The organism is Pseudomonas sp. ASL4, from assembly GCF_056680395.1.
This window is the reverse complement of sequence record NZ_CM155280.1, coordinates 5031504-5089174: the sequence shown is the minus strand read 5'-3', so window position 1 is coordinate 5089174 and position 57671 is coordinate 5031504. Positions and strand designations below refer to the sequence as shown.

Annotated in this window: 33 protein-coding genes (1 of these 33 only partly in view); 20 read left to right on the top strand and 13 right to left on the bottom strand. The window is 59.9% G+C overall.

Going from position 1 to position 57671, the window contains the following annotated elements:
- From AC1MEW_RS22865 to AC1MEW_RS22840, 6 genes are all read left to right on the top strand, one after another.
- Positions 1–1255, top strand: the 3' portion of a protein-coding gene (locus AC1MEW_RS22865) for an MdtA/MuxA family multidrug efflux RND transporter periplasmic adaptor subunit (protein ID WP_201204106.1). It extends 56 nt beyond the left edge of the window; only the last 1255 of its 1311 coding nucleotides appear in the window; its start codon lies off the left edge, out of view; the stop codon is at positions 1253–1255.
- Positions 1252–4356 (top strand): MdtB/MuxB family multidrug efflux RND transporter permease subunit, encoded by a 3105-nt coding sequence (locus tag AC1MEW_RS22860; protein WP_201204105.1) that lies wholly within the window; start codon positions 1252–1254, stop codon positions 4354–4356. The genes AC1MEW_RS22865 and AC1MEW_RS22860 overlap by 4 nt, the downstream gene beginning before the upstream one ends.
- Positions 4353–7460 carry an efflux RND transporter permease subunit gene (locus AC1MEW_RS22855; RefSeq protein ID WP_201257274.1) on the top strand — a complete coding sequence of 1036 codons (3108 nt, stop codon included), beginning with the start codon at positions 4353–4355 and terminating at the stop codon, positions 7458–7460. Before AC1MEW_RS22860 ends, AC1MEW_RS22855 begins: the two co-directional genes overlap by 4 nt.
- Entirely contained in the window at positions 7457–8938 is a 1482-nt protein-coding gene (locus AC1MEW_RS22850) for an efflux transporter outer membrane subunit (RefSeq protein WP_201257275.1), read from the top strand. Before AC1MEW_RS22855 ends, AC1MEW_RS22850 begins: the two co-directional genes overlap by 4 nt.
- A gap of 310 nt (positions 8939–9248) precedes the next feature.
- Positions 9249–11330: a putative bifunctional diguanylate cyclase/phosphodiesterase gene (locus tag AC1MEW_RS22845; RefSeq protein WP_201257276.1), complete on the top strand. Its 2082-nt coding sequence runs from the start codon at positions 9249–9251 to the stop codon at positions 11328–11330.
- A 249-nt stretch (positions 11331–11579) separates the two neighbouring features.
- Complete coding sequence (locus tag AC1MEW_RS22840) at positions 11580–12326, top strand: SDR family oxidoreductase (RefSeq protein ID WP_201204098.1); 747 nt, start codon at positions 11580–11582, stop codon at positions 12324–12326.
- Positions 12327–12477: 151 nt separating this feature from the next.
- On the opposite strand, the gene mapR is transcribed toward AC1MEW_RS22840, so the two are convergent.
- From mapR to AC1MEW_RS22820, 4 genes are all read right to left on the bottom strand, one after another.
- The gene (mapR, locus tag AC1MEW_RS22835) at positions 12478–13887 is read right to left on the bottom strand and encodes a GntR family transcriptional regulator MpaR (RefSeq protein WP_201204096.1); all 1410 of its coding nucleotides are present in this window, start codon (positions 13885–13887) and stop codon (positions 12478–12480) included.
- A 214-nt stretch (positions 13888–14101) separates the two neighbouring features.
- The gene (gene ccoG, locus AC1MEW_RS22830; RefSeq protein WP_201257277.1) at positions 14102–15532 is read right to left on the bottom strand and encodes a cytochrome c oxidase accessory protein CcoG; all 1431 of its coding nucleotides are present in this window, start codon (positions 15530–15532) and stop codon (positions 14102–14104) included.
- A gap of 195 nt (positions 15533–15727) precedes the next feature.
- On the bottom strand, positions 15728–15967 hold the full coding sequence (locus tag AC1MEW_RS22825; protein WP_201257278.1) for a DUF3203 family protein: 240 nt from the start codon (positions 15965–15967) through the stop codon (positions 15728–15730).
- 159 nt (positions 15968–16126) lie between these two features.
- The gene (locus tag AC1MEW_RS22820; RefSeq protein WP_201257279.1) at positions 16127–16291 is read right to left on the bottom strand and encodes a hypothetical protein; all 165 of its coding nucleotides are present in this window, start codon (positions 16289–16291) and stop codon (positions 16127–16129) included.
- Positions 16292–16509: 218 nt separating this feature from the next.
- Here AC1MEW_RS22820 and AC1MEW_RS22815 point away from each other — a divergent pair, with 218 nt between their 5' ends.
- The 3 genes from AC1MEW_RS22815 (at position 16510) to glgB (ending at position 24290) form a co-directional block, all read left to right on the top strand.
- The gene (locus AC1MEW_RS22815) at positions 16510–18507 is read left to right on the top strand and encodes an alpha-1,4-glucan--maltose-1-phosphate maltosyltransferase (protein ID WP_323570275.1); all 1998 of its coding nucleotides are present in this window, start codon (positions 16510–16512) and stop codon (positions 18505–18507) included.
- A 207-nt stretch (positions 18508–18714) separates the two neighbouring features.
- Complete coding sequence (gene treS, locus AC1MEW_RS22810) at positions 18715–22056, top strand: maltose alpha-D-glucosyltransferase (protein WP_322268316.1); 3342 nt, start codon at positions 18715–18717, stop codon at positions 22054–22056.
- 2 nt (positions 22057–22058) lie between these two features.
- Complete coding sequence (gene glgB, locus AC1MEW_RS22805) at positions 22059–24290, top strand: 1,4-alpha-glucan branching protein GlgB (RefSeq protein WP_201204085.1); 2232 nt, start codon at positions 22059–22061, stop codon at positions 24288–24290.
- 150 nt (positions 24291–24440) lie between these two features.
- Here glgB and AC1MEW_RS22800 read toward each other — a convergent pair whose 3' ends face one another.
- The gene (locus AC1MEW_RS22800; RefSeq protein WP_323570276.1) at positions 24441–25508 is read right to left on the bottom strand and encodes an autotransporter outer membrane beta-barrel domain-containing protein; all 1068 of its coding nucleotides are present in this window, start codon (positions 25506–25508) and stop codon (positions 24441–24443) included.
- Between the two features lie 415 nt (positions 25509–25923).
- Positions 25924–26712, bottom strand: a complete 789-nt coding sequence (locus AC1MEW_RS22795) for an endonuclease/exonuclease/phosphatase family protein (protein WP_201256916.1) — start codon at positions 26710–26712, stop codon at positions 25924–25926.
- Between the two features lie 310 nt (positions 26713–27022).
- On the opposite strand from AC1MEW_RS22795, the gene AC1MEW_RS22790 reads away from it, so the two are divergent.
- From AC1MEW_RS22790 to AC1MEW_RS22770, 5 genes are all read left to right on the top strand, one after another.
- Complete coding sequence (locus AC1MEW_RS22790; protein ID WP_480423727.1) at positions 27023–29911, top strand: TonB-dependent receptor; 2889 nt, start codon at positions 27023–27025, stop codon at positions 29909–29911.
- A gap of 285 nt (positions 29912–30196) precedes the next feature.
- Complete coding sequence (locus AC1MEW_RS22785) at positions 30197–32047, top strand: extracellular solute-binding protein (protein ID WP_201256914.1); 1851 nt, start codon at positions 30197–30199, stop codon at positions 32045–32047.
- The gene (locus AC1MEW_RS22780; RefSeq protein WP_201256913.1) at positions 32034–33098 is read left to right on the top strand and encodes a microcin C ABC transporter permease YejB; all 1065 of its coding nucleotides are present in this window, start codon (positions 32034–32036) and stop codon (positions 33096–33098) included. The genes AC1MEW_RS22785 and AC1MEW_RS22780 overlap by 14 nt, the downstream gene beginning before the upstream one ends.
- Positions 33098–34120, top strand: coding sequence for an ABC transporter permease (locus AC1MEW_RS22775; protein ID WP_322268318.1), 1023 nt, complete (start codon positions 33098–33100; stop codon positions 34118–34120). Before AC1MEW_RS22780 ends, AC1MEW_RS22775 begins: the two co-directional genes overlap by 1 nt.
- A 1-nt stretch (position 34121) precedes the next feature.
- A complete protein-coding gene (locus AC1MEW_RS22770) occupies positions 34122–35741 on the top strand; it encodes an ABC transporter ATP-binding protein (RefSeq protein ID WP_201256912.1) in 1620 nt (539 codons plus the stop codon).
- An 86-nt stretch (positions 35742–35827) separates the two neighbouring features.
- On the opposite strand, the gene AC1MEW_RS22765 is transcribed toward AC1MEW_RS22770, so the two are convergent.
- Positions 35828–37675 (bottom strand): amidohydrolase, encoded by a 1848-nt coding sequence (locus AC1MEW_RS22765; protein ID WP_480423726.1) that lies wholly within the window; start codon positions 37673–37675, stop codon positions 35828–35830.
- Between the two features lie 275 nt (positions 37676–37950).
- On the opposite strand from AC1MEW_RS22765, the gene AC1MEW_RS22760 reads away from it, so the two are divergent.
- The gene (locus AC1MEW_RS22760; RefSeq protein WP_322268319.1) at positions 37951–38109 is read left to right on the top strand and encodes a hypothetical protein; all 159 of its coding nucleotides are present in this window, start codon (positions 37951–37953) and stop codon (positions 38107–38109) included.
- Between the two features lie 189 nt (positions 38110–38298).
- Here AC1MEW_RS22760 and AC1MEW_RS22755 read toward each other — a convergent pair whose 3' ends face one another.
- Both AC1MEW_RS22755 and AC1MEW_RS22750 read right to left on the bottom strand, forming a co-directional pair.
- The gene (locus AC1MEW_RS22755; protein WP_019690779.1) at positions 38299–38613 is read right to left on the bottom strand and encodes an SCP2 sterol-binding domain-containing protein; all 315 of its coding nucleotides are present in this window, start codon (positions 38611–38613) and stop codon (positions 38299–38301) included.
- 64 nt (positions 38614–38677) lie between these two features.
- Positions 38678–39388 (bottom strand): histidine phosphatase family protein, encoded by a 711-nt coding sequence (locus AC1MEW_RS22750; protein ID WP_480423725.1) that lies wholly within the window; start codon positions 39386–39388, stop codon positions 38678–38680.
- A gap of 204 nt (positions 39389–39592) precedes the next feature.
- Here AC1MEW_RS22750 and sohB point away from each other — a divergent pair, with 204 nt between their 5' ends.
- From sohB to AC1MEW_RS22730, 4 genes are all read left to right on the top strand, one after another.
- Positions 39593–40615 (top strand): protease SohB, encoded by a 1023-nt coding sequence (gene sohB, locus AC1MEW_RS22745; protein WP_201203238.1) that lies wholly within the window; start codon positions 39593–39595, stop codon positions 40613–40615.
- A gap of 238 nt (positions 40616–40853) precedes the next feature.
- Positions 40854–45041 carry a dermonecrotic toxin domain-containing protein gene (locus AC1MEW_RS22740; RefSeq protein ID WP_480423724.1) on the top strand — a complete coding sequence of 1396 codons (4188 nt, stop codon included), beginning with the start codon at positions 40854–40856 and terminating at the stop codon, positions 45039–45041.
- Positions 44944–45723 carry an NEL-type E3 ubiquitin ligase domain-containing protein gene (locus AC1MEW_RS22735; protein WP_480423723.1) on the top strand — a complete coding sequence of 260 codons (780 nt, stop codon included), beginning with the start codon at positions 44944–44946 and terminating at the stop codon, positions 45721–45723. Before AC1MEW_RS22740 ends, AC1MEW_RS22735 begins: the two co-directional genes overlap by 98 nt.
- 27 nt (positions 45724–45750) lie before the next feature.
- Positions 45751–49608, top strand: coding sequence for a dermonecrotic toxin domain-containing protein (locus tag AC1MEW_RS22730; protein WP_480423722.1), 3858 nt, complete (start codon positions 45751–45753; stop codon positions 49606–49608).
- Between the two features lie 69 nt (positions 49609–49677).
- Here AC1MEW_RS22730 and AC1MEW_RS22725 read toward each other — a convergent pair whose 3' ends face one another.
- A complete protein-coding gene (locus AC1MEW_RS22725; protein ID WP_201256907.1) occupies positions 49678–50172 on the bottom strand; it encodes a DUF934 domain-containing protein in 495 nt (164 codons plus the stop codon).
- Entirely contained in the window at positions 50156–51814 is a 1659-nt protein-coding gene (locus AC1MEW_RS22720) for a nitrite/sulfite reductase (RefSeq protein ID WP_201203242.1), read from the bottom strand. The genes AC1MEW_RS22725 and AC1MEW_RS22720 overlap by 17 nt, the downstream gene beginning before the upstream one ends.
- Positions 51815–52339: 525 nt before the next feature.
- On the opposite strand from AC1MEW_RS22720, the gene AC1MEW_RS22715 reads away from it, so the two are divergent.
- Positions 52340–53413: an ABC transporter substrate-binding protein gene (locus AC1MEW_RS22715; protein WP_480423721.1), complete on the top strand. Its 1074-nt coding sequence runs from the start codon at positions 52340–52342 to the stop codon at positions 53411–53413.
- Between the two features lie 7 nt (positions 53414–53420).
- Here the strand turns inward: AC1MEW_RS22715 and AC1MEW_RS22710 are convergent, their stop codons facing one another.
- Both AC1MEW_RS22710 and metH read right to left on the bottom strand, forming a co-directional pair.
- Complete coding sequence (locus AC1MEW_RS22710; RefSeq protein WP_201203244.1) at positions 53421–53639, bottom strand: DUF2970 domain-containing protein; 219 nt, start codon at positions 53637–53639, stop codon at positions 53421–53423.
- Between the two features lie 188 nt (positions 53640–53827).
- A complete protein-coding gene (gene metH / locus AC1MEW_RS22705) occupies positions 53828–57538 on the bottom strand; it encodes a methionine synthase (protein ID WP_323570280.1) in 3711 nt (1236 codons plus the stop codon).
- Positions 57539–57671: the final 133 nt, after the last annotated feature.

Here is a 57671-nt window from a genome sequence, read left to right as displayed (position 1 = left end):
CCTGCTTGTCCTGTTGATCGTCGCGGGTGTGTGCTGGAAATTCTGGCCTGCCGGCACTGATCACAAAGCGGGCGAAAAGCCGAGAGCCGCCGCAGGGCATACAGGCAAGGCTGGAGGGATGCGTCCGGGGTTTGGCGGGGCGAGCGGCCCGATTCCGGTGCGCGTGGCGCCGGCGGTCAAGGGTGATTTCCCGCTGTACTACAAGGCGCTGGGCACGGTCACGGCGCTCAACACCATCAATGTGCGCAGCCGGGTGGCCGGAGAGTTGATGAAGGTTGCGTTCGAGGAAGGGCAGATGGTCAAGGCCGGCGACTTGTTGGCCGAGATCGACCCGCGTCCTTACCAGAATGCTTTGCTCCAGGCTGAAGGCACTTTGCTACAGAATCAGGCGCAACTGAAAAACGCCCAGGTCGATGTCGAGCGTTATCGCGGTCTGTTTAAAGAAGACAGTATCGCCAAGCAGACCCTGGACACCGCCGAAGCGCTGGTCGGCCAATACCTGGGCACGGTCAAGACCAACCAGGCAGCGGTTAACGACGCCAAGCTCAATCTCGAATTCACCAAAATCCGCGCACCGATCACCGGGCGTGTCGGCTTGCGTCAACTGGACGTTGGCAACCTTGTCGCCGCCAATGACACCACCGCACTGGCCATCATCACCCAGACCCAACCGATCAGCGTGGTTTTCACCCTGCCGGAAAACAGCCTCGACACCGTACTGGCCCGCTACCACACCGGTGCCAAACTGCCGGTGGAAGCCTGGGACCGTGGCGATATGAAATTGCAGGCCAGCGGCGTGTTGCAGAGCCTCGACAACCAAATCGACGTCACCACTGGCACCCTGAAATTCAAGGCGCGCTACGAGAACCGCGATCAAGCGTTGTTCCCCAACCAGTTCGTCAACGTCCACCTGTTGGCCGACACCCTCAAAGACGTGACGCTCGCACCGTCGGCGGCGATTCAGTTCGGTACCAACGGCACCTTCGTCTATGCCATGGATGGGGACAAGAAGGTCACGATCCGTCAGTTGAAAGTCGGCCCGAGTGACGGCAACAACACCGTCATCACCGAGGGTCTGGCCGTCGGTGATCGCGTGGTCCTGGAAGGCACCGACCGCCTGAAGGAAGGCAGCGAAGTGGAAGTGGTCAATGACACCCAGGATGTACCGACCACCCCGACCGAACACCTGCAAGGCAAATCGGCGGCCAAGACCCCTGACGCGACCGCCAACGACAAGGCGAAGAAGGGCGCATGAACATCTCGCGGCTGTTCATCCTTCGCCCGGTCGCCACGACCCTGAGCATGCTGGCCATTATTCTGGCCGGCATCATCGCTTATCGTTTGTTGCCAGTGTCGGCATTGCCCCAGGTCGACTACCCGACCATCCGCGTCATGACGCTCTACCCCGGCGCCAGCCCGGATGTGATGACCAGTGCGGTGACCGCGCCGCTTGAGCGTCAGTTCGGGCAAATGCCCGGCCTGACCCAAATGGCGTCCACCAGTTCGGGCGGCGCTTCGGTGCTGACCCTGCGTTTCAGCCTCGACATCAACATGGACGTCGCCGAGCAACAGGTGCAGGCCGCGATCAATGCCGCGACCAACTTGCTGCCCAAGGACCTGCCGGCACCGCCGGTCTACAACAAGGTCAACCCGGCGGACACCCCGGTGCTGACCCTGGCCATCACCTCCAAGACCATGCTGTTGCCCAAACTCAATGATTTGGTCGATACGCGCATGGCGCAGAAAATCGCCCAGATCAGCGGCGTCGGCATGGTCAGCATCGCCGGCGGCCAGCGTCAGGCGGTGCGGATCAAGGTCAACCCCGAGGCCCTGGCGGCCAATGGCTTGAACCTGTCGGACGTGCGCACCTTGGTCGGCGCGTCCAACGTCAACCAGCCCAAGGGCAACTTCGACGGCCCGACCCGGGTGTCGATGCTCGACGCAAACGATCAACTGACGTCGCCCAAGGATTACGCCAACCTGATCCTTGCTTACGCCAATGGCGCGCCGTTGCGGCTCAAGGACGTGGCGGAAATCGTCGACGGCGCTGAAAACGAACGACTGGCGGCATGGGCCAACGAAAACCAGGCCGTGTTGCTGAACATCCAGCGCCAGCCCGGTGCCAACGTTATTGAGGTGGTCGACCGGATCAAGGCCTTGCTGCCGAGCATTACCGACAACCTGCCGGCCGGCTTGCAAGTCACCGTTCTGACCGACCGTACCCAGACCATCCGCGCCTCCGTTACCGACGTACAACACGAACTGCTGATCGCCATCGCATTGGTCGTCATGGTGACGTTCCTGTTCCTGCGCCGGGCCAGCGCGACGATCATTCCTTCGGTCGCCGTGCCGCTGTCGTTGATCGGTACGTTTGGCGTGATGTACCTCGCGGGTTTCTCGGTCAACAACCTGACCTTGATGGCCCTGACCATCGCCACCGGTTTCGTGGTGGACGATGCGATCGTCATGCTGGAGAACATTTCCCGATTTATCGAAGAGGGCGACAGCCCGCTGAATGCGGCGCTCAAGGGCGCCAAGCAGATCGGCTTCACCCTGGTTTCCCTGACCCTGTCGCTGATTGCGGTACTGATCCCGCTGCTGTTTATGGCTGACGTGGTGGGGCGTCTGTTCCGGGAATTCGCCATCACCCTGGCGGTGGCGATCCTGATTTCCCTGGTCGTGTCGCTGACCCTGACGCCGATGATGTGCGCGCGGCTGCTCAAACGTGAGCCCAAGGAAGAAGAGCAGGGCCGTTTCTACCGGGCCAGCGGCGCAACCATCGACTGGATGATCGCTGCTTACGGGCGCAAGTTGCAGTGGGTGCTCAAGCACCAGCCGCTGACCTTGATGGTGGCCATCGCCACCCTGGGCCTGACCGTATTCCTTTACATGATCGTGCCCAAAGGCTTCTTCCCGGTGCAGGACACCGGGGTGATCCAGGGCATTTCCGAGGCGCCGCAGTCGATTTCCTTTGCCGCGATGAGCGAACGTCAGCAAGAGCTGGCCAAAGTGATCCTCGCCGACCCGGCAGTGGAAAGCCTGTCGTCCTACATTGGTGTGGACGGGGACAACTCGACGCTCAACAGCGGTCGCATGTTGATCAACCTCAAACCCCACAGTGCGCGGGACCTTAGCGCCACGAAAATCATTGCTCGCCTGCAACCGGAAGTGGACAAGCTGATCGGCATTCGCCTGTTCATGCAGCCGGTGCAGGACCTGACCATTGAAGACCGGGTCAGCCGTACGCAGTACCAGTTCAGCATGTCGTCCCCGGACGCCGAATTGCTCAGCCTGTGGAGCGGACGTCTGGTGGAAGCCCTGGCCCATCGGCCGGAACTGACCGACGTCGCCAGCGATTTGCAGGACAAGGGTTTGCAGGTGTACCTGGTGATCGACCGCGATGCGGCGTCCCGGGTCGGGGTGTCGGTGCAAAACATCACCGATGCGCTGTACGACGCTTTCGGCCAGCGGCAGATTTCGACCATCTACACCCAGGCCAGCCAGTACCGCGTGGTGCTGCAGTCGCAGTCCGGCGAGAAGATCGGCCCGGACGCGCTGAACCAGATTCACGTCAAGACCACTTCGGGCGGCCAGGTGCGCCTGTCCAGCCTGGCGCATGTCGAGCAACGTCAGACGCAATTGGCGATCACTCACATCGGCCAGTTCCCGGCGGTGATGATGTCGTTCAACCTGGCCCCCGGCGTGGCGCTGGGGCATGCGGTGGAGATCATCGATCAGGTGCAGAAGGACATCGGCATGCCGATCGGCGTGCAGACCCAGTTCCAGGGCGCGGCCGAAGCATTCCAGGCGTCGCTGTCGAGCACCTTGCTGCTGATTCTGGCGGCGGTGGTGACCATGTACATCGTGCTCGGCGTGCTGTACGAAAGTTACATTCACCCGATTACCATCCTCTCGACCTTGCCCTCGGCGGCGGTCGGCGCCTTGCTGGCGTTGCTGCTGACCGGCAATGACCTGGGGATGATCGCGATCATCGGCATCATCCTGCTGATCGGTATCGTGAAGAAGAACGCGATCATGATGATCGACTTTGCCCTCGACGCTGAGCGCAATCAGGGCATGGCGCCGGAGCAGGCGATTTACCAGGCGGCACTGCTGCGTTTCCGGCCGATTCTGATGACTACCCTGGCCGCATTGTTCGGCGCGGTGCCGTTGATGCTGGCCACCGGTTCCGGTGCAGAGCTGCGTCAGCCGTTGGGTCTGGTGATGGTCGGTGGTTTGCTGGTGAGCCAAGTGCTGACGCTGTTCACCACCCCGGTGATCTACCTGTATTTCGACCGTCTCGGTCGGCGCTGGGGCCATAAGTCTGCAGCCGTGGACGCGGTAGAACAGCCATGAACCTGTCCGGACCTTTCATCAAGCGCCCGGTCGCGACCATGTTGCTGAGCCTGGCGATCATGCTGCTGGGCGGTGTCAGTTTCGGCCTGTTGCCGGTGGCGCCGTTACCGCAGATGGACTTCCCGGTGATCGTGGTTCAGGCCAGTCTGGCGGGTGCGAGCCCGGAAGTGATGGCGTCGACCGTGGCCACTCCGCTTGAGCGCTCCTTCGGCTCCATCGCCGGGGTCAACACCATGAGCAGCCGTTCCAGCCAGGGCTCGACCCGGGTGATTTTGCAGTTCGACATGGACCGCGACATCAACGGCGCGGCGCGGGAAGTGCAAGCGGCGATCAACGCCTCGCGCAACCTGCTGCCGAGCGGGATGCGCAGCATGCCGACCTACAAGAAGGTCAACCCCTCGCAAGCACCGATCATGGTGTTGTCGCTGACCTCGGACGTGTTGGAGAAAGGTCAGCTCTACGACCTGGCCTCGACCATTCTGTCCCAGAGCTTGTCCCAGGTGCAGGGCGTAGGTGAAGTGCAGATCGGCGGCAGCTCCTTGCCAGCGGTGCGCATCGAGCTCGAACCCCAGGCGCTGAACCAGTACGGCGTGGCGCTGGACGATGTGCGCAATACCATCGCCAACGCCAACGTGCGCCGCCCGAAAGGCTCGGTCGAAGATGACCAGCGTTTGTGGCAGGTCCAGGCCAACGATCAACTGGAAAAGGCCAAGGATTACGAATCGCTGATCATCCACTACAACAACGGCGCGGCCCTGCGCCTGAAGGATGTGGCCAAGGTCAGCGATGGCGTCGAGGACCGCTACAACAGCGGCTTCTTCAACAATGATGCGGCGGTGCTGCTGGTGATCAACCGCCAGGCCGGCGCCAACATCATCGAGACGGTCAACGAGATCAAGGCGCAGTTGCCGGCGTTACAGGCGGTGTTGCCGGCCAGCGTCAAACTGAACCTGGCGATGGACCGGTCGCCGGTGATCAAGGCAACGTTGCACGAAGCGGAAATGACCCTGCTGATCGCCGTGGCGCTGGTGATTCTGGTGGTGTACCTGTTTCTCGGTAACTTCCGTGCCTCGCTGATTCCGACGCTGGCGGTGCCGGTGTCGCTGGTCGGCACTTTTGCGGTGATGTACCTGTACGGATTTTCCCTGAACAACCTGTCGCTGATGGCGCTGATCCTGGCTACCGGGCTGGTGGTGGACGATGCCATCGTGGTGCTGGAGAACATTTCCCGGCACATCGACGAAGGCGTGCCGCCGATGAAAGCGGCGTACCTCGGCGCCCAGGAAGTCGGCTTCACCTTGTTGTCGATGAACGTCTCGCTGGTGGCGGTGTTCCTGTCGATCCTGTTTATGGGCGGGATCATCGAAAGCCTGTTTCGCGAATTTTCCATTACCCTGGCGGCGTCCATCGTGGTGTCGCTGATCGTGTCGTTGACCCTGACGCCAATGCTCTGCGCGCGTTGGCTCAAGCCGCACACCCCGGGTCAGGAAAACCGTCTGCAACGCTGGAGCCAGCGCGTCAATGAATGGCTGGTCGCCAAATACGCCACCAGCCTCGACTGGGTGTTGCGTCACCGGCGCCTGACATTGCTCAGCCTGCTCATCACCGTGGGTGTCAACGTCGCGTTGTACGTGGTGGTGCCGAAAACCTTCATGCCGCAACAGGACACCGGTCAACTGATCGGTTTCGTCCGTGGCGACGACGGGCTGTCGTTCAGCGTGATGCAGCCGAAGATGGAGACCTTCCGACGCGCCGTGCTCAAGGACGATGCGGTGCAAAGCGTGGCCGGTTTCATCGGCGGCACCAACGGCACGAATAACGCCTTCATGCTGGTGCGCTTGAAACCGATCAAGGAGCGCAATATTTCCGCGCAAAAGGTCATCGAACGTCTGCGCAAGGAAATGCCCAAGGTCGCCGGCGCTCAGCTGATGCTGATGGCTGACCAGGACCTGCAATTTGGTGGCGGTCGTGAACAGACCACCTCGCAGTACTCCTACATCATTCAAAGCGCCGACCTGGGCTCGTTGCGCGAGTGGTACCCGAAAGTCGTCACCGCGCTGCGGGCCTTGCCGGAGTTGACGGCGATTGACGCCCGCGAAGGTCGTGGCGCGCAACAGGTGACGCTGATTGTCGACCGCGACCAGGCCAAACGCCTGGGAGTCGACATGGACATGGTCACGGCGGTATTGAACAACGCCTATGCCCAGCGACAGATTTCGACAATCTACGACAGCCTCAACCAGTATCAGGTAGTGATGGAGGTCAATCCGATATACGCCCAGGATCCGATCACCCTCAAGCAAGTCCAAGTGATCACTTCTACCGGCGCGCGCATTCCCCTGTCGACCATCGCTCACTACGAAAATAGCCTGGAAGACGACCGGGTCAGCCACGAAGGCCAGTTCGCTTCCGAAAGCATCTCCTTCGACATGGCCGAAGGCGTGACAGTGGAGCAGGGCACCGCGGCTATCGAGCGGGCGATTGCCAAGCTCGGCATGCCGGAAGACGTGATCGTGAAAATGGCCGGGACCGCCGACGCTTTCGCCGCCACCCAGAAGACCCAGCCATTCATGATTCTCGGCGCGCTGGTGGCGGTGTATCTGGTGTTGGGCGTGCTGTATGAAAGTTACATTCACCCGCTGACGATTCTGTCGACGCTGCCGTCGGCTGGGGTCGGTGCGTTGCTGTCGATCTATGCGTTGGGCGGGGAGTTCAGCCTGATCTCGTTGTTGGGGCTGTTCCTGTTGATCGGGGTGGTGAAGAAAAACGCCATTCTGATGATCGACCTCGCGTTGCAACTGGAGCGGCATCAGGGCATGAGTCCGCTGGATTCGATTCGCAGCGCCTGCCTGCAACGTCTGCGGCCCATTCTGATGACCACCCTGGCGGCGATCCTCGGTGCACTGCCGTTGCTGCTCAGCCGTGCCGAAGGCGCGGAAATGCGTCAGCCGCTGGGCCTGACTATCATCGGCGGGCTGATTTTCAGCCAGGTGCTGACGCTTTACACCACCCCGGTGGTTTACCTCTATCTCGACAAACTGCGCCATGGTTTCAACAAATGGCGTGGGGTACGTACCGATGCAGCTCTGGAAACTCCGCTATGACTGACCGTTCGCTTATCACTCTGGCTGCACCAATCGCCATGGCGCGTGGCTCGCGTTTGTTGAGCCTGGCGCTGTGTGTGGCCATGCTCAGCGCTTGCGCCGTCGGCCCGGACTACCAGCGCCCACCAACCGCGGAACCGGCGCAGTACAAGCAAGCCGAGGGCTGGCGTCAGGCCAATCCCAGCGATTCCCTGGCCCGTGGCGCCTGGTGGGAGTTGTACGGCGATCAGCAGCTCAACGGCCTGATCGAGAAACTCAACAACTCCAACCAGACCGTCGCCCAGGCCGAAGCCCGGTATCGGCAGTCCCAGGCCTTGGTCAGCACTGCCCGTGCCGCGTTTTACCCAACGGTTGACTTGAGCGCGGGCAAAACCCGCTCCAGTCAGGGCGCCGGCAGCAGCAGTTCCAGCCTGAGCAGTTCCGCCAGCGGTATTCGCGACACCTACAACGCTCAGTTGGGCGTCAGTTGGGAAGCGGACGTCTGGGGCAAACTGCGTCGCGGGCTGGAGGCCAACGAGGCCACGGCCGAAGCAAGCTTCGCCGACCTCGCGGCCATGCGCCTGAGCCAGCAGTCGGAGCTGGTGCAGAACTATTTGCAGTTACGGGTGATCGATCAGCAGAAGCGCCTTCTGGAATCAACAGTCACGGCGTACGAGCGTTCGCTGCAAATGACCCAGAACCAGTACCGCGCCGGCGTGTCCGGGCGTGATGCGGTGGCCCAGGCCCAGACTCAGCTCAAAACCACCCAGGCCAACCTGGTGGACCTGATCTGGCAACGTGCCCAGTTCGAAAACGCCATCGCCGTACTGATCGGCCAGGCGCCGGCCGAGTTCAATCTGGCGGAAACCGAGGACATCCCGAAACTGCCGCAGATTCCCCTGAGCCTGCCGTCGCAGCTACTTGAACGCCGCCCGGACATCGCTTCCGCCGAGCGCTCGGTGATTGCCGCCAACGCCAACATCGGTGTGGCGAAAGCCGCTTACTACCCGGATTTGAGCCTGAGCCTCAGTGGCGGTTACAGCAGCAGTACGTCCAGCAACCTGTTCAGCTTGCCGAACCGCTTCTGGTCGGTGGGGCCGAAAGTGACGTTGCCACTGTTTGACGGTGGCGCGCGCTCGGCAGAAGTTGATCGCAACGAAGCGCTCTACGATGAAACCGTGGCCAAGTACCGCCAGACCGTGCTCGACGGCTTCCGCGAGGTGGAGAACTACCTGGTGCAGCTCAAGGTTTATGAAAACGAAGCGACCGTGCGCCAGGAAGCCCTGGACGCGGCGCGCGACTCCTTGCGCCTGACCCAGAACCAGTACAAGGCCGGGTTGATTGCCTACTTGGACGTGGTCGTGGTTCAAGCCACCGCGTTGAGCAATGAACAAAGCGTATTGACCGTGTTGCAGAGCCGATTGATTGCCAGCGTGCAGTTGATTGCGGCGTTGGGTGGCGGTTGGGATGGGCAATTGCAGGTGAGTGACAAGGAATAACGCAACTTTTGTGGATCGGCGCGATTTGTGGCGAGGGAGCTTGCTCCCGTTCGGCTGCGAAGCAGTCGTAGTCCGGCTAACTCGGTATACCTCAGAGACAAAACGGGGCCGTTTCGCGACCCAACGGGAGCAAGCTCCCTCGCCACAATGACGGTGTTGAAATAACCATTTTTTGACGTCAAACAAGCGCCCCATCGGCTTGATGGCCATTTGATTATTTTGTCAGTGCGTTCTTCCGCGCAATCAGTACAATCGCCGACTTTGCCCCCGAGAACGGACGCAGTACGGAGGGGCGGTCACGAGAATTATCATGCTCATCGGCACTTATTCCCCCACGCTGGTCTTCATCTCGCTGTGCGTGGCGATTCTCGCCTCGTATACCGCCCTGGACCTCACCGGTCGGATTGCCACCACCAAAGGCCTGGCCGTCCACCTGTGGACCGCAGGCGGGGCGGTCGCCATGGGCATTGGCGTCTGGTCGATGCATTTCATCGGCATGCTCGCGTTCAAATTGCCGATTGATCTGGGCTACGACCTCGGCATCACCGTGCTCTCGCTGGTCATCGCCATCCTGTCCTGCGGCTTTGCCTTGTGGCTGGTCAGTCAGCCGAAGCTGCCGGCCTGGCAACTGGCCTTTGGCGCGCTGGTCATGGGCAGCGGGATCAGCGCCATGCATTACACCGGCATGGCGGCCATGCTCATGCAGCCAGGCATCGATTACGACCCGACCTTGTTCAGCGCCTCGCTGCTGATTGCCATCGGGGCCTCGGCGGCGGCGTTGTGGATTGCCTTCCGCCTGCGCCAGCACACGCCATACGTGGGCCTGATCCGTGGCGGCGCTGCGGTGATCATGGGTTTTGCCATTGTCGGCATGCACTACACCGGCATGGCGGCAGCGCGGTTCCCGGACGGCAGCTTCTGCGGAGCAGCCCTCAGTGGGTTGAGCGGCAAGGGCCTCGACAACCTGGTGTTGATCACCACTCTCGCGGTGTTGAGCATTGCCTTGCTGACCTCGATTCTCGATGCCCGCCTGGAAACGCGCACCGCTGACCTCGCTCACTCGCTGACCGAAGCCAACCGCGAACTCACCCAACTGGCCTTGCACGACACCCTGACCGGCCTGCCGAACCGCACGTTGTTGGCAGACCGCATTGAGTTGGCCATGTCGAAGGTACAGGAGCAGGGCGGTTGTTTTGCGCTGATGTTCATCGATCTGGACGGCTTCAAACCGGTCAACGATGCCTTCGGCCACCACATGGGCGACCAGTTGTTGCGTGAGGTCGGTTTGCGACTGCGCGAAGACTTGCGCAGCCAGGACACCCTGGCGCGGATTGGCGGTGACGAGTTCGTCTTGCTGGTGCGTCTGAGCGAGCCAAACGATGCACTGAGCCTGGCGGCTCGTCAGGTCGGCTTGATCGCGCGCTCGTTCCGGGTGGCCGAACATGACCTGCAGATTTCCGCCAGCGTCGGCATCGCGCTCTACCCGGGCAACGGCCAGACCGCACAAGAACTGCTGATGAATGCCGACGCCGCGATGTACCACGCCAAGGGCGCGGGCAAAAACGGCTACAGCTTCTTCGACGCCTCGATGAACAGCAACGCCCGCAAACAACTGCAACTGCTGCAAGACCTGCGCGCGGCCCTGGAACAGCAACAGTTCAGCCTTTATTACCAACCCAAATTCGACGCCAGCAATGGTCGCCCGGTGGGCGCCGAAGCCTTGCTGCGCTGGGAGCATCCGACCCAGGGCATGCTGTTGCCGGACAAGTTCATAGAGCTGGCGGAAAAGACCGGGTTGATCATTCCCATCGGCGAGTGGGTGCTGAACGAAGCCTGCCGGCAGATGCGCGAATGGTACGTGCTCGGCTACACCGACTGGCGCATAGCGGTGAATCTGTCGGCGTTGCAGTTCTGCCACGCAGGCTTGGTCCAGAGCGTGGCCAAAGCCTTGGCCATGCACCATTTGCCAGCCAATAGCCTGACTCTGGAAATCACTGAAACCACCGCCATGAGTGACGCCGACGCGAGCATGACCGTGCTTCGGGAGTTGTCGGAAATGGGCGTCGACCTGTCCATTGACGACTTCGGCACCGGCTATTCGAGCTTGATGTACCTCAAGCGCCTGCCGGCCAACGAACTGAAAATCGACCGTGGGTTTGTTCGCGATCTGGAGCACGACAGCGATGACGCTGCCATCGTTTCGGCGATCGTTGCGCTCGGTCAGGCGCTGGGTTTACGGATTGTCGCGGAAGGGGTCGAGACCGGCGTGCAGCAGGACTTTCTGACCAAACTGGGTTGCGATTCGCTGCAGGGTTACTTGCTGGGGCATCCGCTGCCGGCGGAGCGCTTCATGATCGACATTCACCGTGGCGAGCAACAGGCCACAGGCTGATTGATCTTGTGGCGAGGGAGCTTGCTCCCGCTCGGCTGCGAAGCAGTCGTAGTTCCAGGCGGCTCGGTACCATTGGAAGAATGCAGGGCGCCGCTTCGCGACCCAGCGGGAGCAAGCTCCCTCGCCACAAGGAAGCAGTTCGCCACAGGGCAGTGTTGTCGCTGATGGTAGATGCAGGTCATGCAAAACCCGTCAATGGCGGTTATTCTTGCCTCCGACTGCTTAAGTTTGAAACGGGGGAACGTCAGCATGGAAAAAGTCATCGTCATCACCGGCGGCAGCCGAGGTATCGGCGCCGCCACGGCGTTGTTGGCCGCCGAGCAGGGTTATCGGATCTGTATCAACTATCAAGCTGACGAAAAAGCCGCGCAAAGCGTGCTGGAACAAGTCCGTGCCTTGGGCGCACAAGCGATTGCAGTGCGCGCTGATGTCAGCATCGAAGACGAAGTGATCGCCATGTTCCAACGGGTCGACACTGAACTGGGCCGGGTCACCGCATTGGTGAACAACGCCGGCACCGTCGGGCACAAGTCCCGGGTCGACGAAATGTCCGAATTCCGCATTCTCAAAATCCTCAAGACCAACGTCCTGGCGCCGATCCTCTGCGCCAAGCACGCGATTCTGCGCATGTCGCCCAAGCATGGCGGGCAGGGTGGCAGCATCGTCAATGTGTCGTCGGTGGCTGCACGGTTGGGGGCGCCGAGCGAATACGTGGATTACGCCGCGTCGAAGGGTGCGCTGGATACCTTCACCATTGGCCTTTCGAAGGAAGTGGCGGGCGAGGGGATTCGCGTCAACGCAGTGCGGCCCGGTTACATCTACACCGACTTTCACGCGTTGAGCGGCGACCCGGATCGGGTCAGCAAACTGGAGTCGGCGATCCCGATGGCCCGTGGCGGCCGGCCTGATGAAGTGGCAGAGGCGATTGTCTGGTTGTTGTCGGATAAGGCTTCTTATGCGACGGGGACTTTTGTTGATCTTGGTGGTGGGCGTTAAGCCTTAAGGTTTGCGTTGCTCGAACGGGCCTCTTCGCGAGCAAGCCCGCTCCCACAATGGATTGATGTGAACACATTATTTGTGCACACCACCGAACCCCTGTGGGAGCGGGCTTGCTCGCGAAGGCAATGGACCAGGCAACATCAAACTGTCAGAACGACCGCACTATCCGCCCCAACGTTTCCATCGCCTTCTCCGCAGCTTCATTCCACGGGCTGCCATAGTTCAACCGAATACAATTCCTGAAGCGCCGGGTCGGTGAAAAGATAGGCCCCGGCGCGATGCTGATGCCTTGGGCCAGCGCCATCTGAAACAACTTCAACGAGTCCATCTGCGGTGGCAGTTCCAGCCACAGGAAGTAGCCGCCGGCCGGTTGGCTGACGCGGGTCTGTGCCGGGAAGTAGCGGGCGATGGCGGCGAGCATGGCGCTTTGCTGTTCTTCCAGGGCGTAGCGCAATTTGCGCAGGTGCCGGTCGTAGCCGCCGTGTTGCAAGTAGTCGGCGATGGCCGCCTGGGCCGGCATCGAGGCGCAGAGCGAGGTCATGAGTTTCAGGCGTTCGATTTTCTGCGCGTAGCGCCCGGCAGCGACCCAACCGATGCGGTAGCCAGGGGCCAGGCTCTTGGCGAACGAACCGCAGTGCATCACCAACCCTTCAGTGTCGAACGCCTTGGCCGGTTTTGGCGCCTGCTGACCGTAATAGAGCTCGGCGTAGACGTCGTCCTCGATCAGCGGCACCTGATGGCTGCGCAGCAGTTCCACCAGTTCCTGCTTCTTCGCCTCGGGCATGGTCGCGCCCATTGGGTTCTGGAAACTGGTCATGCACCAGCAGGCCTTGATCGGGTGGCGCTCCAGGGTTTGCGCGAGCACGCCGAGGTCGATGCCGTCACGCGGGTGCACCGGGATTTCCACCGCTTTGAGCTTCAGGCGCTCCAGCACTTGCAGGCTGGCATAGAACGCCGGGGCTTCGATGGCCACCAGGTCGCCGGGTTCGGTGACGGCTTGCAGGCACAGGTTCAACGCTTCGAGGGCGCCGTTGGTGATCAGCAGTTCTTCCATCGGCAACATCAGGCCGCCGACCATGTAGCGCAGGGCGATCTGCCGGCGCAACTGCGGGTTGCCCGGCGACATGTCGGTGACGACCATGCGCGGGTCCATTTCCCGGGCGGCACTGGCCAGGGAGCGGGACAGGCGTTGCAGCGGAAACAACGTTGGGCTGGGGAACGCTGAGCCGAACGGGACGGTGGTCGGGTCCTTGATCGAGTCGAGCACCGAAAACACCAGTTCACTGACGTCGACTTCGGTGGACTCGTTGACCTGGCTGCTGATCACTGGCTCCGAGAACGGGCTCGGGGCGTGGGTGTTGACGAAGTAGCCGGAGCGCGGACGGGCGCGGATCAGGCCGCGACGTTCTAGCAGGTAATAGGCCTGGAACACCGTGGATGGGCTGACCCCGTAAGTCTGGCTGGCGTAGCGCACCGATGGCACGCGCTGGCCAGGGCCGAGGACGCCGGAGCGGATCAGTTCAGCGATGTCATCGGCGAATTTTTCGTAGCGTTTCATCGAGTGCCCGGGTTGAATTGATTCATGTGGTGCGCTTTTGTGGCGAGGGAGCTTGCCTGTGGTGAGGGGGCTTGCCCCCGTTGGGTCGCGAAGCGGCCCCCTCCAATTCTTCAGACATATCGCGCTGCCCGGTCTACGACTGCTTCGCAGCCGAACGGGGGCAAGCCCCCTCGCCACAGAGACCGCGCCTGACAAAGGTCGGCATCTTAACGGCTCAACGATTCATCGGCGCAACAAACCGACTCTTTGCCACGCTGTAAATGTCCGGCTCGTCACTGTCGACAATCTTGAAGGCAATGGTCTGCGAGCTGCTGCTTGGCCGTTCCGTGGTCATTGCCACCGACACCGGCACATCGACAATCTCACCCGGCGCAAGGCTCAACTCAGTCTTGCCTTGCAGCTGGAAGCCATCGCCGTCCACCAGGCTCAGGCGATAATCCTGACGCTGCTGGGTCTTGTTGATGACTTTGAGGCTGTAGATGTTTTCGATCTGGCCTTCGCTGTTTTCACGGTACATGCCACGGTCTTTGGTGACGTCCAGCGACACCATCGGTCGTTCCACCAGCGCCATGGCCAATGCGCCGATCATCACCAGCAGCACCGCCGTGTAGCCGATCAGCCGCGGTCGCAGCAGGTGGGTCTTGCCACCTTGCAACTCATGCTCGGAGGTGTAGCTGATCAGGCCGCGAGGGTAGTTCATTTTGTCCATGATCGAATCGCAGGCATCGATGCACGCCGCGCAGCCGATGCATTCCATCTGCAAGCCGTCGCGGATGTCGATGCCGGTCGGGCAGACCTGCACGCAGAGCTGGCAGTCGATGCAATCACCGAGACCCACCTCGGCCGGTTTGACCTCGCGTTTGCGCGGGCCACGGTTTTCGCCACGGGCCACGTCGTAGGAAATGGTCAGGGTGTCCTTGTCGAACATCACACTCTGGAACCGCGCATAAGGGCACATGTGCATGCACACCGCTTCACGCAGCCAGCCGGCGTTGATGTACGTGGCGCCGGTGAAGAAGATCACCCAGAACAGACTGACGCCGGCCATTTGCAGGGTCAGCAGTTCTTCGGCCAGTGGCCGGATTGGCGTGAAGTAACCGACAAAGGTCAGGCCGGTCAGCAGGCTGATGCCCAGCCACAACGTGTGCTTGGCCGAACGCCGCAGCAGTTTGTTCAGGCCCCAGGGCGCGGCTTGCAGCTTGATTCGCTGGTTGCGCTCGCCTTCGGTAATTTTCTCGCACCACATGAAGATCCAGGTCCAGGAGCTCTGCGGGCAGGTGTAGCCGCACCAGACGCGGCCGGCGAACACGGTGATCGCAAACAGGCCGAACGCGGCAATGATCAACAGCGCCGAGAGCAGGATGAAATCCTGCGGCCAGAAGGTCGCGCCAAAGATGTGGAATTTGCTTTCAGACAGGTCCCAGAGCACCGCTTGGCGGCCACCCCAGTTCAGCCACACCGTGCCGAAAAACGCGAGGAACAGAAAGCCCGCGCCGCTCATGCGCAAGGTGCGGAACAGCCCGGTGAAGCTGCGGGTGTGGATCAGGTTGTCGCTGGATTTGGCCTTCATCTTTGGACGCGAAGGCTCATAGCGCTGTACGACTGGGGCGCTTTCTACGGTTCGGACGGGGATTCTATCGCTCATGGTCTTTCGCTCATCAGCCTCCATCAGGCCGGTGCACTATGAGCGTCGATCTGTTTGCATAACAGACTCAGATATTGCAATAAAAAGCGGATCAGATGGCATTCAAGCGAGTGCCTGCGACAAGTTGATGCACCTGCCGCCGCTGGCTGCGGGCGCCTATCTCAGGCGTCCGGGGCGGTTGTTGATCCGGGTCAGTCAAATCACCGAATCACTGTCGGTGGCCCTCAAATGCTTACGACCGTCGACAGCGCCTGCTACGGTCAATGCGTCGGCTTCTGCTTCGGTGATGTAGATGCGTTCGCCGTTCATCTCCACCGCGGACATGGCTTTTTCCGAGTCGGTGATGATGGTGACGTCGGGGCACAGACGAATTTCTTCGCCGTTCTCGGTGGTGAAAAAGCAAGTCTGGGTTTCGGTATCGATGCGCACGGTCATGGGACTGTCCTTTTTTCAGCGGAGACTAAAACGTTAGGTCGCCAAGGACGGCCTTCGTTCTGTGCAACCGATTAATGGTCGGCGCGGTCCATCCTCTACAACCGACTTTCTGTTGAAGAAGAAGGAATGGCCCATGGACGCCTGCGTGGGGGCGAAGTGTTATGGACTGCCGATCACCGGCGGCATGGTTGTCGGCGGTTCTTCGCGAGGTGGCGGGGTGGTGCCCGGTGGTTCTTGCTCGGGCACCGGGTCCGGTTCGGTCTCGGGAATGGTCGGGGTGTCGATGTTCGGGTCCGGCGTTTCGGCAGGGATCGGGATACTCATCGGTCAAGCCTCCTTGTGGCACATGGCGTGAGTCGTGCTTAAGTAGATTGACCACCGCGAAAAGGTTTTGATTCCCCCGAACGCTCAGGCAAATCCCCGTGAACTTTTAGCGGCGCCTGTCGCTCGGAACCTAAGTGAGTTCATTCCGGGACGGACTGGCCCATGTGGATGAACATCAAGCACAAGAGCGTCCTTGGGGCGTAAAGGAGAGATGCTCGATGATCGCTGAAAAACCGACAGAACTCAGTTACAACCCGCACATGCCGCTGTCGCAGGCGTTGTTGCTGCCGCGCATCGTCATCGAAGACACCATGCCGATCCTCGACGGCGGGCAGTTTGCCGTCAAAGCTGTGGTCGGTCAGGACGTGTTGGTCACCAGCAAAGTCTTTGCCGACGGTCACGACAAACTGGCCGTGCGCATTCGTTGGCGCAACGAGGGCGAAGAGTCCTGGCACAGCGAAACCATGCAGGAGCTGGGCAACAATGGCTGGCAGGGCCGGTTCCGGGTCGAGCGCCAGGGCCGTCACATTTACTGCATCGAAGCCTGGATCGATCAGTTCGCCAGCTTCTGTTATGAGCTGGAAAAAAAACACACCGCCCGCGTGCCGGTGAGCCTGGAGTTGCAGGAAGGCCGCACGTTGGTCCATCAAGCCGTCGAGCGCAGCGACGGTCAGCTGAGCGAGCAATTGGCGGGGCTGCACCATGAACTGTCCGGGCTGCTCGAAACCGAGCAGGTCGCGCTATTTCTGCACCAGCGTAGCGCCGAACTCATGGCCCAGGCGGATCACCGCGCCTTCCTGAGCCTGAGCCCGGAATACCCGCTGGACGTGGAACGGGAAATCGCCCAATTTGCCAGTTGGTACGAGCTGTTTCCACGCTCGATCACCGACGATCCCACCCGTCATGGCACCTTTAACGATGTGCACGCGCGACTGCCGATGATTCAGGACATGGGCTTCGATGTGCTGTACTTCCCACCGATCCACCCGATCGGCCGCAGTTACCGTAAAGGCCCGAACAATTCCCTGACCGCCGGCCCCGACGATCCGGGCAGTCCGTATGCCATTGGCAGCGCCGAGGGCGGGCACGAGGCAATTCACTCCGAGCTGGGCAGCCGCGAAGACTTCCGCCGGTTGGTCGTTGCGGCGGCGGATCATGGGCTGGAAATCGCTCTCGACTTCGCGATCCAGTGTTCCCAGGACCACCCGTGGCTGGAACAGCATCCGGGCTGGTTCAACTGGCGCTCCGACGGCACGATCAAATACGCCGAGAACCCGCCGAAAAAATACCAGGACATCGTCAACGTCGATTTCTACGCCGCCGACGCAATTCCCAGCCTCTGGGTCGAATTGCGCGACATCGTGGTCGGTTGGGTCGAGGAGGGCGTGAAGATCTTTCGCGTCGATAACCCACACACCAAACCGCTGCCGTTCTGGCAATGGCTGATCGCCGATGTGCGGGCGTTGCACCCGGAAGTGATCTTCCTCGCCGAAGCCTTTACCACCCCGGCGATGATGGCGCGGCTGGGCAAGGTCGGTTACTCCCAGAGCTACACCTACTTCACCTGGCGCAACACCAAGTACGAACTGTCGACCTATTTCAGTGAACTGAACGAGTCGCCGTGGCGTGAATGCTTCCGCCCGAATTTCTTCGTCAACACGCCGGACATCAATCCGGGGTTTCTCCACGAATCCGGGCGTCCGGGGTTTCTCATCCGCGCGGCGCTGGCGACCATGGGCTCGGGCCTGTGGGGCATGTATTCAGGCTTCGAACTGTGCGAAGCCGCCGCTGTGCCAGGCAAGGAGGAATACCTCGATTCCGAGAAGTACGAGATCCGTCCACGGGACTTCAATGCGCCGGGCAACATCATTGCCGAGATCGCTCAGCTCAACCGCATTCGCCGGCAGAACCCGGCGCTACAGACGCATCTGGGGCTGAAGCTCTACAACGCCTGGAACGACAACATTCTGTATTTCGGTAAACGTAGCGCCGACGGTAGCAACTTCATTCTGGTGGCCGTCAGCCTTGATCCGCATAACGTCCAGGAGGCTGATTTCGAGTTGCCGCTGTGGGAAATGGGCCTGCCCGACGACGCCAGCACCCAGGGCGAAGACTTGATGAACGGCCATCGCTGGACCTGGTACGGCAAATACCAATTCATGCGGATCGACCCGGTGCATCAGCCGTTCGGCATTTGGCGAATCACCACCTCTTGACTGTGGCGAGGGGGCTTGCCTGTGGCGAGGGGGCTTGCCCCCGTTGGGCTGCGAAGCGGCCCCTACTTTTCCTTCAGCCACATCCAGTTATCCGGATTTACGACTGCTTCGCAGCCGAATGGGGGCAAGCCCCCTCGCCACAAAAGCCCTCTCACCATCGATAGGTGCTCGGCTCAGCGGTTAATTTGAATTCAACAGGAGTTTCAAATGGCGAAGAAACCCAAGTCAGCCACCTTTATCAAAGACCCGCTCTGGTACAAGGATGCGGTGATTTATCAGGTTCACGTTAAGTCTTTTTTCGACTCCAACAACGACGGGATCGGCGACTTTCCCGGTCTGATCGCCAAACTCGATTACATTGCCGATCTAGGCGTCAACACCATCTGGCTGTTGCCGTTCTATCCCTCGCCACGTCGGGATGACGGTTATGACATTGCCGAATACCGCGGCGTCCATTCCGACTACGGCACCATGGCCGATGCCAAGCGCTTCATCGCCGAGGCCCACAAGCGCGGCCTGCGGGTGATCACCGAACTGGTCATCAACCACACCTCCGACCAGCACGCCTGGTTCCAGCGCGCACGCAAGGCCAAGAAAGGCTCAGCCGCCCGGGACTTCTACGTCTGGTCCGATGACGATCAAAAGTACGACGGCACCCGCATCATTTTCCTCGACACCGAGAAGTCCAACTGGACGTGGGACCCGGTCGCCGGCCAGTACTTCTGGCACCGTTTCTACTCCCACCAACCGGACCTGAACTTCGACAACCCGCAAGTCATGAAAGCCGTGCTCTCGGTGATGCGCTACTGGCTCGACATGGGCATCGACGGGCTGCGGCTTGATGCGATCCCGTACCTGATCGAACGCGACGGCACCAACAACGAGAACCTCCCCGAGACCCACGACGTCCTCAAGCAGATCCGTGCCGAAATCGACGCCAATTACCCCGACCGCATGCTGCTGGCCGAGGCCAACCAATGGCCGGAAGACACTCAGCTGTACTTCGGTGACACCGACGCCAAGGGCCTGAACGGCGACGAATGCCACATGGCGTTCCACTTCCCGCTGATGCCGCGCATGTACATGGCGCTGGCCCAGGAAGACCGTTTTCCGATCACCGATATCCTGCGTCAGACCCCGGAAATCCCGGCCAACTGCCAGTGGGCGATTTTCCTGCGCAACCACGATGAGCTGACCCTGGAAATGGTCACCGACAAGGAGCGTGATTATCTGTGGAATTACTACGCGGCCGACCGTCGAGCGCGGATCAACCTGGGGATTCGCCGCCGTCTCGCGCCGCTGATGGAGCGCGACCGCCGTCGTGTCGAGCTGCTCAACAGTTTGCTGCTGTCGATGCCCGGCACGCCGACGATGTATTACGGCGATGAAATCGGCATGGGCGACAACATCTACCTCGGCGACCGCGATGGCGTGCGTACGCCGATGCAATGGTCGATTGACCGCAACGGCGGCTTCTCCCGCGCCGACCCGGCCAGCCTGGTGCTGCCGCCGATCATGGACCCCCAATACGGCTACCTGTCGGTCAACGTCGAAACCCAGGCCGGCGACCCGCATTCACTGCTGAACTGGACCCGGCGCATGCTTGCAGTGCGCAAGCAGTCCAAGGCCTTCGGTCGCGGCACGCTGAAAATGCTTTCGCCGAGCAACCGCAGGATTCTGGCCTACACCCGTGAATTCACCGGCGCCGACGGCAAACACGAAATCATTCTGTGTGTGGCCAACGTGTCCCGCAGCGCGCAAGCGGCAGAACTCGACTTGTCAGCCTACGTCGGCATGGTCCCGGTGGAGATGCTCGGCGGTAACGCCTTCCCGCCGATTGGCCAGTTAAGTTTCCTCCTGACCCTGGCGCCATATGGTTTCTACTGGTTTGTACTCGCGGCGGAAAACCAGATGCCGAGCTGGCACGTGGAACCGGCGCAAAGCCTGCCGGACTTCACCACGCTGGTGCTGAAAAAACGCATGGAAGAACTGCTCGAAGCGCCGTCTCGCGGCACGCTGGAGCAAGGCATCCTGCCGAACTGGTTGCAGAACCGTCGCTGGTTTGCCGGCAAGGACACGGCCATCGACAGCGTCAACATCGCTTATGGCGTACGTTTCGGTGACCCGCTGCACCCAGTGTTGTTGAGTGAAATCGACGTCACCAGCGGCGGCCAGACCAGTCGCTATCAACTGCCGTTCGGCTTTATCGCCGAAGATCAGGTTGGCGCGGCGTTGCCGCAACAATTGGCGTTGGCGCGTGTTCGGCGAGTGCGCCAGGTCGGTTTGATCACTGATGCGTTCAGCCTCGACACCTACATCCGCGCCGTGCTGGAAGGCATGCAAGCCAGTACCGTGTTGCAGTCCAGCGAAGGCGAGATTCGTTTCGAGCCAACTGCCGAACTGGCCAAACGCGGTCTGACCGCCGAATCGGACGTGCGTTATCTGTCCGCCGAGCAGTCCAACAGTTCGGTGGTGATCGGCAACAGCCTGGTGCTGAAACTGATCCGCAAACTTGCCTCGGGCGTGCACCCGGAACTGGAAATGAGCGCGTACCTGACCGCCGCCGGTTTCGGCAATATTTCGCCGTTGCTCGGTTCGGTGATTCGCCGTGATTCGAAGGGCGAAGACACCCTGTTGATGATTGCCCAAGGCTATTTGAGCAATCAGGGCGACGCGTGGGAATGGACGCAGAACAACCTTGAACGGGCGCTGCGGGACGAACTGGCCGATGCCATGTCCGAGCAGGAGCAGCACTACAACGCCCTCGGCGAACTGAAAGATTTCGCCGGTATGCTGGGCCAGCGGCTGGGGGAAATGCACGTGGTGCTGGCAACGCCCACCGACGACCCGGACTTCGCCCCACAAGTCACGACACAAAAGGATGCCCTGGCTTCGGCCAAGGACGTGGCGGCACAATTGGAACACGCCTTGAAGTTGCTCAAACAGCATCAAAGCGAACTGAACCCGGCAGACAAAGCCTTGGTCAGTCATTTGCTGGACAACAAAAAAGCCATTCTCGGCCATGTCCAGGAACTCGGTAAAAAAGCCGCAGGTGGGCTGCGTATTCGGGTCCACGGCGACTTGCATTTGGGCCAGGTATTGGTGATCAAGGGCGACGCTTACTTGATCGACTTCGAAGGTGAGCCGGCGCGGCCACTCAGCGAGCGGCGCGGTAAGCACAGCCCGTATAAAGATGTGAGCGGGGTGTTGCGTTCGTTCGATTACGCGGCAGCGATGGCGATCAACGTGCATAACGTCGACAACACCGCCGATGCCCGGGCAGCCCGGCAACGGGTGGCCGATCGTTATTTAAGTGAAGCGCGACAGTCATTTATCGACGCTTATCGGCTGGCGGCAGCTAGTCTTGCTCATGCGTGGCAAGATCCTGAGGGCGAAGACGCTGCACTGGCGTTGTTCGGTCTGGAGAAGGCGGCCTATGAAGTGGCTTATGAGGCGGAAAATCGCCCCACCTGGCTGCCGGTGCCGTTGCACGGTTTGTATGGGTTATTGAGTGGGCTCAAACCCTTTTCCGATCTTGGTGGAGAGTAGTCATGAGTTTCTCGAACACGGAACAGGGGCACCACAAAGAAACACTGCTGCCCAGGGCGTCGGACATTGATGCGTTGGTACGCGCTGAACACCACGACCCCTTTGCCATACTCGGCCCCCACGGCGATGACAATGGCGGGCAATTCATCCGGGCCTATCTGCCAGACGCTTTAAGTGTCCAGGTGTTGGCCAAAGACTCCGGCGAAGAGCTCGGCAGTCTTGAAGCCACTCAGACACCGGGGCTGTTCGTCGGCCACTTTGACCGCGCCCAGCCGTACCTGCTGCGCACCCGTTGGGCCGGCGGCGAGCAAGTGGCCGAAGACCCTTACAGCTTCGGGCCGCTGCTCGGTGAGATGGACTTGTACCTGTTTGCCGAAGGCAATCACCGCGATCTCAGCGCCTGTCTCGGCGCGCAGTTGAAGAACGTCGATGGCGTTGATGGCGTGCGGTTCGCTGTGTGGGCGCCGAATGCCAAACGGGTGTCGGTGGTCGGCGATTTCAATGTCTGGGACGGTCGTCGTCACCCGATGCGTCTACGTCATCCGACCGGGGTCTGGGAGTTGTTCATTCCGCGCCTGCAAGCAGGGGAGGCGTACAAGTACGAAATCCTCGGCACTCAAGGCATTTTGCCGCTCAAGGCTGACCCAATGGCTTTGGCCACGCAGATGCCGCCGGACACTGCTTCGAAAGTCGCTTCGCCGCTGAGCATCGACTGGCAGGACCACGAGTGGATGCAGTCCCGTGGCGACCGCCAAAAACCGAGTGCGCCGCTGTCGATCTACGAGCTGCACGCCGGTTCCTGGCAGTGCGAACTGGATGATCTGGGCGAAGTCGCCCGCCAGTACACCTGGCACGAATTGGCCGAGCGGCTGATTCCGTATGTGAAGGAGCTGGGTTTCACCCACATTGAGCTGATGCCGATCATGGAGCACCCGTTCGGCGGTTCCTGGGGTTATCAGTTGCTCTCGCAATTTGCCCCGAGCGCCCGTTACGGCACGCCGGATGACTTCGCCGCGTTCGTCAACGCCTGTCACCAGGCTGACATCGGCGTGATCCTCGACTGGGTGCCGGCGCATTTCCCTACCGATACCCACGGTCTGGCGCAGTTCGACGGCACGGCGTTGTATGAATACGCCAACCCGATGGAAGGCTTCCACCAGGATTGGGACACGCTGATCTACAACCTCGGCCGCACCGAAGTGCACGGCTACATGCTGGCTTCGGCGCTGCACTGGCTCAAGCATTTCCACGTCGATGGCCTGCGGGTCGATGCCGTGGCGTCGATGCTCTATCGCGATTACTCGCGCAAGGCCGGCGAGTGGGTGCCGAACCGCCATGGCGGCCGCGAGAACCTGGAAGCCATCGACTTCCTGCGCCATCTCAATGACGTCGTCGATATCGAAGCGCCCGGCGCGCTGGTGATCGCCGAAGAATCGACAGCCTGGCCGGGTGTCAGCCAGAACACCCAGCAGGGTGGCCTCGGTTTCGATTACAAATGGAACATGGGCTGGATGCACGATTCGCTGCATTACATCCAGCAGGACCCGGTATACCGCGCGCATCATCACAACGAGCTGAGTTTCGGCCTGGTGTATGCGTGGTCCGAGCGTTTTATCCTGCCGATTTCCCACGATGAAGTGGTGCACGGCAAGCATTCGCTGATCGACAAAATGCCCGGCGACCGTTGGCAGAAATTCGCCAACCTGCGGGCGTACCTGAGTTTCATGTGGGCGCATCCGGGCAAGAAACTGCTGTTCATGGGCTGCGAGTTCGGTCAGTGGCGCGAGTGGAATCACGATCAGCAACTGGACTGGTACCTTTTGCAGTACTCGGAACACAAAGGCGTGCAGAAACTGGTGGGTGATCTCAACCGGCTGTACCGCGAAGAACCGGCGCTGCACGACCAGGACGACGCACCGCAGGGCTTCCAGTGGTTGATCGGTGATGATGCGATCAACAGCGTCTATGCCTTCATGCGCTGGAGCAAAGAGGGGCGGCCGGTGCTGGTGGTCGCCAACTTCACCCCGGTGCCGCGTCAGGCCTACCGGATCGGCGTGCCATTTGCCGGGCGCTGGACCGAGATGATCAACAGCGATGCCGACACCTACGCCGGTTCCAACTATGGCAACGGCGGCGGGGCGTTTACCGAGGAAGAACCGAGCCATGGCCAGGCGCTGTCGCTGGTGCTGAACTTGCCGCCGCTGGCAGTGTTGATTCTGCGTCCAGAGGGTTGATTTAAAACCGCGTCGCTCCCTTCGCGGGCGAGCCTCGCTCCTACAGGATTTGTGTTGGTCGCGTCATTTCGGCACGACATAACACCTGTAGGCGCGAGGCTTGCCCGCGAAGGCGCCAGATCAAACAACATACCTCTTGCGGTCAACCCCTCACCACCGCATCCGAATCCCCAAACTCCCTATCACCCCGTTCAAATCATTCGCATCCGCGGCACTGCTGTAATCGGCACTGACGTACAAGCTGACGGTGGGGGATACCCTGGCCACCAACCCCAGCCCCAACTCGACCGTGGATGAATTGCGACTGCTGCTGATCTTGTCCACCTGATCCAGTGTCACGGTATTGCCGGTATACATGGTGTGCCACAGGTTGGTCCGCACATAGGGTTCGACTGGCAGGCCGTTGAAGGTATAACTGCCTTTCAGTTGGGCGCCGACCCGACCGCTCCAGGACGACAGATCGCTGCTGGTGGCGTTGTTGGCACCGGCATAGGGCGTGTCCAGGGTAATACGCTGATTGACCAACTGCGCCTGGGGTTCGATCACCCAGTTGTCGCCCAGGCCGATGGGGAAACCACCTTCTACCGACACCGTCATCGCGCTGCCTTCAGCGGTTTGCCGCATCCCTTGGGCATCTCGGCTGAAGCCGTTGACCCGGCCGCCGCTGGCGGTCAAGTCGACGTGCCAGCCCTGGGGACCGATCAGGCTCCAGTAGGCACCGAGCGTCTGGCCTTGAAGGTTGAAAGTGTCGTTACCGGGGTCAGCAAAGGCGCGATTGCTCAGCAGTCCGTTGTTGTTGCCCTGGTACTGGCTGGTGCCCCCCACCAACCCGAGCCGTTGCACCCGGCCGCCGCTGCTTTGCAGGGTCAGGATGGCCGGGCCTTTGAATTCGTCTGCGCCGGGGAGCGAAAAGCCTGCGGATTGAACATTGGTTTCTGCCAGGCGCGATGCCTGTCCGTAGAGTTGATCCCAGGCAGCCGGCGCGGCGTCTTCAGTGGTCAGGCGGGAACTTCGCATGTCCGGGACTGCACTGAAATGCCCCGGGTAGATGGCAGCGACGTTTGGCAAGGTCAACGTCGGTACATCTTCGCGATACCAAGGCGTGGCGTCATCCTCGGCAGGCCCGGCCTGCACCTCCATGGACGAGCACAGCAGGAGTGAGCTCGAGACTGTGCAAAAAGTAATTTTGATCTCTTGTTGGGTGAATGAAGTTTTCATGGAGGTCTACCTTGCAAACGCATGCCATATCTTGCTTTGGCGTCTCTCCTACCCCGAATGAGGGGCGACCGAATGGATTGGGGCAAGCCTCTGGCCGCCCGTTTTTGCGGGATTCTGGAGGCTTGCCCCTGATGGTATTTCCGGGGGTAGTACGGTTTAGCTAAGAAGACCTGTGACCTTGCGTCAAGAAAATGGCCGATAAATGGTATGGCTATTTTGGTGATTGCAAGTGACTGATTATTAGTGTGTACATAAGTGATTGTTTGCACAAAAAATCAGCGTTTTAGAGCGCTGGCACTAGCATTTGGTAGTCAGCTAACGGTTGTGTCATCGGTAAGCGGGTTTGAATTCATGCGGTAATTTTTAAGACGGTTACTGTCGATAATCACAGTTTTAGCCTATTCGCCTTGGCGCCTTACAGATGCACTTCCACCGCCAACGGCAAATGGTCAGAGAGGTGAGTCCACGGTTTGTTACCGAGTATTCGCGGGTGATGGCTGCTGGCATTGCGCAGGTAGATACGGTCCAGACGCAACAGCGGAAAGCGTGCCGGGTAAGTCTTCGCGGGCTGCCCTTGGTGGCGTTCGAAGGCTTCGTGCAGGTATTCGCGCCGGGCGAGGGCGGCATTGCCTTGCAGTTGCCAGTCATTGAAATCACCGGCGATGATCACCGGTGCGTCGTCGGGAAAGGATTCGAGCAGTTGGCAGAGCAACTGCAGCTGCAACTGGCGATGACTTTCGAGCAGGCTCAGGTGCACGCAAATCGCGTGGACTTCAGCATGGCCCGGCACGTCCAGCACGCAGTGCAACAAGCCACGGCGCTCGGGGCCGGTGATCGAGACATCGAGGTTGCGAAATTCGCGGATCGGGTATTTCGACAGCAACGCGTTGCCGTGGTGACCGTCGGGGTAGACCGCGTTGCGGCCATAGGCGAAATCACTCCACATGCTGTCGGCGAGGAACTCGTATTGCGAGACCTGCGGCCAGGCGTTGTAACGGGCAGAGTGCCGCTCGTGTTCGCCGACTACTTCCTGGAGAAACACCAGGTCTGCCGAGGTGCTGCGTACCGCTTCGCGCAGTTCCGGAAGTATGAAACGCCGGTTGAACGCGGTGAAGCCTTTATGGGTGTTGACCGTGAGTACCCGCAGTCGGTGTATGGCCGTGGGTGTGTTCAAGGGGGCGGATTTTAGTGAGTCGCTGGTCACGTTGGCTCCTCTGAATCAGGCTGCTCAAGTAATGCGACTGATGCAGGGACGAGCAGTTCACAGAGATCCTGGAATTAGCATCGAGCAAGAGTGGGAGCGGGCTTGCTCGCGAAGGGGCCGTGCCAGTCGACATTGATGCTGCCTGAGCCACCGCTTTCGCGAGCAAGCCCGCTCCCACAGGTTTTGTGTTTGCCCGCGGATCGAGTGCAAGTCGGTATAAGGTCATCACCCAACGGTCTAACCATCGCTCTATAAAATCCCTCCCGCCATCGCACAACCCTGCATAAACCAAACGCAGGGATGGCTGTCCATGATCCATTTTTCACCACCTAAATCCCCTTTGACCCTGGCCTTGTTGCTTGCCATGAACACGCTGCCGGCCTTTGCCGCGAGCAGTGTCGATTTCAACCTGCCGGCCGGTCCGCTGGACCAGACCTTGCTGGGGATTTCGCGCCAGACCGGCACGCCGATTTCCTTCGATCAATCCCTGGTCAACGGTATCAATGCACCGGCCATTCACGGCCAACTGACCCAAGCCCAGGCGTTGACCCTGGCCTTGCAGGGCAGTGGCTTGAAAGATGACGACGGCGTGATCAGCGCCGCCGCGCCAACAACTGCTGCCCCAGCCAAAACCTTCGCCGAACCCACCACCCAACTGCAACGCGTCGAAGTCACCGGCAGCGCAATCCGCCGGGTCGATGCCGAAACCGCAGTGCCGATCACCATCCTGCGGGTCGAACAACTGCGTGAGCAGGGCGTGACCAGCACCGAAGAACTGATCAACCGCATCTCCGCCAACCAATCGTCGGTAGGCTCGGGACGTTCGGTAGGTTCCAGCAGCGGCGGTGCGTCCTATGCCGACTTGCGCGGCATCGGCCCGAACAAAACCCTGGTGCTGCTCAACGGTCGACGGCTGAGCAACAACGCCACCAGCTCGATCAACGGCTCCGGCGTCGACCTGAACACCATCCCATTCGCCGCCATCGACCGAGTCGAAGTGCTGCGCGATGGCGCGTCGGCGCTGTACGGCACCGACGCCATCGGCGGGGTGATCAACTTCATCACCAAGAAAAGCCTGACCACCGGCCAGCTCACCACCGGCTACGATAGCCCGACCCATGCCGGCGGCGGTGACAGTCACAACTTCAGCGGCAGTTATGGTTTTGGTGATCTGGAGGACGACCGCTTCAACGTGTTCGGCGTGGTCAGCTACGACAAACAGCAACGCCTGGCTGCCGAGGACCGCAGCTACACCTACAACTACCAGCCCGGCCGTGGCCTCGATTACACCTCCGGCACCGCGTCGCCCGCCAACTGGAGCCAGGGCAGTAACGCGACCAATCCGTTGGCCGGTTCCGGTTGCAACGCGCCCGGGCTGTTGTCGCGCAACGGCATCTGCCGTCAGAGCCTGTGGAATTACCTCGATCTGGTGCCGGAAACCGAGAAGACCTCGGCCTTCGCCAAAGCCACCGGCAAGCTCTCGGACGACCACAACGTCAGCCTCGAATATTTCTGGGCGCGCAACGAAAACCGCACGCAAATCGGCCCTGGTACGTTGATGGGCAATCAGGTGAATCCGGGCACCACGTTCTATCCGGGCAACGGCGTTACCCCCGGCCCCAGCACTTTTGCCCTGGACCCGACGCAACCGGTAGACGTGAATTGGCGTGAAACCGCTGTCGGCGCGCGTCAGCATGAAGACGACAACACCAGCCAACGCTTGTTGCTGAGTTTCGACGGCAATCTGGTGGGTTGGGACTACAACGTCGGCGCCTCGTACAACCAGAACAAAGTGGTCAACTCCATCCTCGACGGCTACGTGAACGACCGGCCGATTAGCCAAGGCATTGCCACTGGCGTGATCAACCCCTTCGGCCCGCAGACAGCGGCGGGCGATGCCTTGCTGGCGGCCAACGCGGTGGACGGTGATTACGGCACAGCAGTGGGCCGGGTGAAGGCGATTGACGGGCGCATCAGCCGCGAGATCGGCGACTGGTTCGGCTCCGGTTCTTCAGCCCTGGCCTTGGGCGGCGAGTATCGCAAGGAAGATTTTCATCAGGATTTCGCCCAGTTTGCCGGCGATATCCAGAGCCTCGGCGTTGACCCCAATGGCAGCGTGGCCGGGGATCGCAGCGTCTCGGCCGAGTACGCTGAGGTCAACGTTCCAGTGCTCGACAGCCTGGAGCTGTCTGCCGCCGTGCGTCACGACAAGTACAGCGACTTTGGCAGCACCACCAACCCGAAATATTCGTTCCGCTTCCAGCCGTTCAAGGAACTGGTGCTGCGCGGCGCCTACAGCGAAGGCTTCCGCGCGCCGTCGTTGTATGAGCTCTACAACCCGACCTTCACCTCGTACACCGTCGCCAACTACAACGACCCTCGCCTGTGTGCCGGCGGCAACCCCAGCAACGGCGGGATCGCCAACCGCGACTGCGCACAGCAGTTCAACCGCACCACGGGTGGCAACACCGACCTGAGCCCGGAAACCGCGCGCAACGTGACCGTTGGTTTCGTCTATCAGCCGTTTGATCGCCTGACCACCGGGCTGGATTTCTGGTGGATCAACATCGCCAACCAGATCGCTGAATTCCCCGAATCGGCAGTGTTCGAAAACCCCGAGCTGTACCCCGAGCGTCTGATTCGCAAGCCTGATGGCTCCATCGATCACATCGTTACCGGCCTGGCCAACCTCGGCAAGATCAAGACTAACGGCGTCGACGTGAGCTTCGACTATCGCTTGCCGAGCACCTCGATTGGCGATTTCGGCATCGGCCTGCAAGGCACTTATGTCAGCCGTTACGAATTCCAGCAGCAGCTCAAGGGCGATTACATCGACAAGCTCGGCGACTTCCGTGGCGGCGACTTTTCCTCGGCCGGTGCCGTGGCCCGGTGGCGTCACAGCCTGACCGGCACCTGGAACCGCGGCCCGTTCGGCGCGAGCCTGACCAACCGCTACACCAGCGGTTACCACGACTCCAACCGCGAGGCGCACGACTACGTCGGTTCCTACAACGTCTGGGACGTGGCCGGCACCTACACCTGGCGCAAAACCCTAGGCGTGACCCTCGGGGTGAAGAACCTGTTCGACCGCGAGCCGCCGTTCAGCAACCAGACCTACACCTTCCAGAGCGGTTACGACCCCAAGTACGGCGACCCTTTCGGGCGGACGCTGTACACGCGGGTCAGTTACAACTTTTGATCTGAAAACTAACCAGTCAGGACAGGTTTTAGTAACCAAGTGTTCTAAACGCCGCCCTATAAAAACCGCTGGCCTGTTGCACATAACAGGTAGGCGGGAAGGGTGGCAGTCCTGATTTGACTGTCATTGGCCGGGGTGTGTGGTGATTGTTCGGGCCTCATCGCGAGCAAGCTCGCTCCCACAGTGGATTTGTGCACGCCGCGAACCCTGTGGGAGCGAGCTTGCTCGCGATGAGGCCAGTAGCCGTAACCCAACATTCCGACCCTGCATGAAGGCTTGAATACCATGCTCCCCAGATTCTGTTCACTGGGCCTCTGCCTCTTACTGAGCCCGACTATTTTCGCCGCGCCGCAACCCGCCCTGACGGTCTACGGCGAATCCCCCAAATACGCACCTGACTTCCAACACCTCGACTACGTCAACCCAAGCGCGCCCAAGGGTGGCAGCCTGCGCCGCTCCTCGCTGGAAGGCGGCCCGTTCGATCATCTGATCCCCTACGTCGACAAAGGCACCGGCGTCGCCGAGATCGACACCTGGCTCTACGCCCCGCTGGCCTATCGTTCCAAAGACGAGCCCTACAGTGTCTACGGCCTGGTCGCCCAACAAATGGAACTGGCCCCCGACCGAACCTGGCTCCGGTTCTACTTGAACCCGGCAGCCCGTTTCGACGACGGCAGCCCGATCACCGCCGAAGACGTGCGTTACACCTTCGAGCTGTTCACCACCCAGGGCAGCCTCAAATATCGCCAGCAATTCGCCGATGTCGCAGAAGTCATTGTCGAGTCGCCGACCCAAGTGCGTTTCGTCTTCAAAAACAGCGAGAGCCGCACCTTGCCGCTGGATCTGGCGACATTGCCAGTGCTGCCGGAACACTGGTGGCGCACGCGCAACTTCGCTGACGGCGGCGGTTTCGAAGCACCGCTGGGCAGCGGCCCGTATCGGGTCAGCGCGGTGGACGCCGGGCGCAGCGTCAATTTCGAGCGGGTCAAGAACTGGTGGGGCAACGACCTGCCGGTGACGCGCGGCCTCTATAACTTCGATGCCTTGAGGGTCGAGTTCTTCGCCGACACCGACGTCTCGCGCCAAGTGCTCAAGGCCGGTGGCTTCGATTACAACCGCGAGTTCTCGGCGACCAGTTTCACCATCGGCTACGCCGGGAGTGCGCTGGATCAAGGACGTTTGATCCGCGAACACCTGGCCCCCGGCGCGGCTCAGGGCGCCCAAGGGTTTGTGTTCAACCTGCAAAAACCAGTGTTTCAGGATCGTCGGGTGCGTCAGGCAATTGCTCTGCTGTGGGACTTCGAATGGAGCAACCGCCAGATGATGCGCAGCATGTACCTGCGTCAGCGCAGCTACTTCTCCCACAGCGAGCTCTCGGCTACCGAATTGCCGGACGCCGAAGAACTGAAAATCCTCGAACCGTGGCGCGGCAAGATCCCCGATCAAGTCTTCAGCGAGGTGTTCCAGGCGCCGCACACCGACGGCAGCGGCATCATTCGCGGCCAGCAGTTGCAGGCGCTGAAGCTGCTGGAAGAGGCGGGATGGAAGCCTGAGGGCGATCAACTGGTCAACGCCAACGGCGAGCCGCTGCACTTCACCTTTCTCAACGGTCAGAAAGGCTTCGAACGGCTGTTGCTGCCGTTCAAACGCAACCTGGCGCAGATCGGCATTGGCTTCGATATCCGCCAGGTCGACACCGCGCAATACACCAACCGGGTGCGCAGCCGCGACTACGACATGATCGTCGCCGGCTACCCGGTGAGCCAGGCGCCGGGGCGGGAGTTGTTCAACTACTTCGGCGCCGAGGGTGCTGACGATCCCGGCTCGAATAACTATATGGTCCTGCGCGATCCGGCGGTGGACGGCTTGCTCACCGGACTGGTCCAGGCCGATAGCCGCGCCAGTATGTTGCGCCACGCCCGAGCGCTGGATCGAGTGTTGCAGTGGGGTTACTACTGGATTCCCAACTATTACCCGCCGGGGATTTCCACGGTGTGGTGGAACCGTTTCGGCCGTCCGGCGATTGCGCCGTTGTACGACGCCGGCCTGGAAACCTGGTGGGAAATCAGCCCTTCGGCGTTGACCCAAACCCAGATGCAACAACGCACCCGGGAGTATTCCCATGTGGGGTTATAGCCTGCGGCGTTTGCTGCTGATCGTGCCGACCTTGTTGTGCATTCTGCTGGTCAACTTCGTCATCGTGCAGGCCGCGCCGGGTGGGCCGGTGGAGCAAGCCATCGCCCGTTTGCAGGGCATCGGCGTTGGCGGTGGGGTGGGCGGCGGGCATGTCGAGACGGTCGGTGGTGAGTCCCGCGCCACCCGAGGCCTGGACCCGAAACTGGTGGCGGATATCGAGCGTCAGTACGGCTTCGATAAACCCGCCGGTGAACGCCTGTGGCTGATGCTCAAAAGCTACGCGCGGTTGGATTTCGGCTCGAGTTTTTTCCGTGGCGCATCAGTGATTGATCTGATCCTGCAAAAGCTCCCGGTGACCCTGTCGCTCGGCTTGTGGGCGACGCTGATCACCTATCTGGTGTCGATCCCGCTGGGGATTCGCAAAGCGGTGCACCACGGCTCGGCGTTCGATGTCTGGAGCAGCGCAGCGATCATCATCGGTTACGCGATGCCGGGGTTTCTGTTCGCGTTGTTGCTGATCGTGGTGTTCGGCGGCGGCACGGTGCTGGACTGGTTTCCGGTGCGCGGTTTGGTCTCGGAAAACTTCGCCGAGCTCTCGGCCTGGGGCAAGGTCGCGGACTACTTCTGGCACCTGGTGCTGCCAGTCAGCGCATTGGTGATCGGCGGGTTTGCGACGTTGACGATCCTGACCAAAAACAGCTTTCTCAACGAGATCTCCCGGCTGTACGTGGTGACGGCGCGGGCCAAAGGCTTGAGCGAAAACCAGGTGCTGTACGGTCATGTGTTTCGTAACGCGATGCTGTTGGTGGTCGCCGGTTTGCCCCAGGCACTGGTGACAGTGTTCTTCGGCGGCTCGTTGCTGATCGAAGTGATCTTCTCCCTCGATGGTCTTGGCCGCATGAGCTACGAAGCCGCCGTCGCCCGGGACTACCCGGTGGTGTTCGGCTCGCTGTTCATCTTCACCCTGTTTGGGCTGCTGATAAAACTGTTGGGCGACCTCTGCTACACGCTGGTCGACCCGCGCATCGATTTCACCGCGAGGGCTGCCTGATGCTGACGTTGTCTCCCATAGGCCAGCGGCGCTGGGCACGGTTCAAGGCGCATCGGCGCGGTTGGTGGTCGTTGTGGCTGTTTCTGGCGCTGTTCGGTCTGAGCCTGGGCGGTGAATTGGTGGCCAATGACAAGCCGCTGCTGGTCTCGTATCAGGGCGAGTGGTACTTCCCGGCGTTCAAGCGCTACACCGAGCAGGATTTTGGCGGCGAGCTGCCATTTCAGCCGGACTATCGCAGCCTGCAAACAAAGGAATTGATCGAGGGGCAGGGCGGCTGGTTGTTGTTTGCGCCGATTCCGTTCGGGTTCGATACGGTCAATTACGACTTGACCGAACCGGCGCCGAGCCCGCCGTCGTTTGAGAACTGGCTGGGCACCGACGATCAGGCTCGGGACGTATTGGCGCGGGTGATTTTCGGCACGCGGATCTCACTGTTGTTCGCCCTTGCATTGACCGCCGCCAGTGCGCTGATCGGTATCGCTGCCGGCGCGTTGCAGGGTTATTACGGCGGCTGGATCGATTTGCTCGGTCAGCGGTTGTTGGAGGTTTGGTCGGGGCTGCCGGTGTTGTATCTGCTGATTATTTTGTCGGGTTTCGTCGAGCCGAATTTCTGGTGGCTGCTGGGGATCATGGCGCTGTTTTCCTGGCTGAGCCTGGTGGACGTGGTGCGCGCCGAATTCCTGCGCAGTCGCGGGCTGGAGTATGTGAAAGCCGCGCGGGCGTTGGGCGTCGGCGATGCTCAAGTGATGTGGCGGCACATTTTACCCAATGCCATGAGCGCGACCCTGACGTACCTGCCGTTCATTCTGACCGGCGCCATTGCGACTTTGTCAGCGCTGGATTTTCTCGGTTTCGGTATGCCGGCCGGCAGTGCATCGCTCGGTGAATTGATCGGCCAGGGCAAAAACAATCTGCAAGCGCCGTGGCTGGGTTTGACGGCGTTTTTCGCCTTGGCACTGATTCTGTCGTTGCTGGTGTTTATCGGCGAGGCCTGCCGTGATGCGTTTGATCCTAGGACTTGAGATGAACGATAACCTGATGGAGTTGCGCAACCTGCGGGTGGCGTTTAACGGCTGTGAAGTTGTGCACGGGATTGATCTGGATATTCGACCCGGTGAATGCCTGGCGTTGGTGGGCGAGTCGGGTTCCGGCAAATCGGTGACCGCTCACAGCATTCTGCAATTGCTTGAGCCTTCGACGACCCGCATCGAAGGCAGCATTCGCTACGGCGGCGAAGAATTGCTGGGCGCTTCTTCCAAGCGTCTGCGGCAACTGCGCGGTAACCGTATCGCGATGATTTTTCAGGAGCCGATGAGTTCGCTGAATCCGCTGCACACCATCGAACGGCAATTGGGTGAAACCTTGGCGTTGCACAAAGGTTTGGCCGGTGCTGTAGCGCGCAAGCGCATTCTGGAATTGCTGGAACTGGTGGGCATTCAGCAGGCTTCGAATCGTCTGAAGGCTTATCCTCACCAACTCTCTGGTGGTCAGCGGCAACGGGTGATGATTGCCATGGCGCTGGCCTGCGAACCCGAGCTGCTAATCGCCGACGAGCCGACCACCGCGCTGGATGTCACGGTGCAGCGCAAGATTTTGCTGCTGCTCAAAGACCTGCAACAGCGTTTGGGCATGGCGCTACTGATCATCAGCCACGACTTGAATCTGGTGCGCAGCATTGCCCAGCGGGTGGCGGTGATGCGTGGCGGGGAGATTGTCGAGCAGGCGTCTTGCGAGCAATTGTTCAGCGCACCTCAGCATCCATACAGCGTCGAATTGCTGAATGCCGAACCCGGCGGCACAGCGTTGTGTCGCGACGATGCTGAAACGTTGCTTGCGGTCAGTGACCTGAAAGTCTGGTTCCCGCTGAGTGGCGGCTGGTTGCGGCCCAAGGCGTATCTCAAGGCTGTGAACGGTATCGATTTGAACCTGCAACGGGGCAAGACCTTGGGCATTGTCGGTGAGTCGGGTTCCGGCAAGTCGACGTTGGGCCAGGCGATTCTGCGGTTGATCGATGCCCAGGGCAGCATTCGCTTTCAGGGTCAGGCGCTGGAGTCGTTGAACGGCAAAGCGCTGCGCCCCTTGCGCAAGCGCCTGCAGGTGGTGTTTCAGGACCCGTTCGGCAGCCTGAGCCCGCGCCTGAGCGTGGAGCAGATCATTGCTGAAGGCTTGCAGGTTCACAGCGACCTGAACGCCGGGCAGCGCGAGCAAGCGGTGATTGATGTGTTGAGGGAAGTCGGCCTCGATCCGGCGACCCGACACCGCTATCCCCATGAGTTTTCCGGTGGTCAGCGGCAGCGGATTGCGATTGCTCGGGCGTTGGTGCTCAAGCCTGATCTGATCTTGCTGGATGAACCGACTTCAGCGCTGGATCGCACGGTGCAGAAGCAAATCGTCGCGTTGTTGCGCAGGCTTCAGGAGGAGCATGGTTTGACCTATCTGTTCATCAGCCACGATCTGGCGGTAGTACGGGCGCTGGCCCATGACTTGATCGTGATGAAGGAGGGTGAAGTGCTGGAGCGCGGCGCCACGGCCGAGCTGTTCGACTCGGCGAGGCATCCGTATACGCGGGAGTTGTTGGCGGCATCTTTTACAGAACACCACAGACCCAATGTGGGAGCGGGCTTGCTCGCGAAAGCTGAGTAACAGTCAACATCAACGTTGAATGTTAAATCGTCTTCGCGAGCAAGCCCGCTCCCACAAGGGATTGTTGGTGATTGTGAAGTCGGTGATCAGAGCGCGAAACAGGAGCAACCAAACGCCCCCCAAAACCCTTGGAAATCACTGACTGGCGCCGATGACAACCGCGCCTGTTGGTGACTGTGGGCATGCACTGCACACGCCCCGACACACTGGTGAACCTGCGCCGTCAGCGGCGCCAACGGTTTCCAGTGCCCCGGCACTTTGGCTACCGGCGACCACTCCGGCACCACCGGAATCGGCGGTGGTGACAGCTTGTCGAACTCGACGCTGCCGTAAACGATCTTGCCATCGACGATGGTCAGCACCGATTCGATCCACTTGATCGCTTCGTCCTCGATGTGGAAATAGTCCGCCGACAGCGCAATCAAGTCCGCGAGTTGCCCGACTTTGATCTGTCCTTTCTGGCCTTGCTCGGACGAGAACCAGGCGCTGCCGTGGGTGAACAGCTCCAGCGCCGTGTCGCGGCTCAAGCCTTGCGGGTACAGCTCCAGGCCGCCGACGGTGCGGCCGCTGACCAGCCAGTACAGCGAAGTCCAGGGGTTATAACTCGACACGCGGGTGGCGTCGGTGCCGGCGCCGACCGGGATGCCTTCGGCCAGCATTCGGGCAATCGGCGGGGTGTGCTCGGCAGCCTTGGCGCCGTAGCGGTCAACAAAGTACTCGCCCTGAAACGCCATGCGATCCTGAATCGCAATGCCGCCGCCCAAGGCTTTGACCCGCTCGATGTTCTGTGGGGTGATGGTTTCGGCATGGTCAAAAAACCACGGCAAGCCATCGAACGGAATGTCGCGGTTGACCTTCTCGAACACGTCGAGCATGCGGCCGATGGATTCGTTGTAAGTGGCGTGCAGGCGGAATGGCCAACGCTGTTCCACCAAGTGGCGCACCACCGGTTCCAGTTCCTGCTCCATGGTTTGCGGCAAGTCTGGGCGCGGCTCAAGGAAGTCTTCGAAGTCCGCGGCCGAGAACACCAGCATTTCCCCGGCACCGTTGTGCCGCAGGAAGTCGTTGCCCTGACCGTACTGGGAGGTGCTGGTCCAGTTCTTGAAGTCGCTCAGCTCTTCCTTGGGTTTTTGGGTGAACAGGTTGTAGGCGATGCGCACCGTGAGTTGCTTGTCGTTGGCCAATTGCTGGATGACTTGGTAGTCGTCCGGGTAATTCTGGTAACCGCCGCCGGCATCGATGGCGCTGGTGAGGCCGAGACGATTGAGTTCACGCATGAATTGGCGGGTCGAGTTGACCTGATATTCCAGCGGCAACTTCGGCCCCTTGGCCAGGGTCGAGTAGAGAATCATCGCGTTCGGCCGGGCGATCAGCATGCCGGTCGGGTCGCCGTTGGAATCACGCACGATCTCGCCACCCGGCGGGTTTGGCGTGTCGCGGGTGTAGCCGACCACTTTCAGCGCCGCGCGGTTGAGCAGGGCGCGATCGTACAGGTGCAGGACGAACACAGGAGTGTCGGGTGCAGCTTTGTTCAGTTCTTCAATCGTCGGCAGGCGCTTTTCGGCGAACTGGAATTCGGTCCAGCCACCGACCACCCGCACCCATTGCGGCGTGGGTGTGCGATCAGCCTGTTCCTTGAGCAGGCGCAAGGCATCGACCAACGAAGGCACGCCTTCCCAGCGCAATTCGAGGTTGTAATTGAGGCCGCCGCGAATCAGGTGCAAGTGCGAGTCGTTTAGGCCCGGGATCACCGTGCGACCGTGCAGGTCGATGATTTGCGTGCCAGGGCCTTGCAGGGCCATGGCCTGGGCATCGCTGCCGACCACCACGAAGCGTCCGTCCTTGATCGCGACGGCACTGGCCTGGGGTTTCTTGCGGTCGACGGTGTGCAGGCGTCCGTTGTACAGAATCAGATCGGCCGGGGCATCGGGCATGGTTTTACTCCCTGCGAAAAGTGGGCTGACCCAGGCGCCGACGGCGCCTGCCGAAAGGCCATGCAGTACACGGCGGTGATTGAATCCGTCGTGGTCGTCAGGTGGACTCATGGCTGTGTTCTCCGCATGACTCTTCATAAAAAAAGTCGGACTGAACAGCCGATGTCTGACGCATGCGGCCAGAAGGAATATAGACCGCAAATCCGCGGGCGGCCTGTTTTAACTGTTGGGCAGATCGGTTAGATTCCGCGCCCGCCCAAACAAGGATGTAGACGATGATTAAACTCAGTAACCCGAAAGGTATCTTGATCGCTGCGCTGATCGCCGTCGGTTTGGTCGGGACTTATCTGTATGCCGGCCAGGGCAACAACCTCCCGGACACGGTGATGATGACGGCTAACTCTACGGATCAGCCTCAGGCTCGAAGGCGATGAGGGTGAACTCCGTTTTGCCGATAATGTGACCGAGGTCAACAGCGTCGACGCGTTGGAAGAAGAACACACCAAAGTGTTCGAAGAAATGGATGACGCCGGTTCGCGTTGAGCCCTGAAACGACGAATCCCGCCATATAGGCGGGATTCGTGTGCAGCAAGAGAGGCTCCCCAGGGCGGGGAGCCATCATCTTACGACGGGAACAGCTCGGACAGTTTCATCGCCAGCATCATGTCGCCTTCAGCGCGCAGTTTGCCGCCCATGAACGCTTGCATGCCGTCGGTCGAACCGTCGACGATGCCTTCCAGGGTTTCACCGTCCATCACCAGAGTGACCTGGGCATCCGGGTTTTCGCCTTCTTTGAGCTCGCAGGTGCTGTCTTTGACGATCAGCGAGAAGTTCTTGGTGTCGTCGATGCGGAAACCGAATACCAGGTCCAGACCGGCAGCAGCGGCTGGGTTGAACTTGGCTTTCATTGCTTGTACGGCATCAGCTACGGAGGTCATGGTTCGATCCTTTCTTGGGTAATTAGAGCTGGGTGATTACAGCCAGGGTCACAATAGTCCGGACTCAGCGAAACGTGATGAGTTCCGGGGCCTTCAGCAGTTGCAGGTGTACATGACTGTTGAAGGAAGCCAGAGCCACCTCGCGACCACGAAACTTCAGTTGGTGGAGCGAGGTGTTGACGATTTGCCAGTTGAGCTCAAAGGCCTGCCGGGCAGGCATTTGTGTAATGAGGTGGAGCAGGGCAGTGATGGTGCCGCCGGAGGTGAATACGGCGATTTTCTGGGTGTTGTCGGCTTGTTCAAGGATGCGGTTCAGTCCGCCTTGCACGCGCTCGACAAACCCCAGCCAGCTTTCCAGGCCCGGTGTGTCGTAAGTGCCAGCCAGCCAGCGCTCGATGATCAGGGAAAAGATGCGCTGGAACTCAGCACGGTTTTGCGCCGCGTTGCGCAGGAAGTTCAGCGCTTCGGGCTCATCCGCCAACATGGCCGGCAAAAGGGAGCGGATCACCGCGTCGGCGTCGAATTCGTTGAAAGCGGAATCGATTTCCAGCGTCGGCACCGGCAGGCCCACGGCGGCGTACTGTTCCAGCGCGCTGTTGGCGGTATGTTGCTGACGGCGCAAGTCCCCCGACAGACAGCGATCGAAGCTGAGACCCAGCTCAGCGAGGTGCTGGCCGATGATTTCTGCCTGGCGAATACCGGTCGGCGACAGGACGTCGTAGTCGTCTGCACCAAAGGAGGCCTGGCCATGTCGAATCAAATAGATGCTGCCCACGTCCGCGTCATCCCGGTACGTTGAAGGTTTGGCGAGGTTATGAGGATGGCAGTGAGCTGTCAATGAAAAAACATACGCTTGTTTGAAATGCCCGTTACAGGCCTGTTGCCAGAGGTTTCACGGCTGGCCCCAAAGGCGGGGCATGGGTATGCTGACGTTATCCCGCGCGCGTATATGCGGCGCATTGCATTAAAGGAGTCCTGTGTGGAGTTTTTTGCCGAGTACGCCAGTTTTCTGGCCAAGACCGTGACACTGGTGGTCGCCATTCTGGTGGTGCTGGCCAGTTTCGCGGCATTGCGCAGCAAAGGTCGGCGCAAGTCGGCCGGTCAGTTGCAGGTCAGCAAACTCAATGATTTCTACAAAGGGCTGCGCGAACGCCTGGAGCAAACCTTGCTCGACAAGGACCAGCTCAAGGCCCTGCGCAAGTCCCAGGCTAAAACCGAGAAAAAACAGAAGAAAAAACCCGAAGCCAAGGGCCGGGTGTTTGTGCTGGATTTCGACGGCGACATCAAGGCTTCCGCCACCGAAAGCCTGCGCCACGAAATCACCGCGCTACTGACCCTCGCGACCCCAAAGGACGAAGTGGTTCTGCGTCTTGAAAGCGGCGGCGGCATGGTCCACAGCTATGGCCTGGCGTCGTCGCAACTGGCGCGCATCCGTGAGGCGGGCGTGCCGCTGACCGTGTGCATCGACAAGGTCGCGGCCAGTGGCGGCTACATGATGGCGTGCATCGGCGAGAAAATTATCAGCGCGCCGTTCGCCATCCTCGGCTCCATCGGCGTGGTGGCGCAGTTGCCCAATATCAACCGCTTGCTGAAAAAGCACGACATCGACTTTGAAGTCCTGACTGCCGGCGAGTACAAGCGCACGCTGACGGTGTTTGGCGAAAACACCGAGAAGGGCCGGGAAAAGTTCCAGGAAGACCTGGACATCACCCACCAACTATTCAAGAACTTCGTCTCCCGCTACCGTCCGCAATTGGACATCAATGAAGTGGCCACCGGCGAAGTCTGGCTCGGTGTCGCGGCGCTGGACAAGCAACTGGTGGACGAACTCAAGACCAGTGACGAATACCTCGCCGAGCGCGCCAAGGGCGCCGAGCTGTTTCACTTGCACTACGCCGAACGCAAGAGCTTGCAGGAGCGTGTCGGCCTGGCTGCCAGCGGTTCGATTGATCGGGTGCTGTTGACCTGGTGGAGCCGACTGACCCAACAACGCTTCTGGTAATTCTCCTTCAAAACCCGGTCACTGTCGGTGATCGGGTTTTTTATTGTCCGCAATTTTATATCGGCAGCCCACTATTTATAGCGGTTGCATAATTAATAAGTGGCGAGGTGGTATTTATATATATCTTGGGTTCGTATTGTTGATTTGTTGGTGGCTATTATGATCGGTTATTGAGTTTTTTAATAAAGAGATCTGCCGATAGACTTGGTCGTCCAATCAGTCGTGCAGGTTAATGAACATGTCTTCAACTTCAAGTGAGGAGGGTCATGAAGCGCCGGATATGACGCTGGAACAACAAGGCGTTTTTTTCGATTTTTTTAAACAAAAAGAAATTCCCTCCTGGTTGATTCAAGCCAGCAGTACAAAGCGTGAGTCATTGCATCGATGCATTGTTGCCAGTCAGGTTTCAAGGGCGAACGCCATTAACGCAATGGCGTTATTGAAACCCCCGCATAGCTTCTGTGCGCCATTATTGACGAAGGCCATATCCGACAAAGTCGGGGAGCCCCTGAATATCAAGGGCGTTGTCTTTCAACATGTACGTTCCACCTCCAGCTTGCTCGGTCTTCGAAGCAAACTGATCTTGCCGATTGACAGGGATTTGCTGGAAGCAGCCTGTGAGAACTTTGAAGACAGCGAAACCCTCGCCGATAGCGATCACGAAAAGTCATTGATCTATCAACCGGAGAAAATCAATGGGCGGAGTAACAAGGTGCTGCCGATCGAGCCCCATGAGTTCGCGCAGTTATGTCGGACTCTAGACTTGGGCAAGCAATACCAGACACATCTCAATAGTATTTTTGAACCTTATATAGACACCGGTGAGGTACGCAAACACTGCATCGCTCATTCGCAGCGTTGCTTTGAAGTAGACATGCAAATTGCCTTGATGAAAAAACATGTCAGCGAGAAAGTCTTCCTGATGCTGGGCGACGTATTGGCAAATAAGCAGTCCATAAAATTCGACACACACTCCATCGCCTACAAGCGACTGGAACTGTCTGGATATGCACTTGAAGGTGCGATGTTGATCGTAGCGGTCAGTGATGGGGCGTATGACGACAATCCGTGCGTGTTGTATCTGCCGGGTGATCCGGATCAGCCACTGAAGGAGTACCCGAGCTTCAGGAAAATGGAAGTTGCATTAAGCGCCCGGCTTAGAAGCGCAGCGTTCACGAAAGTCATCCTGAGATTCATTTCACTGAAAAACCGTGGCGGATTTGACGACATGCTCAAACTCCAGCTACTCAAGCCACCAACGGGCTTGTTTCAACCGTCAAACAGCGGTTTTATTCCGGTGACGACCAAGGATGTGCACACCGGTTTGTTCGCGCAGTTGTATCGTCAGCGCGTTGACCACGTCATGGCGAATGCGCGACTACTGGTGGTGCCGACGGATGATGAAGACGAAAAGTCCCGCGCCGCCCGGTTGGAAAAGTACAAGGAGATCGGTTTCGACATAGTGTTCTTTGCCGCCTCGTTCATACCGGTGGTGGGGGAACTGCTGACCGCTGTGGCGGCGGCTCAAATGTTGCTCGAGGTTTATCACGGCGTCGAGAGCTGGTCTGCCGGCGAGCAGGAACAGGCGGCGGACTACTTTTTCGATACCGTCGAGAACATTATCGTGGCGTTGGCGTTTTCTGTCGGCGCGGTGGCCGTCAAGGCCGCCTACAAAAAGGTCAGAAGTTCGAGCTTTGTCGACACGTTACGACAGGTCCGGTTGTCGGGTGACCAGGAGCGATTGTGGAAGCCCGACCTGTTGCCTTATCGCCAGCACCTGGCGTTACCACACGGTTTGAAGGCCGACGAGAGAGGGCTTCACTGGATCAACAAACAGGCTTATGTCTCGCTGGATAAAGACCTGTACGCCGTTCGCCCCGAACCCGATACCGGTTTGTGGGAGGTCCAGCAGCTTTCAAATGGCGATAGTTACACGCCTCGCCTGGAGACCAATGACCGCGGGGCCTGGCGCCATGACTCAGAGCTGCCTCAGGAGTGGGATCGCCTGACGGTGTTTCGGCGCCTGGGATACTCGGCGCAGGACATTTCTGATGTCCGGGCGCTGCAAATTCTGTCCGTCATCGACATCGACATCAGCCTGTTGCGTCGCACCCTGATTGATCGGACCAATCCACCCGCCTTGTTGATCGATACCGTTCGGCGTTTTGCCGCCGACCAGGCGGTGTTGCAGTTTATCGAGCAACTGGGAGGGGCACAGACCGCCCCCCTGGCGGATGCCGAGTTGCAGTTACGGCTACTGATGACGCTCAAGCGATGGCCCGTTGAGACTCGCATCGAAGTGGTAGATGCCGAGGGGCGAACTGTCAGCACACTCATGCCTGCCGATACCACCGATGGGCAAACAAAGGCCCTGACGCTGACCATGGAGTCACTTCGAAAGGGGCAGTTTTATGCGCCGCTGTTGGCGGGTCTGGAGCAAGCCGAGCGCGAAAGTATTGTGCAATCGACTACCAAAATCTCCGAAGAACAGGCTGCTGCGCTGGTGCAGGTACTGGCCAGACAGGCAGGCCGCAAACGACTGGACCTGTTCGACTGGCTTTATCAACGGGGTGTGCCTGTGCGTGAAGCACAAGCGACGCCTTTGCGCAGCCATTTCCCTGACCTTCCGATCAGCGTGATCGATGAGTTGGTGCACTACGCCGATACCAGCGAAATGGCAGAACTCGATAATGGAAAAGTGCCCCTGCGCCTTGCCGAAGAGGCCCGTCGATTCCAGCAGGTGGTGCGCATTAACCGTGCTTATGAAGGGCTTTATCTTGACGCCGCTGGAGGGATCGACACGGATCGACTGGTGTTCAATACCCTTGAGCATCTGCCGGGATGGAGAGGCGACATTTACATTCGCCTGCTGGAGTGGTCGTTCTACACCGAGGAGTTCGCCAGCATCGGGCCTGACGACGCGACACAGAAATTGTTTATGAGTGCACATCCCGATCGATATGAAGCCTCCAATGAACAGTACGACCTGCGCAGCTATCTCCCTGGGCGCACGCGCGAGCATTATTTCCAGTCCCTGTGGGACGGCCTGTCGCCGGTGCGCCGCTCAGCGTTGGGCGTACAGGCAAATGATCAGGGGGTGGCGCTGAGGGAAAAGCTCACCGCCCTTGCGCTGGAGCGTCGAGCGCAGTTCGCGCAGGTGCTTGAGATTCGGACGATGCGTGAGGGTTACACCTCGCCCATGCGTCTGGCCGATCCACAGTCGCAAACCTCTTCAAGCAGTGCATCGGCGCAAGCCGCAATTCCTGTCGGTAAACCAGCTGCCCACGTTCGGCGTGCCCAGGAGCTTTATCCAACACATTCGCTCGAACAGATCGATGCATTTCTGAGCAGTCTGGGTTCGAGCGATGTGTTGGTCCTCAGAAAACTCGAAAGCATGAGAATGGAGTTCCTGACCCTGCGCGAGGTACTGCAAAGCTGGATCAACCGCGACACCAGGTACCAGACGTCCGATGGGCCGAGGCTCAAAGTATCGACGCTGGCCAAGACCCGGGCGTCCCGGGAAATCATCCGCTGCTGGCGCAAGGAAACACCCGCTACGTTGTCCCTCGACGGCATGCTTTATGAACTCTCGCTACCGCCGCTGCACTTGGGCGATTTGCCGAGGGTTGTCGGGGATTTCAGTCATGTCGGCACGCTGATCCTCGACCGTATCGGTGCCAGCGCTGGATTGAACAGCTTCCTGCATAACTTCAGTCGCCTTAGAACCCTGTCGCTGATCGGCAACGAATTGAGCCGCATGCCGCAAGCGGTGGGCAGCATGACGCGGCTTGAGAGTTTGAGCTCGAGTGAGAACCGGATTCAACTGACGACTGCGTCGGTGAACGAGTTGTCAGGGTTGACCCGCCTGAAACATTTGGACCTGAGCGCCAACCCGACCCTGAGCCTGACCCCCAATGTGGCGCACATGCCGCAACTGGAAAGTCTGAAACTGCGCGGCACCGGCATCAGCCAGTGGCCGCAGGGCGCTACTGGCTTGGCCAAGCTGAAGTTGTTGGACCTGCGTGACAACGGCATCAGTCAAATCCCCGAAGATGTGTATGCCGCACCGCTGACATTGAACGCTGGCACCAATGTCAGCGGCAATCCACTGGACCACGAGACCCTTAGGCGCGTCGCGGACTTTCAGCAACTCTCGCAGATCAGCCTTGGCCTCATTGCGTCGGGCCATCTGCGCGAAGCGGCTGAGGTCATATTGGATGTCTCGATGATTTCGACCTGGCTGACCGGTGTGGCAGTTGAAGACGAGATGCAAAAACGCGCTGTGGGGTTCGCTGTTTGCCTACCCGAATTCGCGACCGTTTTTCACCTTGCTGATGCGTCTGCGTTACACGGCCGATTTTCGCGTGATTTATTCGTCATTGCGCCAGCGCGTGTGGGAAGTGGTGCAAGCCGCCTCGGCAGATGATGCGTTGAGGCGGGCACTGTTCCTGATGGCTGATACGCAGAAGATCAGCGCTGATGGGGACTCATTGTTGTTCAGTGATTTGTACGTCCGGATGCTGTGTTACCGGGCGATCAATGCCGCCAGGGGCGGAGTCGACATGCTGGAAGGGCTGGTACTTGTACTATTGCGAAGCCTGTTCCGGCTACAAGAGGTCGAGAAGTACGCCTTGAGAAACATCCTTTCCCGCTCACGCACGGGGCCGTTGACGAGCCAGCAAGCGATGGAGATCAGTCTGGCGTTTCGGGTGGGGTTGGCTGAACACCTGAACCTGCTGGCCCAGCCGAGAGAAATCAACACTCGGCTGAGTGTCGACGTCCTCCAGCAAACCCTCGAGTGGGTGTACGCCGAGATCGCTAAAACGGAACAGACAACGGCATTGCCGGACTGGATGAATGCTCAGGAGTTCTGGGTTGATTATCTGGAAAATACCCACCGTGACGCGTTCGACGAATTGGCCCTGAGCGCGGCGCTGGCTTTCCAGCAGTTGGATGGCCGGCTCAATTACACCCGGGAGCAGTTCACTGAAAGCATGAATGCCATCGTGGACAACTACCGAAATGACCGTACAGCGCTGTTCAAGAGGCTGACCATCGAGGCCCTTCAACGACATCCAGGGCTGATACTGCCGAATGCCCGTGGCTGAGCGGCCCCATGAATGCAAGGAGTGCACATGAAGGAACTGACGCAACAACACCGTGACGCTCGTGGTCGGCAGGTGGCCTCCATCCCACACGTTTTTGCCAACCTGGATCTGGATACGATCCTGCCGATGACCCCGGCGCAATTGGCTGCGCGGGTGATCGAAGAGCGATGGGGCGCCGAGCCGTTGACGGCGCGGTTGGTGGATCTCAATTACGATTTCTATGGTTACCCGGCCGAGGGTAACGATCATCTGGGTAAGGTCCGTACCGCGCAAAGTCTGGTGCAGTCCTTGCTGAGCAACTACCAGACGGTCGGCGCCGGGCGCTTCGGCGAAACCGCGTTCGGTCTGTACACGCCGCCTGCCGTGGGGCCGACCGTGCGTATCGTCGAGATCGACGAATCCATCAACCCGGGCGGCGGTTTTCGCGACTATGAGGGCATCTACCGGCAGACCGTCCCGCAAGTCTACGGCCCGAGCACCCAACTGGCGTTGCAACCGGCCGAGTTCAAACAGTGGGTCTGGACGCTGGAGTTCAAGGAGCAATATGGCGCCTATGTGCACGACACCTGGCCCGAGGACGAGCAGATTCTTGGGGCCGCGGCCTATCCGTTGCGGACTTCCGTCAGGGTGGCGTTTGTCATGGCGGCCCATCTGCAGCACCAGGAAAACAGCCTGACGGGCGATGGACTCGGCCTGGCGTTGCGAGCCGCCGGGTTATCCGAACAGCAAGTGTGGAAGAGCCTGACGCTGGCGCAGATGCAGAAGCAGGCAGTAATCCCGGCGTCCGTCGAGGCGGCGCGGCTGGTGGTTTATCGTTACACCTCGACCGATATCTGGTGTTTTCGGGATAAAACCACTGGGCGAGTCGTGCTCTACATTCCGGGCAACTCTTCGCCCTTTCAGGAGTTTGTCGATCTCCAGGCTTTGGCAGAATGGGTGGCTGAAACGGGACGTGACGCCGACCAAAAACAGGCCTTGGCTGAGCATTTTTCCGACGAGGATCGGCAGGACGGTACGTTTCACGCCGGTGTGCTGACGGCGCTGGAAGGCATGGCTACGTATCCACGGCAATTTCGGCTGAAAAAGGGTCACGGCTTTTTCAACAATGACGGTTATTGGCCTCCCGCTGAGTACGTTGGTGTCAATGTGCCTGCGTCTGCCACCGATCCCTTCGCCCAGTGGGTATTGGTCATGAAACAAGCCGCTCACGCGAGCATCGATACCATCCGCGACGATGCCCAGGTCAATCGGGCTGACTTGAGCGCCGTGGTCGAGCCTGTCGTGCAGTGGATCAACAAGTTCGGTCCGTTGGCGTTGTTCGTTCCTGGTGGGGAAGGCCTGCTGGCGCTCGCCGGGCTGATCGATGCCGGTTATGGCCTGGCGCAGGCGGTAGACAGCAAGACGCTTGATGAGCGATCCGCCGGGGTCGCCCGGACGGTTTTCGGGTTGCTTAACGCGTTGCCGGTGGCTATTGCCGGTAAAGCGATCAAGGCTGAAGAGCGCGTGACCCAGACGGCAACCCATATCCCGGACCCCGAGCCGACCGTGATCGACGTATCGCTGCCCGTCGAAGGGACGCCCGTCGTGTCCGGCGCAATCGTCGAGCGCGTCCGCTTGCTGCGGGGTATCGGCGCCGAGGCCGAAGGGTTCAGCGATGAAGTATTGGGGCAGATTGGCCGTGTCATCGATGTCGACAATGACCTCCTGGCGTTGATGCAGGCGGGACGACGACCACCAACGCCCATACTGGCGGATACCCTCAGCCGCTTTCGCATCGACCAGGATCTACGGCATGTCGCAGATTCGGCGGTGGCGCGCGCCGAACAATTCACACAGCGCTATCAGGCGTTGCAGCACTCCGGGCATGAGTGGGTGAAGCTGTTTCAACAGCACTATCCGGGGCTGCCAAAAAACGCCATCGAGCAAATACTCGACCGGTCCGGGGTGGCGATTGACGCACCACACACCTTGGCCGATGCCAAACGGGTATTGAGCCAGTTGAGCGTCAAGGCAGAGCAATATGAGCGCCATGTACGACTGACTCGGGCTTACGAAGGCCTTTACTTGCCGTCGGTGGCGAACCTCGACAGTGATGTCCTGGCCTTGCATTCACTGCAACGGCTGCCGGGGTGGTCGTCTGAAATCCGCATCGAGGTCGTCGATGGTTCCAGGGTGATCGACAGCATCGGCCGGCCAGGTACGCGTGCTTACCGGCAGTTGATCCGGCGCGGCTCCCGTTATCGGGCACCCCCGGCCTCGGCGGCTGAAACCGTGAGTTTTGCCCAGGCACTGCTCAATGCCTTGGCACAGGAGCAACGTTCGGTATTGGGCTTGCGGGCCGGGCATGAGCTTGAAGACTTGCAAGCCAGCATCCGCGAGGCAGCATTGCCACGCACCGAGCTGGAGTTGGGTCTGCGTCGAATGGATTCGGGGATGGCATTCGAGAGCAGCGGTCTGCGCGGCGGAGGCTTTCCGCCCACGGCTCAGGCTGAAGCATTGTCAAACGACATTATGAAGTTGCAGGTCAAAGAGTTTTATCCCGCCATGACGGAGGATGAACTCGAGACACTCATACACGGTTGGGGGGAGGGCGCGCAGAGGCAACTGGTCAGCCTCACTCAGCAGTTGACTCAATTGCGCATTGACCTGGTGACGTGGATCGAAAAGGTTGAGGCGGATGTCGATGACATGCAAATCGAGTTTCTGGACCCGGCTGACGAAGAGGCGCAAGGGCTGAGCCCGGCCGAAATCGAAGAGGAAAACGATTCGCGCCTGTTCAATGTCATGGAGTACGAGCGCCAGTCCCGGATTGAACTGGCCAAGGAGCTTGAAGTGTTGTGGCAACTGCGTGGCGATACGGCCAGCCGTGTCTATGTCGATGGGGAATGCGTGGGTTTTCGTCTGGAACTGGACTTTGAACAGTTGCATTGCCTACCCGAGCTGAACGTCAAGCTACCGGATGTCGCGCTGCTGTCCGTGGCGGATTTCACCCTGACGCAAGGTGAAAGTCTGTCAGGCTTTCTGGAGTGCTTGCCCAACCTTCAAACACTGAACCTGGAAGGCACTGATTTGCGCATTCAGGGGCTTGATGGGCAATGGACCGGCAGTTTGCCTGCGGCGATTGGCAAGCTGTCCAGATTAACCACACTCAACCTCAAGAACACGTTGTTGACGCTGACCGAACAAACGGCAGGGCAGTTAGGTGAGCTGACTCGGCTCCAGGTGCTTGATCTGAGCAACAACCCTTTGGGGGTGCCACCTCTGGTGCTGAAACTGACGCAGTTGCAACACTTGAACCTGCGCAGTACCGGTATCACCCGTTGTCCGATCGGTATCCTCGATCATCCTTATTTGCAATCTCTGGATCTACGCAACAACGGCATTGCCCGTGTGCCCGAAGCGGTACGAATACAGTCCGTGGGCAAGAACAATGTGCTGCTCAGTGGCAACCCGCTGACCGATGAGGACAGTTTGCGCTGGGTCAGCCGTCATCGGCAGCAGACCGGGATCAACGTGTGGATCGGGCCGCCGATGGACAATGCCGCTCAGCCCGGCGCCTGGCTGGAGGGCGTGCCCGCGCAGCAGGCTGCCTTGCGGGCCGGGCGCTGGCAACGGGTGCTCAACCTGACGGGAAGCGGACGGTTTTTTGGAGCGCTGGAGATAATCGGGCGCACGGCCGATTTCCGGGTGGACTACACCGCATTGCAACAACGGGTGTGGCACATGGTTGACGAGCTGGAAGCGTCACCAGGGCTGTGCCGCTACCTGTTCGAGGAGGTGCAATGGCCGGCGATTGATGGTGATGATCCGTTTGCCGGTTTCGTGGGGCTGGAAGGTGCAATCGCTGAGCACGGGAGCGCTGCTGCGGGACAACGTCTGCCGTAATGACTTTCGCCAGGCGAAAAAAAACCTTGAGCCTCGGCGCACTGGCCAGGACTCAAGGCTTTTTGACCGTCAGCGGCGACGGAACAGCGGCAGCGGTTCGTCAGTAGCGGCCTGGTATGTCACCGAGAAGTCCTTGAGGCTTTCAAGGGCTTCGTACGGGTCTTTATCGGCGCGCAACGCAAAGGCGTCGAAACCGCAGCGGCGCAGGTAGAACAACTGGTCGCGCAGAATATCGCCAATCGCCCGCAGTTCGCCTTTGAAACCATAACGGTCACGCAGCAGGCGGGCGTTGGAGTAGTTACGGCCATCGGTGAAGGCCGGGAAATTCAGGGCAATCACCTTGAACTGATCCACGTCGTCACCGATTTCCTCGGCTTCTTCATCGGCGTCCAGCCACACACCCAGGCCGCCATCGCGGGCCTTGAGCATACGGCTGTGTTCGCGCCACAGCGCCAGCGGCACGATCAGGTCGTCGCAGTTGCTGATCTCGTCGATGTTGAAGTCCTTGGGCAGCAAGTGCCAGGTTTCGTCGACGACTTCGTTGTTCTTAATTATTCGCTGCATAGACGCGCTCCTTGAAGAGGTCGATGCCGATACGTTGATAGGTGTCGATGAAGCGCTCGTCTTCGGTACGTTGTTCGATGTACACGTTGATCAGCTTTTCGATCACATCAGGCATGGCTTCCTGGGCGAAGGACGGGCCGAGGATCTTGCCCAGGCTGGCGTCACGGCTGGCGCTGCCGCCGAGGGACACCTGGTAGAACTCTTCGCCTTTCTTGTCCACCCCGAGGATGCCGATGTGGCCGACGTGGTGGTGACCACAGGCGTTCATGCAACCGGAGATGTTCAGGTCCAGTTCGCCGATGTCGAACAGGTAGTCCAGGTTGTCGAAACGACGCTGGATTGATTCGGCAATCGGGATCGACTTGGCGTTGGCCAGCGAGCAGAAATCACCGCCAGGGCAGCAGATGATGTCGGTCAGCAAGCCGATGTTCGGCGTAGCAAAACCTTGCTCGCGCAACTCGCCCCACAGGGTGAACAACTGAGCCTGCTCGACGTCGGCCAGGATGATGTTCTGCTCGTGGGAAGTGCGCAGTTGACCGAAGCTGTAACGCTCGGCCAGGTCGGCCACCGCGTCGAGCTGCTTGTCGGTGATGTCGCCCGGTGCAACACCGGTCGGCTTCAGGGACAGGGTGACGGCCACATAGCCCGGCTTCTTGTGCGCCAGGGTGTTGCGGGTGCGCCAGCGAGCGAAGCCTGCGTGTTCTTTATCGAGGTCGGCCAGTGCCTGGGACTGGTTGTCCAGGGCCTTGTAGTCCGGGTCGACGAAGTGTTTGGCGACGCGATGCACTTCGGCGTCGGTCAGCGTGGTCTGGCCACCGCGAAGGTGTTCCATTTCCGCGTCGACTTTTTGCGCGAAGACTTCAGGGGTCAAGGCTTTAACGAGGATCTTGATCCGCGCCTTGTACTTGTTGTCGCGGCGGCCGTAGCGGTTATAAACCCGCAGGATGGCGTCGAGGTAGCTCAACAGGTCCTGCCACGGCAGGAACTCATTGATGAACGCGCCCACCACCGGTGTACGGCCCAGGCCGCCACCGACCAACACACGGAAACCCAGTTCGCCCGCAGCGTTGTGCACCGGCTCAAGGCCGATGTCATGGACTTCGATGGCCGCACGGTCGGACGTCGAACCGTTGATGGCAATCTTGAACTTGCGCGGCAGGTAAGCGAATTCCGGGTGGAACGTGGTCCACTGACGGACGATTTCGCACCACGGGCGCGGGTCGATCAACTCGTCGGCAGCGACACCGGCGAACTGGTCGGTGGTGACGTTGCGCAGGCAGTTGCCGCTGGTCTGGATCGCGTGCATCTGCACGGTAGCCAGCTCAGCCAGGATGTCCGGAATGTCTTCCAGCGCCGGCCAGTTGAACTGCACGTTCTGCCGGGTGCTGATGTGGGCATAGCCCTTGTCATAGTCACGGGCAATCTTGGCCATCATTCGCGTCTGGCGCGAAGTCAGTTGGCCGTAAGGCACCGCGACCCGCAACATCGGCGCGAAACGCTGGATGTAAAGGCCATTTTGCAGGCGCAGGGGGCGGAATTCTTCTTCGCTCAGCTCGCCTGCCAGATAGCGTCGGGTCTGATCACGGAACTGCTTGACGCGGTCCTCGATGATCCGCTGATCGTACTCGTCGTATACGTACATATAAGTCCTGTTCTCAGGCTTGGGCCGGTCGGTTCCAGTTGCGTTTTTCGCTTGCTGAAGTTTCCGATGCTGCCTCGGCAATTCTGCGCGCACGGCCGCGCACTCCCTACGGAGCCGGGGCAAGATACCAGTTTGCAGTTATGCGCAAAAGTGATGTTTGAGTATATGTAAAGAACCAAAACGACTAACGAGAACCGTTATCGCTAAACCCTTATTTGTGGTGCGGGCAATCGTCGTCTTTACTCTGCTCGAGTCTTTCTGCAATCACCGATAAAACCGACAAGAGGCGATGCAATGAGCAACCCAACCAAAGCAAGGAAAAGCGATAGCACGGTCGATGCCTGGGCGATTTTGTTCCTGATCATCCTGGTCGTGGGCACGGCAGTATTTTGGGTCGCGCATCAATAAACGACCCCGTCCGGGCCTGGTTCCGACGATTGTCGGACAAAAACGGGAATTAGCGCAGTTTGCCGGCAGTTCGGGGGCTATAATGCGCGGCCATTTTTCCGGGGCTCGGATGATCCAATGTTCAAGTTTTTCTACACCTTCCTGCTGATATTCGGCGCGGTCTACGGACCCGGCGCGCACGCGGAATCGGTGTTGTTCCTGAACCCGGGCTCTACCCATGAAAGATTCTGGGTCAGCTACTCGCAATTCATGCAGGCGGCGGCCAAGGATCTTGGCATGGACTTGAAGATTCTTTATGCCGAGCGCATGCCTGAGGTCACGATTGCCCAGGCCCGAGAGGCATTGCAGGGGCCTGATCGTCCGGATTATCTGGTGTTTGCCAACGAGCAGTACGTCGCGCCGCAAATCTTTCGTCTGGCCCAAGGCAGTGGGGTGAAGCTGTTTATAGTCAACGCGTCCCTGACCGACAATCAACTGAGCCTGCTGGGTGAGCGCCCGGATCGATTGGGTAGCCTGGTGCCCAACGACGAAGAGGGCGGCTACCTGATGCTCAAGGAATTGATCCGCCAGCATCCACCGGCGGCGCCCGGACAATCCATCGAGTTACTGGCGTTTTCCGGCCTGAAGATCACCCCTTCGGCGCAACTGCGCGAAAAAGGCATGCTGCGCGCCTTGGCCGAACACCCTGAAGTGCGTTTGCGCCAACTGGTCTACAGCGGCTGGACCCGTGAGCGCGCCTATGAACAGGCGAAATTGCTGTTGCGGCGCTACCCCAAGGTATCGCTGGTGTGGTCCGCCAATGACGAGATGGCATTCGGTGCCATGCAGGCGTATTCGGAGGCAGGAGGCACGCCGGGCAAGGGTGCCTTGTTCGGTGCTTTCAATACCGCGCCCGCAGCCTTGAACGCCTTGGTCGACGGGCGTTTGAGCGTGTTATTGGGTGGGCACTTCACGCTGGGTGGCTGGGCGCTGGTGGAATTGCATGATTACGATCAAGGCGTAGATGTGAACCAATACGGCGGTCGTGACCGGCAGATTCCGTTATTGCAACTGATCGACAAGGCCCAAGCCAAACGGCTGCTGGCCATGGGCGACTCGCCGGATTTCGGGGTGAACTTCAAGCTCCTGTCGGCCAAGGGGCAACCGACCTCCTATCGCTACCCGTTCAGCCTGCTAACGTTGATGCACTGAAACCGCGTCACACCCCGGCCAGGTGCAGCACCAGTTTCACGATGCCAAACAGCGTCAGCGCGAATATCGCTGTGAACACAATCCCCATAATCACGAAATGACTCGGCTTGCCATGGGTAAAGTCCCGGGCGCGATTCTTCCCGCTTTGCACTCCGAACGCCGCGGCTATCACGCTGTGCAGCATCTGTAGGAACGTCGGTGGCTTGTTGTCGACTGGATCGTCCATAAATCCCTCGTCACGTATGTGTGTGAAGCAAGCATAGACAATCGCCGCGAATCCTGTCGGAGCGAGGCTTGCCCGCGAAGGGTCCATCACATTCAACATCATCGCTGACTGTCACACCGCTTTCGCGAGCAAGCCCGCTCCCACAGGGTATTTGTGTTGGCCACTGTGCTGTGGCCAGTCCGTGAGGCTTAGTTGTCGTAACCCAAGTTAGGCGCCAACCAGCGTTCAGTCACGCTCAATTCCTGCCCCTTGCGCGACGTGTAGCTCTGCACCTGGTCCTTGTCGATCTTGCCCACGGCAAAGTACTGCGCCTGCGGGTGGGCGAAGTACCAGCCGCTGACTGCTGCCGCCGGGAACATCGCGTAGTGTTCGGTGAGGAACACGCCGCTGCGACCGGCGTGCATTTCGCTGGCCTCAGGGTCGAGCAGGGCGAACAGCGTGCCTTTCTCGGTGTGATCCGGGCAGGCCGGGTAGCCGGGAGCAGGGCGGATGCCGGTGTATTGCTCTTTGATCAACGCCTCGTTGTCCAGCGTCTCGTCCTTGGCGTAACCCCAGTGTTCTTTGCGCACCTGTTGGTGCAGCCACTCGGCGCAGGCCTCGGCCAAACGGTCGGCCAGGGCCTTGACCATGATCGAGTTGTAATCGTCGCCTGCGTCCTGATAAGCCTTGGCCACTTCTTCGGCGCCGATCCCAGCGGTAGTAATGAAACCACCCACGTAGTCGGTCACTTCGCTGTCTTTAGGCGCCACAAAGTCGGCTAGGGAGAAGTTCGGCTTGCCGTCAGTCTTGATGATCTGTTGACGCAGGTGATGCAGCTTCGCCAGCGGTTTGCCGTCATCGCCGTAGACTTCGATGTCATCGTCGCGCACCTGGTTGGCCGGCCAGAAGCCGAACACCGCGCGGGCGCTGATCAGTTTCTCGTCGATCAGCTTGGCGAGCATTTCCTTGGCATCGGCGTACAGCGCGGTGGCGGCTTCACCGACCACTTCGTCTTCGAGGATGCGCGGGAACTTGCCGGCCAGGTCCCAGGAGATAAAGAACGGCGTCCAGTCGATGTATTCGGCCAGCACCTTCAGGTCAATATTGTCCAACACACGAGAACCGGTGAAGGTCGGCTTGACCGGCGCGTAAGTGCTCCAGTCGAACTGCGGCTTCTTGGCGATGGCCGCCGGGTAGCTCAAGCGTTCGGTGCGGGCGCTGCGGTTGGCGGTGCGCTCGCGGACTTCGATGTATTCCAGGCGCGTCTTCTCGACAAACGCCGGCTTCAATTCCTTGGACAGCAATTGCGTCGCCACGCCCACGGCGCGGGAGGCGTCGGTGACGTAGATCACCGCGTCGTTGCTGTACTTCGGCTCGATCTTCACCGCGGTGTGCGCTTTCGAAGTGGTCGCGCCACCGATCATCAACGGCAGGTGGAAGTCCTGACGCTGCATCTCGCGGGCCACGTGGACCATTTCATCCAGCGAAGGCGTGATCAGACCGGACAAACCGATGATGTCGCACTTCTGCTCCTTGGCCACCTGCAGGATCTTCTCCGCCGGCACCATCACGCCGAGGTCGACGATGTCGTAGCCGTTGCAACCCAGCACCACGCCAACGATGTTCTTGCCGATGTCGTGCACGTCGCCCTTGACCGTGGCCATGAGGATCTTGCCCTTGGCTTCCGGCTTGTCGCCTTTCTCCAGTTCAATGAACGGGATCAGGTGCGCGACAGCCTGCTTCATCACGCGGGCGGATTTCACCACTTGCGGCAGGAACATTTTGCCAGCGCCGAACAGGTCGCCGACGATGTTCATGCCCGACATCAGCGGGCCTTCGATCACTTCAATCGGACGGGCGAACGACTGACGGGATTCTTCGGTGTCTTCAACAATGTGCGTGGTAATGCCTTTGACCAGCGCGTGCTCCAGACGCTTGTTGACGGGCCAGCCGCGCCACTCTTCGGTCTCGGCTTCCTTGACGCTGCCGTCGCCCTTGTACTTGTCGGCGATGGCGAGGAGGGCGTCGGTGCCTTCCGGGGTGCGGTTGAGCACCACGTCTTCCACGGCGTCACGCAGTTCGGCCGGGATCTGGTCGTAGATCTCCAGTTGGCCGGCGTTGACAATCCCCATGGTCAGGCCGTTACGGATCGCATACAGCAGGAACACCGAGTGGATCGCCTCACGCACCGGGTTGTTGCCGCGGAACGAGAACGACACGTTGGACACGCCGCCAGAGGTCAGCGCGTACGGCAGTTCGTCGCGGATGTAGGCGCAGGCATTGATGAAGTCCACAGCGTAGTTGTTGTGTTCTTCGATGCCGGTGGCCACGGCGAAGATGTTCGGGTCGAAGATGATGTCTTCCGGCGGGAAGCCGACTTCGTTGACCAGAATGTCGTAGGAGCGTTTGCAGATTTCTTTCTTGCGCGCTTCGGTGTCGGCCTGGCCGGCTTCGTCGAACGCCATCACGACAACTGCGGCGCCGTAGCGTTTGCACAGTTTGGCGTGATGAATGAACTGTTCGACGCCTTCCTTCATGCTGATCGAGTTGACGATGCCCTTGCCCTGGATGCATTTCAGGCCGGCTTCGATCACTTCCCACTTGGAGGAGTCGATCATGATCGGTACGCGGGAGATGTCCGGTTCACCGGCAATCAAATTGAGGAAGGTCACCATGGCCTTCTTCGAATCGAGCATCCCTTCGTCCATGTTGATGTCGATCACCTGGGCGCCGGCTTCGACCTGTTGCAAGGCGACTTCCAGGGCTTCGGTGTAGTTGTCTTCACGGATCAGACGGGCGAACTTGGCGGAACCGGTGATGTTGGTCCGCTCGCCGACGTTGACGAACAACGAGCTGCGATCAATGGTGAACGGTTCCAGGCCCGACAAGCGGCAAGCTTTCGGGATCTCCGGAATTTCACGCGGTGCATAACCGGCCACGGCTTTGGCGATGGCTTCGATGTGGCCCGGCGTGGTGCCGCAGCAACCGCCGACGATATTCAGGAAGCCGCTTTGGGCGAATTCTTCGATGACCTTGGCGGTTTCCGACGGCAATTCGTCGTACTCGCCGAATTCGTTCGGCAGGCCGGCGTTCGGGTGCGCGGAAACGTGGGTACCTGCCTTGTTCGACAGCTCTTCCAGGTACGGACGCAATTCGCTGGCGCCGAGGGCGCAGTTCAGGCCGACCGAGATCGGCTTGGCGTGGGCCACTGAGTTCCAGAACGCTTCAGTGGTCTGGCCGGAGAGGGTGCGGCCGGAGGCGTCGGTGATAGTGCCGGAGATCATGATCGGCAACTCGATGCCCAGCTCTTCGAAAACCCCTTGCACGGCGAAGATCGCGGCTTTGGCATTCAAGGTGTCGAAGATGGTTTCGATCAGGATCAGGTCGGCGCCACCTTCGATCAGGCCTTTGGTGGCCTCGGTGTAGTTTTCCACCAGTTCGTCGAAGGTCACGTTGCGGTAGCCGGGGTTGTTCACGTCCGGGGACAGCGAGCAGGTGCGACTGGTCGGCCCGATCACGCCGGCGACGAAGCGCGGTTTTTCCGGGGTTTCGAGGGTCTTGGCGTCGGCAATCTTGCGCGCCAGGCGTGCGCCTTCTACGTTTAACTCATACGCCAGGCCCTGCATGCCGTAGTCGGCCAGGGAAACCTGGGTGGCGTTGAAGGTGTTGGTTTCCAGAATGTCGGCGCCGGCATCCAGGTACGCCTTTTCGATGGCACCAATCACGTCCGGGCGGGTCAACACCAACAGGTCGTTGTTGCCTTTCACATCGCTCGGCCAATCGGCAAAGCGCTTGCCACGGTAATCTTGCTCTTCGAGCTTGTAGCTCTGGATCATCGTGCCCATGCCGCCATCGAGAATCAGGATGCGCTCTTTAAGGGCGTGCTTGAGAGCTTGAAGGCGAACGCTGCGATCGGACATTTGGACTACTCGGTAAGGCCATGACGAAGGGCCGGGATAATAGCAAACCTGTGCGCTTTTAGAGCATGCCAAGGTTTTGCATGAATATCGTTCATGTTGGTGGCAGGTCTGGACCGGTAGAATCGCGGCGTTT

What these genes read in the sequence shown, in the direction of transcription:
- AC1MEW_RS22860 (WP_201204105.1), top strand. Translation starts at nt 1,252, where the DNA reads ATGAACATCTCGCGGCTGTTCATCCTTCGCCCGGTCGCCACGACCCTG.
- AC1MEW_RS22855 (WP_201257274.1), top strand. Translation starts at nt 4,353, where the DNA reads ATGAACCTGTCCGGACCTTTCATCAAGCGCCCGGTCGCGACCATGTTG.
- AC1MEW_RS22850 (WP_201257275.1), top strand. Translation starts at nt 7,457, where the DNA reads ATGACTGACCGTTCGCTTATCACTCTGGCTGCACCAATCGCCATGGCG.
- AC1MEW_RS22845 (WP_201257276.1), top strand. Translation starts at nt 9,249, where the DNA reads ATGCTCATCGGCACTTATTCCCCCACGCTGGTCTTCATCTCGCTGTGC.
- AC1MEW_RS22840 (WP_201204098.1), top strand. Translation starts at nt 11,580, where the DNA reads ATGGAAAAAGTCATCGTCATCACCGGCGGCAGCCGAGGTATCGGCGCC.
- mapR (WP_201204096.1), bottom strand. Translation starts at nt 13,887, where the DNA reads ATGAAACGCTACGAAAAATTCGCCGATGACATCGCTGAACTGATCCGC.
- ccoG (WP_201257277.1), bottom strand. Translation starts at nt 15,532, where the DNA reads ATGAGCGATAGAATCCCCGTCCGAACCGTAGAAAGCGCCCCAGTCGTA.
- AC1MEW_RS22825 (WP_201257278.1), bottom strand. Translation starts at nt 15,967, where the DNA reads ATGACCGTGCGCATCGATACCGAAACCCAGACTTGCTTTTTCACCACC.
- AC1MEW_RS22820 (WP_201257279.1), bottom strand. Translation starts at nt 16,291, where the DNA reads ATGAGTATCCCGATCCCTGCCGAAACGCCGGACCCGAACATCGACACC.
- AC1MEW_RS22815 (WP_323570275.1), top strand. Translation starts at nt 16,510, where the DNA reads ATGATCGCTGAAAAACCGACAGAACTCAGTTACAACCCGCACATGCCG.
- treS (WP_322268316.1), top strand. Translation starts at nt 18,715, where the DNA reads ATGGCGAAGAAACCCAAGTCAGCCACCTTTATCAAAGACCCGCTCTGG.
- glgB (WP_201204085.1), top strand. Translation starts at nt 22,059, where the DNA reads ATGAGTTTCTCGAACACGGAACAGGGGCACCACAAAGAAACACTGCTG.
- AC1MEW_RS22800 (WP_323570276.1), bottom strand. Translation starts at nt 25,508, where the DNA reads ATGAAAACTTCATTCACCCAACAAGAGATCAAAATTACTTTTTGCACA.
- AC1MEW_RS22790 (WP_480423727.1), top strand. Translation starts at nt 27,023, where the DNA reads ATGATCCATTTTTCACCACCTAAATCCCCTTTGACCCTGGCCTTGTTG.
- AC1MEW_RS22785 (WP_201256914.1), top strand. Translation starts at nt 30,197, where the DNA reads ATGCTCCCCAGATTCTGTTCACTGGGCCTCTGCCTCTTACTGAGCCCG.
- AC1MEW_RS22780 (WP_201256913.1), top strand. Translation starts at nt 32,034, where the DNA reads ATGTGGGGTTATAGCCTGCGGCGTTTGCTGCTGATCGTGCCGACCTTG.
- AC1MEW_RS22775 (WP_322268318.1), top strand. Translation starts at nt 33,098, where the DNA reads ATGCTGACGTTGTCTCCCATAGGCCAGCGGCGCTGGGCACGGTTCAAG.
- AC1MEW_RS22770 (WP_201256912.1), top strand. Translation starts at nt 34,122, where the DNA reads ATGAACGATAACCTGATGGAGTTGCGCAACCTGCGGGTGGCGTTTAAC.
- AC1MEW_RS22765 (WP_480423726.1), bottom strand. Translation starts at nt 37,675, where the DNA reads ATGCCCGATGCCCCGGCCGATCTGATTCTGTACAACGGACGCCTGCAC.
- AC1MEW_RS22760 (WP_322268319.1), top strand. Translation starts at nt 37,951, where the DNA reads ATGATTAAACTCAGTAACCCGAAAGGTATCTTGATCGCTGCGCTGATC.
- AC1MEW_RS22755 (WP_019690779.1), bottom strand. Translation starts at nt 38,613, where the DNA reads ATGACCTCCGTAGCTGATGCCGTACAAGCAATGAAAGCCAAGTTCAAC.
- AC1MEW_RS22740 (WP_480423724.1), top strand. Translation starts at nt 40,854, where the DNA reads ATGTCTTCAACTTCAAGTGAGGAGGGTCATGAAGCGCCGGATATGACG.
- AC1MEW_RS22730 (WP_480423722.1), top strand. Translation starts at nt 45,751, where the DNA reads ATGAAGGAACTGACGCAACAACACCGTGACGCTCGTGGTCGGCAGGTG.
- AC1MEW_RS22725 (WP_201256907.1), bottom strand. Translation starts at nt 50,172, where the DNA reads ATGCAGCGAATAATTAAGAACAACGAAGTCGTCGACGAAACCTGGCAC.
- AC1MEW_RS22720 (WP_201203242.1), bottom strand. Translation starts at nt 51,814, where the DNA reads ATGTACGTATACGACGAGTACGATCAGCGGATCATCGAGGACCGCGTC.
- AC1MEW_RS22715 (WP_480423721.1), top strand. Translation starts at nt 52,340, where the DNA reads ATGTTCAAGTTTTTCTACACCTTCCTGCTGATATTCGGCGCGGTCTAC.
- AC1MEW_RS22710 (WP_201203244.1), bottom strand. Translation starts at nt 53,639, where the DNA reads ATGGACGATCCAGTCGACAACAAGCCACCGACGTTCCTACAGATGCTG.
- metH (WP_323570280.1), bottom strand. Translation starts at nt 57,538, where the DNA reads ATGTCCGATCGCAGCGTTCGCCTTCAAGCTCTCAAGCACGCCCTTAAA.